At 50.4% G+C, this 57,671-nt stretch carries 47 protein-coding genes and 5 tRNA genes (1 of these 52 running past the window's edge); 46 read left to right on the top strand and 6 right to left on the bottom strand.

What is annotated here, in order from left to right:
• Both gudD and LVQ79_RS16395 read left to right on the top strand, forming a co-directional pair.
• On the top strand, positions 1–1,234 hold the 3' portion of the coding sequence (gene gudD / locus LVQ79_RS16400; protein ID WP_232865737.1) for a glucarate dehydratase. 101 nt of this gene lie to the left of the window's left edge; only the last 1,234 of its 1,335 coding nucleotides appear in the window; its start codon lies beyond the left edge, outside the window; it ends in the stop codon at positions 1,232–1,234.
• 170 nt (positions 1,235–1,404) lie between these two features.
• Positions 1,405–2,553 (top strand): glycerate kinase, encoded by a 1,149-nt coding sequence (locus LVQ79_RS16395; RefSeq protein ID WP_232865736.1) that lies wholly within the window; start codon positions 1,405–1,407, stop codon positions 2,551–2,553.
• A gap of 74 nt (positions 2,554–2,627) precedes the next feature.
• Here LVQ79_RS16395 and barA read toward each other — a convergent pair whose 3' ends face one another.
• Positions 2,628–5,384 carry a two-component sensor histidine kinase BarA gene (gene barA, locus LVQ79_RS16390; RefSeq protein ID WP_232865735.1) on the bottom strand — a complete coding sequence of 919 codons (2,757 nt, stop codon included), beginning with the start codon at positions 5,382–5,384 and terminating at the stop codon, positions 2,628–2,630.
• A gap of 60 nt (positions 5,385–5,444) precedes the next feature.
• Between barA and rlmD the strand changes: the two genes are divergently transcribed.
• From rlmD to adhP, 6 genes are all read left to right on the top strand, one after another.
• Entirely contained in the window at positions 5,445–6,758 is a 1,314-nt protein-coding gene (gene rlmD / locus LVQ79_RS16385) for a 23S rRNA (uracil(1939)-C(5))-methyltransferase RlmD (RefSeq protein WP_232865734.1), read from the top strand.
• A 56-nt stretch (positions 6,759–6,814) separates the two neighbouring features.
• Positions 6,815–9,043, top strand: a complete 2,229-nt coding sequence (gene relA / locus LVQ79_RS16380; RefSeq protein WP_154152746.1) for a GTP diphosphokinase — start codon at positions 6,815–6,817, stop codon at positions 9,041–9,043.
• A 62-nt stretch (positions 9,044–9,105) separates the two neighbouring features.
• On the top strand, positions 9,106–9,897 hold the full coding sequence (gene mazG, locus LVQ79_RS16375) for a nucleoside triphosphate pyrophosphohydrolase (protein ID WP_232865733.1): 792 nt from the start codon (positions 9,106–9,108) through the stop codon (positions 9,895–9,897).
• A gap of 225 nt (positions 9,898–10,122) precedes the next feature.
• Positions 10,123–11,763 (top strand): glutamine hydrolyzing CTP synthase, encoded by a 1,641-nt coding sequence (gene pyrG / locus LVQ79_RS16370; RefSeq protein ID WP_151995032.1) that lies wholly within the window; start codon positions 10,123–10,125, stop codon positions 11,761–11,763.
• Between the two features lie 84 nt (positions 11,764–11,847).
• Positions 11,848–13,152 carry a phosphopyruvate hydratase gene (gene eno / locus LVQ79_RS16365; protein ID WP_034497984.1) on the top strand — a complete coding sequence of 435 codons (1,305 nt, stop codon included), beginning with the start codon at positions 11,848–11,850 and terminating at the stop codon, positions 13,150–13,152.
• Positions 13,153–13,322: 170 nt separating this feature from the next.
• The gene (adhP, locus tag LVQ79_RS16360; RefSeq protein ID WP_034457491.1) at positions 13,323–14,339 is read left to right on the top strand and encodes an alcohol dehydrogenase AdhP; all 1,017 of its coding nucleotides are present in this window, start codon (positions 13,323–13,325) and stop codon (positions 14,337–14,339) included.
• A 48-nt stretch (positions 14,340–14,387) separates the two neighbouring features.
• Here adhP and LVQ79_RS16355 read toward each other — a convergent pair whose 3' ends face one another.
• Positions 14,388–15,500 carry a M20 family metallopeptidase gene (locus tag LVQ79_RS16355; protein ID WP_232865732.1) on the bottom strand — a complete coding sequence of 371 codons (1,113 nt, stop codon included), beginning with the start codon at positions 15,498–15,500 and terminating at the stop codon, positions 14,388–14,390.
• A 300-nt stretch (positions 15,501–15,800) separates the two neighbouring features.
• Here LVQ79_RS16355 and queE point away from each other — a divergent pair, with 300 nt between their 5' ends.
• Positions 15,801–16,472 (top strand): 7-carboxy-7-deazaguanine synthase QueE, encoded by a 672-nt coding sequence (gene queE, locus LVQ79_RS16350; RefSeq protein WP_154152755.1) that lies wholly within the window; start codon positions 15,801–15,803, stop codon positions 16,470–16,472.
• Between the two features lie 32 nt (positions 16,473–16,504).
• Here the strand turns inward: queE and queD are convergent, their stop codons facing one another.
• Positions 16,505–16,867, bottom strand: a complete 363-nt coding sequence (queD, locus tag LVQ79_RS16345) for a 6-carboxytetrahydropterin synthase QueD (RefSeq protein WP_198528572.1) — start codon at positions 16,865–16,867, stop codon at positions 16,505–16,507.
• A 312-nt stretch (positions 16,868–17,179) separates the two neighbouring features.
• Here queD and cysJ point away from each other — a divergent pair, with 312 nt between their 5' ends.
• From cysJ to LVQ79_RS16310, 7 genes are all read left to right on the top strand, one after another.
• Entirely contained in the window at positions 17,180–18,985 is a 1,806-nt protein-coding gene (gene cysJ / locus LVQ79_RS16340) for an NADPH-dependent assimilatory sulfite reductase flavoprotein subunit (RefSeq protein WP_232865731.1), read from the top strand.
• Positions 18,985–20,697: an assimilatory sulfite reductase (NADPH) hemoprotein subunit gene (gene cysI / locus LVQ79_RS16335; RefSeq protein ID WP_232865730.1), complete on the top strand. Its 1,713-nt coding sequence runs from the start codon at positions 18,985–18,987 to the stop codon at positions 20,695–20,697. The genes cysJ and cysI overlap by 1 nt, the downstream gene beginning before the upstream one ends.
• Positions 20,698–20,812: 115 nt before the next feature.
• Complete coding sequence (cysH, locus tag LVQ79_RS16330; RefSeq protein ID WP_064513335.1) at positions 20,813–21,544, top strand: phosphoadenosine phosphosulfate reductase; 732 nt, start codon at positions 20,813–20,815, stop codon at positions 21,542–21,544.
• Positions 21,545–21,914: 370 nt separating this feature from the next.
• Positions 21,915–23,132, top strand: coding sequence for a D-mannonate dehydratase ManD (manD, locus tag LVQ79_RS16325; RefSeq protein ID WP_232865729.1), 1,218 nt, complete (start codon positions 21,915–21,917; stop codon positions 23,130–23,132).
• Between the two features lie 23 nt (positions 23,133–23,155).
• On the top strand, positions 23,156–24,931 hold the full coding sequence (locus tag LVQ79_RS16320; RefSeq protein ID WP_232865728.1) for a sodium:solute symporter family transporter: 1,776 nt from the start codon (positions 23,156–23,158) through the stop codon (positions 24,929–24,931).
• 95 nt (positions 24,932–25,026) lie between these two features.
• Positions 25,027–25,803 (top strand): SDR family NAD(P)-dependent oxidoreductase, encoded by a 777-nt coding sequence (locus LVQ79_RS16315; protein WP_232865727.1) that lies wholly within the window; start codon positions 25,027–25,029, stop codon positions 25,801–25,803.
• A gap of 112 nt (positions 25,804–25,915) precedes the next feature.
• Entirely contained in the window at positions 25,916–26,611 is a 696-nt protein-coding gene (locus LVQ79_RS16310; RefSeq protein ID WP_232865726.1) for a FadR/GntR family transcriptional regulator, read from the top strand.
• Here the strand turns inward: LVQ79_RS16310 and LVQ79_RS16305 are convergent.
• Positions 26,606–28,714, bottom strand: coding sequence for a heparinase II/III domain-containing protein (locus LVQ79_RS16305; RefSeq protein ID WP_232865725.1), 2,109 nt, complete (start codon positions 28,712–28,714; stop codon positions 26,606–26,608). The genes LVQ79_RS16310 and LVQ79_RS16305 overlap by 6 nt on opposite strands.
• 162 nt (positions 28,715–28,876) lie before the next feature.
• A complete protein-coding gene (locus tag LVQ79_RS16300) occupies positions 28,877–29,917 on the bottom strand; it encodes an aminopeptidase (protein ID WP_232865724.1) in 1,041 nt (346 codons plus the stop codon).
• Positions 29,918–30,187: 270 nt separating this feature from the next.
• Here LVQ79_RS16300 and cysD point away from each other — a divergent pair, with 270 nt between their 5' ends.
• The 12 genes from cysD (at position 30,188) to rpoS (ending at position 40,456) form a co-directional block, all read left to right on the top strand.
• Positions 30,188–31,096, top strand: coding sequence for a sulfate adenylyltransferase subunit CysD (cysD, locus tag LVQ79_RS16295; protein WP_034497961.1), 909 nt, complete (start codon positions 30,188–30,190; stop codon positions 31,094–31,096).
• A gap of 11 nt (positions 31,097–31,107) precedes the next feature.
• Positions 31,108–32,535: a sulfate adenylyltransferase subunit CysN gene (gene cysN, locus LVQ79_RS16290; RefSeq protein ID WP_232865723.1), complete on the top strand. Its 1,428-nt coding sequence runs from the start codon at positions 31,108–31,110 to the stop codon at positions 32,533–32,535.
• Positions 32,535–33,140, top strand: a complete 606-nt coding sequence (gene cysC, locus LVQ79_RS16285; RefSeq protein WP_232865722.1) for an adenylyl-sulfate kinase — start codon at positions 32,535–32,537, stop codon at positions 33,138–33,140. The genes cysN and cysC overlap by 1 nt, the downstream gene beginning before the upstream one ends.
• 51 nt (positions 33,141–33,191) lie before the next feature.
• Complete coding sequence (locus LVQ79_RS16280; RefSeq protein WP_232865721.1) at positions 33,192–33,515, top strand: DUF3561 family protein; 324 nt, start codon at positions 33,192–33,194, stop codon at positions 33,513–33,515.
• 184 nt (positions 33,516–33,699) lie between these two features.
• Positions 33,700–34,014, top strand: coding sequence for a cell division protein FtsB (ftsB, locus tag LVQ79_RS16275; RefSeq protein WP_151995048.1), 315 nt, complete (start codon positions 33,700–33,702; stop codon positions 34,012–34,014).
• A gap of 20 nt (positions 34,015–34,034) precedes the next feature.
• Entirely contained in the window at positions 34,035–34,745 is a 711-nt protein-coding gene (gene ispD, locus LVQ79_RS16270; RefSeq protein WP_232865720.1) for a 2-C-methyl-D-erythritol 4-phosphate cytidylyltransferase, read from the top strand.
• A complete protein-coding gene (ispF, locus tag LVQ79_RS16265; protein WP_232865719.1) occupies positions 34,745–35,224 on the top strand; it encodes a 2-C-methyl-D-erythritol 2,4-cyclodiphosphate synthase in 480 nt (159 codons plus the stop codon). The genes ispD and ispF overlap by 1 nt, the downstream gene beginning before the upstream one ends.
• Positions 35,224–36,270, top strand: coding sequence for a tRNA pseudouridine(13) synthase TruD (gene truD / locus LVQ79_RS16260; RefSeq protein ID WP_233338026.1), 1,047 nt, complete (start codon positions 35,224–35,226; stop codon positions 36,268–36,270). The genes ispF and truD overlap by 1 nt, the downstream gene beginning before the upstream one ends.
• A gap of 360 nt (positions 36,271–36,630) precedes the next feature.
• Complete coding sequence (surE, locus tag LVQ79_RS16255; protein WP_232865718.1) at positions 36,631–37,392, top strand: 5'/3'-nucleotidase SurE; 762 nt, start codon at positions 36,631–36,633, stop codon at positions 37,390–37,392.
• Positions 37,386–38,012, top strand: coding sequence for a protein-L-isoaspartate(D-aspartate) O-methyltransferase (locus tag LVQ79_RS16250; protein ID WP_232865717.1), 627 nt, complete (start codon positions 37,386–37,388; stop codon positions 38,010–38,012). Before surE ends, LVQ79_RS16250 begins: the two co-directional genes overlap by 7 nt.
• Positions 38,013–38,143: 131 nt before the next feature.
• Positions 38,144–39,280, top strand: a complete 1,137-nt coding sequence (nlpD, locus tag LVQ79_RS16245; protein ID WP_232865716.1) for a murein hydrolase activator NlpD — start codon at positions 38,144–38,146, stop codon at positions 39,278–39,280.
• A 183-nt stretch (positions 39,281–39,463) separates the two neighbouring features.
• Positions 39,464–40,456, top strand: a complete 993-nt coding sequence (rpoS, locus tag LVQ79_RS16240) for an RNA polymerase sigma factor RpoS (RefSeq protein WP_151995055.1) — start codon at positions 39,464–39,466, stop codon at positions 40,454–40,456.
• A gap of 63 nt (positions 40,457–40,519) precedes the next feature.
• On the opposite strand, the gene mutS is transcribed toward rpoS, so the two are convergent.
• Positions 40,520–43,081 (bottom strand): DNA mismatch repair protein MutS, encoded by a 2,562-nt coding sequence (gene mutS / locus LVQ79_RS16235; RefSeq protein WP_232865715.1) that lies wholly within the window; start codon positions 43,079–43,081, stop codon positions 40,520–40,522.
• A 249-nt stretch (positions 43,082–43,330) separates the two neighbouring features.
• Here mutS and mltB point away from each other — a divergent pair, with 249 nt between their 5' ends.
• From mltB to luxS, 18 genes are all read left to right on the top strand, one after another.
• On the top strand, positions 43,331–44,404 hold the full coding sequence (gene mltB, locus LVQ79_RS16230) for a lytic murein transglycosylase B (RefSeq protein WP_232865714.1): 1,074 nt from the start codon (positions 43,331–43,333) through the stop codon (positions 44,402–44,404).
• A 254-nt stretch (positions 44,405–44,658) separates the two neighbouring features.
• Positions 44,659–45,351, top strand: coding sequence for a metal ABC transporter ATP-binding protein (locus tag LVQ79_RS16225; protein ID WP_232865713.1), 693 nt, complete (start codon positions 44,659–44,661; stop codon positions 45,349–45,351).
• Positions 45,348–46,232, top strand: a complete 885-nt coding sequence (locus LVQ79_RS16220; protein WP_034457443.1) for a metal ABC transporter permease — start codon at positions 45,348–45,350, stop codon at positions 46,230–46,232. The genes LVQ79_RS16225 and LVQ79_RS16220 overlap by 4 nt, the downstream gene beginning before the upstream one ends.
• Positions 46,229–47,107, top strand: coding sequence for a metal ABC transporter substrate-binding protein (locus LVQ79_RS16215; RefSeq protein WP_232865712.1), 879 nt, complete (start codon positions 46,229–46,231; stop codon positions 47,105–47,107). The genes LVQ79_RS16220 and LVQ79_RS16215 overlap by 4 nt, the downstream gene beginning before the upstream one ends.
• Positions 47,108–47,235: 128 nt before the next feature.
• Positions 47,236–47,745 (top strand): nicotinamide-nucleotide amidase, encoded by a 510-nt coding sequence (gene pncC / locus LVQ79_RS16210; protein WP_232865711.1) that lies wholly within the window; start codon positions 47,236–47,238, stop codon positions 47,743–47,745.
• Between the two features lie 83 nt (positions 47,746–47,828).
• The gene (gene recA, locus LVQ79_RS16205) at positions 47,829–48,893 is read left to right on the top strand and encodes a recombinase RecA (protein WP_064513292.1); all 1,065 of its coding nucleotides are present in this window, start codon (positions 47,829–47,831) and stop codon (positions 48,891–48,893) included.
• Between the two features lie 75 nt (positions 48,894–48,968).
• Positions 48,969–49,466, top strand: a complete 498-nt coding sequence (locus tag LVQ79_RS16200) for a regulatory protein RecX (protein ID WP_232865710.1) — start codon at positions 48,969–48,971, stop codon at positions 49,464–49,466.
• A gap of 281 nt (positions 49,467–49,747) precedes the next feature.
• Entirely contained in the window at positions 49,748–52,375 is a 2,628-nt protein-coding gene (gene alaS / locus LVQ79_RS16195) for an alanine--tRNA ligase (RefSeq protein WP_232865709.1), read from the top strand.
• A 249-nt stretch (positions 52,376–52,624) separates the two neighbouring features.
• Positions 52,625–52,810, top strand: coding sequence for a carbon storage regulator CsrA (csrA, locus tag LVQ79_RS16190; protein ID WP_013574027.1), 186 nt, complete (start codon positions 52,625–52,627; stop codon positions 52,808–52,810).
• A 325-nt stretch (positions 52,811–53,135) separates the two neighbouring features.
• Positions 53,136–53,228, top strand: a tRNA-Ser gene (locus LVQ79_RS16185).
• A 4-nt stretch (positions 53,229–53,232) separates the two neighbouring features.
• Positions 53,233–53,309 (top strand) — tRNA-Arg (locus LVQ79_RS16180).
• Positions 53,310–53,506: 197 nt separating this feature from the next.
• Positions 53,507–53,583, top strand: a tRNA-Arg gene (locus LVQ79_RS16175).
• A gap of 62 nt (positions 53,584–53,645) precedes the next feature.
• Positions 53,646–53,722: transfer RNA gene (locus LVQ79_RS16170), tRNA-Arg, on the top strand.
• Between the two features lie 62 nt (positions 53,723–53,784).
• A tRNA-Arg gene (locus LVQ79_RS16165) sits at positions 53,785–53,861 on the top strand.
• A 159-nt stretch (positions 53,862–54,020) separates the two neighbouring features.
• Entirely contained in the window at positions 54,021–54,587 is a 567-nt protein-coding gene (gene yqaB, locus LVQ79_RS16160; RefSeq protein ID WP_034457436.1) for a fructose-1-phosphate/6-phosphogluconate phosphatase, read from the top strand.
• Positions 54,584–55,012 (top strand): YqaA family protein, encoded by a 429-nt coding sequence (locus LVQ79_RS16155; RefSeq protein WP_232865708.1) that lies wholly within the window; start codon positions 54,584–54,586, stop codon positions 55,010–55,012. Before yqaB ends, LVQ79_RS16155 begins: the two co-directional genes overlap by 4 nt.
• A 195-nt stretch (positions 55,013–55,207) precedes the next feature.
• Positions 55,208–56,764 carry a glutamate--cysteine ligase gene (gene gshA, locus LVQ79_RS16150; protein WP_151995072.1) on the top strand — a complete coding sequence of 519 codons (1,557 nt, stop codon included), beginning with the start codon at positions 55,208–55,210 and terminating at the stop codon, positions 56,762–56,764.
• 155 nt (positions 56,765–56,919) lie between these two features.
• Positions 56,920–57,435 carry an S-ribosylhomocysteine lyase gene (gene luxS / locus LVQ79_RS16145; RefSeq protein ID WP_232865707.1) on the top strand — a complete coding sequence of 172 codons (516 nt, stop codon included), beginning with the start codon at positions 56,920–56,922 and terminating at the stop codon, positions 57,433–57,435.
• Positions 57,436–57,671 lie beyond the last annotated feature (236 nt).

Below are 57,671 nucleotides of genomic sequence, written 5' to 3'. Positions count from 1 at the left end.
CACCCGTAATATTGTGATTATCAAAGATAACTCTGGCCATACGGGGGTGGGTGAAATTCCTGGTGGTGAAAAAATTCGCCAGACTCTGGAAGAGGCCGCCGCCCTGGTAATTGGCAAAACGCTGGGTGAGTATAAAAATATTCTCAACCTGGTGCGTGCCGAGTTTGCCGACCGTGATTCCGGTGGACGTGGTTTACAGACTTTCGATTTGCGCACCACGATTCACGTCGTGACCGGCATCGAATCCGCCATGCTGGACCTGCTGGGTCAGCATCTGGGCGTGAACGTGGCGTCTTTGTTGGGTGACGGGCAGCAGCGTAGCGAAGTCGAAATGCTGGGCTATCTGTTCTTCGTCGGCAATCGCAAACAAACTCCGCTGCCTTATCAGAGCCAGCCCGATGAGAAATGCGATTGGTACCGCATTCGCCATGATGAGGCCATGACACCTGATTCCGTCGTGCGTCTGGCAGAAGCAGCTTACGAGAAATATGGCTTCAATGACTTCAAACTTAAAGGCGGTGTATTAGCCGGTAGCGAAGAGGCCGAAGCGGTCACTGCGCTGGCAAAACGCTTCCCGCAGGCCCGTGTAACACTTGACCCAAATGGCGCCTGGTCGCTCGATGAAGCGATTAGCATCGGTAAGCAATTACGCGGTGTTCTGGCGTATGCAGAAGACCCGTGTGGCGCGGAACAAGGTTATTCAGGTCGCGAAATTATGGCTGAATTCCGTCGTGCGACAGGCCTGCCAACTGCAACCAATATGATTGCCACCGACTGGCGTCAAATGGGCCACACGCTTTCGCTGCAATCTGTGGATATTCCTTTAGCCGACCCACATTTCTGGACTATGCAAGGTTCGGTGCGCGTAGCTCAAATGTGCCACGAGTTTGGCCTGACCTGGGGTTCACACTCCAACAACCACTTCGATATTTCACTGGCGATGTTCACCCACGTGGCCGCTGCAGCGCCAGGCAAAGTCACCGCCATCGACACCCACTGGATCTGGCAGGAAGGCAACCAGCGCCTGACTAAGCAACCTTTCGAAATCAAAGGCGGCATGGTGCAGGTGCCAACAACACCAGGTTTGGGTGTAGAGCTGGATATGGATCAAGTGATGAAAGCGCATGAGCTTTACCAGCAGCATGGTTTGGGCGCACGTGATGACGCCATGGCGATGCAGTACTTGATCCCAGAGTGGGCGTTCAATAATAAGCGCCCTTGTATGGTTCGCTAGTTTACCCGTCATACTTGAAGCTGCATCTGTGTTGGCTGTGTTCGCTCATCCTAATCGCTTACTTGAGTAAGCTCATAGGGGTTTGCTCACTTGCCGCCTTGATGCAGCGCCAATTATTTAGGGTAAAATTCGCTCTCATATATCCCATCTTACATAGCGACGGACGGCATATGAAAATTGTCATCGCACCAGATTCTTACAAAGAGAGCCTAAGTGCTCTTGAGGTGGCGACACAGATTGAAGCCGGTTTTCGGGAAGTCTTTCCGAATGCTTGCTATGTAAAGGTGCCCGTCGCTGATGGAGGTGAGGGCACCGTAGAAGCGATGGTCGCCGCAACAAACGGTGAAATCATTAAAGTGGATGTCACCGGGCCGTTGGGTGACCTGATTCAGGCGTTTTACGGAGTTTCTGGCGATAAACAGCACGCTTTTATTGAAATGGCTGCGGCGAGTGGCCTTGAGCAGGTTCCACCTGAATTACGCAACCCGCTCAATACCACGTCGTGGGGAACCGGTGAGCTGATTCGTTTTGCGCTCGATAGTGGTGTGCAAAGTATCCTGATTGGCATCGGTGGTAGCGCCACCAATGACGGAGGGATCGGTATGTTACAGGCACTTGGTGCACGCTTACTGGACAGCAATGGCGAACCTCTGGGATTTGGGGGACGGGAAGTGGCACGGCTCGCGAGCATTGATATTTCAGGCCTGGATAAACGGATTAAAGAGTGCCGTATTGAAGTTGCGTGTGACGTTACCAATTTACTAACCGGTGAAGAGGGCGCAACGGCGGTGTTTGGCCCACAAAAAGGTGCCACACCTGAGATGATTAGTGAGCTTGACCAGGCTCTGGATCACTATGCAAAAATTATCGCCCGAGACCTCGATATCGATGTGCTGACACTTTCTGGCGGCGGTGCTGCGGGTGGCATGGGCGCGGCGCTGTACGCTTTTTGTGGAGCACAATTGCGACAAGGCATTGATATAGTCACCGAAGCATTGAAACTTGATGAACTGGTGCGCGATGCAGATCTGGTGATTACCGGAGAAGGGCGTATCGACAGTCAGTCCATTCACGGCAAAGTACCGATTGGCGTGGCGAAAGTCGCGAAGCGCTACAACAAGCCAGTGATTGGTATTGCCGGTAGTTTAACGGCGGATGTTGGTGTGGTGTATGACCACGGCCTGGATGCCGTATTTAGTGTCTTATACAGCATCTGCACCCTGGAAGAAGCCCTGGATAATGCGGGAGATAATCTGCGTATGGCCGCGCGAAATATCGCCGCAACGCTTGCAATAGGTGGTGGATGTCGCTTGCGCTAATCCACCAACAAAACCTTCTGAAACCGCGTAGGTCGGATTAGCGCAAAAGCTATCCGACATCAACACGATATTTATTAAAGCATCCGCTGTGCTTCTTTGGCGACATTGTTCATTTCATCAAGAAGTTCAAAGAGTTCAGGCTCAAGATCTTCTGGTTTCACGCCGCTACGCAGCTCATGCTCAATTGTTCGACACAAGTTTTTCAGCCGTGGCACGCCGCTGTAGCTACAACTGCCGTGAAGTTTATGAATGATTTCGACCAGCTGTTCCGGATTTTCTCCCACCAATTGCTCTTCAACTTTGTTGCGCACTTCGGGCAAGAATGCCAACAGCATTTGCAGCATATCGCGTGCCAGATCCGGCTTGTTAGCGGCCTGTTGCAGCGCCAGTGCCCAATCCAGCGTCTGATTTGGATTGCTGATTTGCGGTGTAGTATCTACATTTGCAACCAGCGCAGGGGCGGTGATTGCTCCCGGCTGATAACGCATCAGCAAACTATAAAGTTTTTTCTCTTCAATTGGTTTGGCAAGGTAGTCATTCATTCCGGCGCTTAGCAGCTTCTCTTTTTGCCCCGCCATGGCGTGTGCTGTCACCGCAATTACCGGCGTTTGCTGGTGGTGTGGCATCTGGCGAATTAACTCACAGGCGCGTATCCCATCCATTTCCGGCATCTGAATGTCCATCAGGATAATGTCTATCTGCATCTGTTTTGCACGCTCGATGGCCTGCACACCGCTGCCACACAGTTCGACATTCTGCACATGATCTTCAAGCAATGCGCCAATCAGTTTCAGGTTGGCAGGGTTATCGTCAACCGCCATAACCGTAAGTGGGAGTTTCTTGTTTTCAATACTTTCAACCACAGTGGAGTTTGCATCAAAAGTGTGTTCAGCGAGTAGCGGCAACAGTCGGGTCGAGGTAATAGGTTTCAGTAGGCACGCCGTCACCCCTTGTTTTTTAAGCGCCTCCGCATCAACTTGTGCATGACTTGGTAATGCGAAAATCAGGCAGTCAGTCATGGAGGCCGCTTTTGCAAGCTTCGGATTTAGCATGGTTAACGTGTCGTGGAACGTAACCGGAATGCCGAGCAGGATAATATCGTAGTGACCTTCGGCAAGAGTCGAAAACGCCGGGCTGTAAACGACTTCGAGCGGAGTATTCGCCAGAATATTGAGCGTGCTTTGTGCCGCAGTGGCATTTTGTTCCACATAGGCAATGCGTTTCCCAGCCAGGTTTTCGGTTGAATAACCATCCAGAACTGCATTGGAATTCAAATCCAGGTTGATATAGAACCAGAAGGTTGAACCCTGATTTGGTTGGCTGTGGAAGGAAATATCCCCTCCCATTTCGGTAACCAGTTTCTGGGTAATAACCAGGCCCAGGCCGGTGCCGCCGTGACGACGTGAAATGCTGGCATCAGCCTGACGAAACGCCTGGAATAAACGCGATTGTTCCTGCTCGGGAATACCGATGCCGGTATCGTGAATCCGCATTTCAACTTGTACTTTGTTATTGCCCTGGGAGCGCTTTTCGACCACCAGGTCGATATTGCCGCTTTCGGTAAACTTAATCGCGTTGCCTACCAGATTCGTCACCACCTGCTGCAAGCGCAGTGGGTCTCCAATCACGTTATCCGGCACATCATTTTTGATATTAAGCGTTAGCTCCAGCCCTTTATCATGAGCCGAATGGGCAAGCAGAGTGACGACTTCATCGAGTGCATTACGCAGCGGGAAAGGAATGCTTTCAAGGATCAGTTTGCCCGCTTCCAGTTTTGAAAAATCGAGCACGTCATTAATGATTGTCAGCAGATTATTAGCTGAACGTTCAATGGTATGCAGGTGATCGCGCTGAGTGGCATTCAAATCCGTTTTCAGCGTCAAACGGGTAAAACCAATCACGCCATTAAGCGGCGTGCGTAATTCGTGAGACATATTGGCAAGGAATTCAGACTTAATACGCGCCGCTTCCTGAGCGCGTTTCTTCGCCAGATCCAGTTCCACGTTTTGGATCTCCATCTGTTCGAGTGTTTCACGCAGATCGGAAGTGGCCTGGTCAATATTGTGCTGCATCTCTTCGTGATAAGCGGTGAGCGACATTGCCATCGAATTGATGCCATTTTTGAGCATATCTAATTCGCCGAGCATGAAACCTTCGACACGACTATCGAGCTGCCCGCGTCTTATCCTGTCGACGGTATTCACCATATTACGAATTGGCCCGGTGACATCGCGCATCAGACGGTAGGCAAACAGCATCGCAATACCGACGCAGAACAACATCATCAACGTCGAGATAAAAATTTCCCGATATTGCTGTAAACGCACGGATTTGAGATCGAGCTCGATGGCGACATAACCGAGCGTGTTACCTGCAGGTTTGGCATCGGTTACCTCGGATTCGTCCGGGGAGTAGCTCTCAGAAATAATCGGGGTTCGCAGAATAATCGAATCGCCGTGCCGCGAGATGCTTAAACTATGCGGCGGTTTTTCATTATTCGGTAGCTTCAGTGAAGCAGCATTTAGCTGATAATTAGAGGTAACAAACAGTTTGTTGTTTTCGTCGAACACTGAAATTGCTCGCACGATATCGGAATGACGGCGGTGCAACACGCTGACCAACTGACGAATCGACTCTCGGCTGTGAAAGCTCATGCCATATTCACTCGCGACCGCCAGCGGCTCGATAATGTTGGCGCCAGAGTCTTCAAGCTGACGCTGCAAGTCGTTGTATCGATGGACGACAAAAAAGATGCTGAGCAATAAACCGATCATTAATGTCGGCGCCAGAATCAGGATCATCATGCGTGCGCGCAGGCTGTAGTTGGTCATGGGGTTCCGATATGGGACAATTGAAGCAATAGTTAATATTTTAAGAGAGCACTCAGGCTCATGGCGCAATTCTACTCTGCAAAGCGACGGGTTACGACTCGTCAGATCATAACCGTGACGGTTAATGACCTTGACCCATTTGGCCAGGGCGTCGCACGCCACAACGGTAAGGCGCTTTTTATCCAGGGCGCGCTGCCTGGTGAACAAGTCGAAATTACCATTACTGAAGATAAACGTAACTTTGCTCAGGCTAAAGTTAAGCGGCGTTTAAATGATAGCCCGCAACGTGTGACACCGCGTTGCCCGCATTTTGGTGTCTGTGGTGGCTGCCAGCAGCAGCACGCCAGCATCGAACTGCAACAGCAAGCGAAATCAAAGGCGCTGGCCCGCATGATGGGCGCGCGTGAAAACCCGGCAGTGGTGAACGAAATTATTTCTGGAACACCATGGGGTTATCGCCGCCGTGCGCGGTTAGGGTTGAATTACCAGCCTAAAACACAGACCTTACAAATGGGGTTTCGCAAATCTCAGGACAGCGAACTGGTGAATATTCACCATTGCCCGGTTCTGGCGCCCCAACTTGAAGCGTTACTGGAACCATTGCGCCAATGTTTGTCAGAATTAAAAGCGGTCAGGCGTTTAGGGCATGTTGAATTGGTCCATGCAGATAATGGCCCGCTCATGGTGCTGCGCCATTTAGATGCACTCCATGATGATGACCGACAAAAACTGGAACGCTTTTCGCATTCTCATGGCGTCACGCTGTATTTAGCGCCGGACAGTGAGACACTTACGGCCTTGGGTAATGACGAACCTTGCTATCATTCAGACGGGCTAAGCTTAACGTTCAGCCCACGGGATTTCATTCAGGTGAATGATGGCGTGAACCAACAGATGGTCGCCCGAGCTATCGAGTGGTTGGATGTTCAGCCAACTGACCGCGTACTGGATTTGTTCTGCGGAATGGGAAATTTTACGCTCCCACTCGCAATGCGTGCCGGAAGTGTCGTCGGGGTGGAAGGCGTTGCTGCGCTGGTCGCGAAAGGTGAATATAATGCACAATGTAATTCACTGAAAAATGTCACATTCTTCCATGAAAATCTTGAGGATGATGTGACTCGTCAACCCTGGGCTGCCCAAGGGTTTGACAAAATATTGCTCGACCCTGCACGAGCGGGGGCACCCGGTGTCATGCAGCATGTGATTGCACTCGCACCACGCCGAGTGGTCTATGTTTCATGTAATCCGACGACACTTGCTCGTGATAGCGAGGCATTGCTGGAAGCAGGTTACCAACTGCGCCAACTCGCCATGCTGGATATGTTCCCGCACACGGGGCACCTGGAGTCGATGGCGCTGTTTGAGCGAAATTAAGTGGTTAAATCAAGTCGAGCGACTTGATTTTAGTACCCCACCGAAGAGGACGGACAATGGTTGCGGTAAGAAGTGCACATCTCAATAAAGCTGGCGAATTTGCGCCCGATAGATGGATTGCGAGCCTCGGGATCACCAACCAGCAGTCATGTGAACGCTTAGCCGAAACCTGGCGGTATTGCGAGCAACAGACCAAAGGCCATCCTGACGCAGAATTGCTGTTGTGGCGCGGCGTCGAGATGGTGGAAATCCTGTCGATGCTGAGCATGGACAACGACACGCTGCGAGCCGCGCTGTTGTTCCCTCTTGCCGATGCGGGTGTGGTCACCGAAGAAGTGATGCGCGAAAGCATTGATAACCAGGTTGTGACGTTGATTCACGGCGTGCGCGATATGGCTGCGATTCGCCAGCTAAAAGCCGCTCATACGGATTCCGTTTCTGCTGAGCAGGTCGATAACGTTCGTCGCATGCTATTGGCAATGGTGGATGATTTCCGCTGCGTGGTTATCAAACTGGCAGAGCGAATTGCTCATTTGCGCGAAGTCAAAGACGCTCCGGAAGATGAACGTGTTCTGGCGGCAAAAGAGTGCACCAATATTTATGCTCCGCTCGCTAACCGTCTCGGCATTGGCCAACTCAAATGGGAGCTGGAAGACTACTGCTTCCGCTACCTTCATCCTGATGAATACAAACGAATCGCGAAATTGCTGCATGAGCGTCGTATCGACCGTGAGCATTACATCGACGATTTTGTCAGCGCACTGCGCAAAGCGATGAAAGAAGAGGGTGTTAAGGCTGAAGTGTATGGCCGCCCTAAACACATCTACAGTATCTGGCGCAAGATGCAGAAGAAATCCCTCGCCTTTGATGAGCTGTTCGATGTGCGTGCCGTGCGCGTGGTGGCTGAACGTTTGCAGGATTGCTACGCAGCACTCGGTATTGTGCATACCCATTATCGCCATATGCCTGACGAGTTCGATGACTATGTCGCCAACCCGAAACCTAACGGTTACCAGTCGATTCATACGGTGGTGTTGGGGCCAAACGGCAAGACTATTGAAATCCAAATCCGAACCAAGCAGATGCATGAAGATTCGGAGCTGGGCGTTGCTGCCCACTGGAAATACAAAGAGGGTAATGCCAAAAGCGGCAGTTCCGGCCACGAAGATCGCATTGCGTGGCTGCGTAAACTGATCGCCTGGCAAGAAGAGATGGCTGATTCCGGTGAACTGCTGGATGAAGTGCGCAGCCAGGTGTTCGATGACCGTGTGTATGTGTTTACGCCAAAAGGCGATGTGGTGGATTTACCGGCAGGCTCCACGCCGCTCGATTTTGCTTACCACATCCACAGCGATGTCGGGCATCGCTGTATCGGTGCCAAAATCGGTGGGCGCATTGTGCCGTTTACCTACCAGTTGCAGATGGGCGACCAGATTGAAGTTATCACCCAGAAGCAGCCGAACCCGAGCCGTGACTGGTTAAACCCAAACCTGGGCTATATCACGACGAGCCGCGGGCGGGCGAAAATCCACAACTGGTTCCGTAAACAAGATCGCGACAAAAATATTCTCGCTGGGCGGCAGATCCTTGATGATGAAATTGAACATCTGGGTATCAGCCTGAAAGAGGCCGAGAAATCATTACTGCCACGTTATAACTTCAACGATATCGAAGAGTTACTGGCGGCAATTGGTGGCGGTGATATTCGTCTTAATCAGATGAGTAACTACCTGCAAGCGCAGTTTAATAAGCCAACAGCAGCTGAGCAGGATGAACAAGCGCTTCGTCAACTGAAGCAGAAAACGCACACGCCGCAATCGCGCAGCAAAGATAATGGCCGCGTCGTTGTAGAAGGTGTGGGCAATCTGATGCACCACATTGCGCGCTGCTGCCAGCCGATTCCTGGTGATGAGATTGTCGGTTTTATCACCCAGGGGCGCGGAATTTCGATTCACCGCGCAGACTGCGACCAGCTTGCGGAGCTGCAATCCCACGCGCCAGAACGCATTGTGGATGCAGTGTGGGGCGAAAGCTACTCCAGCGGTTATTCGCTCGTGGTGCGCGTTACCGCCAACGATCGCAGCGGATTGCTACGCGACATCACCACGATTCTGGCGAATGAAAAGGTGAATGTTTTAGGGGTTGCGAGCCGCAGCGATACTAAACAGCAACTGGCGACTATCGACATGAATATTGAAATCTACAACCTACAAGTGCTGGGCCGTGTGCTAGGTAAATTGAACCAGGTGCCGGATATTATCGATGCGAAGCGATTGCACGGTTAGACGTTTGTGACAAAAGGGCGGGAGCAATCCCGCCTTTAAATTTTGTATTGCAAGGAATTGAAATGAACCAAATCGATCGCCTTCTGGGCATTATGAAGCGCTTGCGCGACCCGGAAACCGGCTGTCCGTGGGACAAAGAGCAAACTTTCGCGACTATTGCGCCCTATACGCTTGAAGAAACTTATGAAGTGCTCGATGCCATCAACCGCGAAGATTTTGATGATCTTCGTGGTGAACTTGGCGACTTACTGTTCCAGGTGGTGTTTTACGCACAAATGGCCCAGGAAGAAGGGCGCTTTAATTTCGACGACATCTGTGCAGCCATCAGCGACAAACTCGAGCGTCGTCATCCGCATATCTTTGCTGACGGCACCGCAGGAAACAGCACCGAAGTGCTGGAGCGCTGGGAACAAATCAAGAGCGATGAGCGTGCTGAAAAAGCGCAACATTCTGCACTCGATGATATCCCTCACGCTCTGCCTGCGTTAATGCGCGCACATAAAATCCAGAAGCGTTGTTCAACGGTTGGTTTCGACTGGACCACGCTTGGCCCGGTATTAGACAAAGTCTATGAAGAGATAGACGAAGTGATGTTTGAAGCCAAACAGGTCGTCGTTGATGAAGCCAAACTGGAAGAAGAAGTCGGTGATTTATTGTTCGCGACCGTCAATCTTGCACGCCATTTAGGCACCAAAGCTGAGACCGCTTTGCAAAAAGCCAACCTTAAATTCGAGCGCCGTTTCCGTCAGGTAGAAGAGATTATTGCCGCCAGAGGCCTGACAATGACCGGAGTTGACCTGGAAATCATGGAAGAAGTCTGGCAAGAAGTTAAACGCCAGGAAACTGATATCTAACACGTTTTTGTGGTCAAGCGCATTTTATGGCCATTTCGATTTAACAAGCTCTTGATTTGAGTCAAAAACATTTCTACCAGACGGGCTATTTTCAGTGCCCTGACAAAGTGCGAGGTCAGGGCTTAGCAGACAGAATGAAAGTTTGTGGCGCCGATACTGTTCGGGTATACTACTTTCCCGTCCTGGTACTCCCATCGTCTTTAAACCTAACTTCTCAGGTTCAGCATGACAACGAACTATATTTTTGTGACCGGCGGGGTCGTTTCCTCTCTGGGTAAAGGCATTGCCGCAGCCTCCCTCGCAGCTATTCTCGAAGCCCGTGGCCTCAACGTATCCATCATGAAACTCGATCCGTATATCAACGTCGATCCGGGTACCATGAGCCCTATTCAACATGGGGAAGTGTTCGTTACAGAAGACGGCGCTGAAACCGACCTGGATTTAGGTCACTACGAGCGTTTCATTCGCAACAAAATGACGCGTCGTAACAACTTCACCACTGGCCGTATCTACTCAGATGTTCTGCGTAAAGAACGCCGTGGCGACTATCTGGGCGCGACAGTCCAGGTTATTCCACACATCACGAACGCAATCAAAGAACGCATCCTTGAAGGTGGCGAAGGCTACGATGTCGTGCTGGTTGAAATCGGCGGTACTGTAGGTGATATCGAATCCCTGCCGTTCCTCGAAGCGATTCGCCAGATGGCCGTAGAAGTGGGTCGTGAGCACACGCTGTATATGCACCTGACTTTGGTGCCATACATGGCTGCTGCCGGTGAAGTGAAAACCAAACCGACGCAACACTCCGTTAAAGAGCTGCTTTCTATCGGTATTCAGCCTGATGTGCTGATTTGCCGCTCAGACCGCGTCGTTCCGGCTAACGAACGTGCAAAAATTGCATTGTTCTGTAACGTGCCGGAGAAAGCGGTTATTTCTCTAAAAGATGTTGATTCCATCTATAAAATTCCAGGCCTGTTGAAATCACAGGGGCTGGACGATTATATTTGTAAACGATTCAGCTTGAACGTTCCTGAAGCTAACTTGTCCGAATGGGAACAAGTTATTTATGAAGAAGCGAATCCGACAAGCGAAGTCACGATTGGTATGGTCGGCAAGTACATTGAACTGCCAGATGCCTACAAATCTGTGATTGAAGCGCTGAAACACGGTGGTTTGAAAAACCGTCTTACCGTTAACATCAAGCTGATTGACTCGCAGGATGTTGAAACTCGCGGTGCTGAAGAAATGCTGAAGGGATTGGATGCTATCCTTATCCCTGGCGGTTTCGGTTACCGTGGTGTGGAAGGCAAAATTGCCACCGCGCGCTATGCTCGTGAGCAGAACATTCCATATCTGGGCATTTGCTTAGGTATGCAGGTTGCGCTGATTGAGTTCGCACGGAACGTTGCAGGCATGGCTAACGCCAACTCAACTGAATTTGTGCCAGACTGTAAATACCCGGTGGTCGCCTTAATCACCGAGTGGCGTGACGAAGAAGGTAACGTTGAAGTTCGTACTGAAAAGAGCGACTTAGGCGGCACCATGCGTCTTGGTGGCCAGCAGTGTCAGTTGACCGATGGTAGTCTGGTGCGCCAGATGTACGGTGAGCCGACAATTACTGAGCGCCATCGCCATCGTTATGAAGTCAACAACATGTTGTTGAAGCAAATTGAAACAGCAGGTCTGCGCGTTGCGGGCCGTTCCGGTGATGACCAACTGGTAGAAATCATCGAAGTGCCAAATCATCCTTGGTTTGTTGCTTGCCAGTTCCACCCGGAATTTACTTCTACTCCGCGTGATGGGCACCCACTGTTCGCAGGCTTTGTGAAAGCTGCCGGTGAGTACCAGAAGCGTCAGGCGAAGTAAGCAGAAAGTTAGAACGACAACGCGCGAATGTTTCGCGCGTTGTTTGTCTGGAGTTTTAGTTTAACTTGTACTGAGGAAAATCTAATGTCCAAAATCGTTAAAGTCATCGGTCGTGAAATCATCGACTCCCGTGGTAACCCGACTGTTGAAGCTGAAGTTCATCTGGAAGGCGGTTTCGTAGGTATGGCTGCTGCACCATCAGGTGCTTCAACTGGTTCCCGCGAAGCGCTGGAACTGCGCGATGGCGACAAATCTCGCTTCCTGGGCAAAGGCGTTCTGAAAGCCGTTGCTGCAGTTAACGGCCCGATCGCTGCGGCTGTAATTGGTAAAGATGCGAAAGACCAGGCTAACATCGATAAGATCATGATCGACCTGGACGGTACCGAAAACAAATCCAACTTCGGCGCTAACGCAATCCTGGCTGTTTCCCTTGCTGCTGCTAAAGCTGCTGCTGCCTCTAAAGGCCTGCCGCTGTATGCACACATCGCTGAACTGAACGGCACCCCAGGCAAATTCTCTATGCCTCTGCCAATGATGAACATCATCAACGGTGGCGAGCACGCAGACAACAACGTTGATATCCAGGAATTCATGATTCAACCAGTTGGTGCTAAAACTCTGAAAGAAGCCATCCGTATGGGTTCTGAAGTGTTCCACACCCTGGCTAAAGTTCTGAAATCTAAAGGTATGGGTACTGCTGTTGGTGACGAGGGTGGCTATGCGCCAAACCTGGGTTCCAACGCTGAAGCATTGGCTGTAATCGCTGAAGCGGTTAAAGCTGCAGGCTACGAGCTGGGTAAAGACGTTACTCTGGCTATGGACTGTGCTGCTTCTGAATTCTACAAAGACGGTAAATACGTTCTGGCTGGCGAAGGCAACAAAGCTTTCACCTCTGAAGAATTCACCCACTTCCTGGAAGACCTGACCAAACAGTACCCAATCGTTTCTATCGAAGACGGTCTGGACGAGTCTGATTGGGATGGTTTCGCATACCAGACTAAAGTTATGGGCGACAAACTTCAGCTGGTTGGTGACGACCTGTTCGTTACTAACACCAAAATCCTGAAAAGAGGTATCGACAACGGTATCGCTAACTCCATTCTGATCAAATTCAACCAGATCGGTTCTCTGACCGAAACTCTGGCTGCGATCAAAATGGCGAAAGATGCTGGCTACACTGCAGTTATCTCTCACCGTTCAGGCGAAACTGAAGACGCTACCATCGCTGACCTGGCTGTTGGTACTGCTGCAGGCCAGATCAAAACTGGTTCTATGAGCCGTTCTGACCGTGTTGCTAAGTACAACCAGCTGATTCGTATCGAAGAAGCTTTGGCTGCAGCGGGCACACCAGCTCCGTTCAACGGTCTGAAAGAAGTTAAAGGTCAGTAATTCGTTACTGCTTTAAATTCTGATTAAAAAACCCGCTTTGGCGGGTTTTTTTGTGCCCTTTTTTCGCCAAACCTGAGTCACCCTCGCATAAACCGGGAATGCAGTTTGCGGTTGCCTGTGCTCTCGACCAGGATTAGTGAGTTATTTCACTCACAGGTCAGGAGACCGCCATGAAAGCTGCAGTTGTTAACAAAGACCACTCTGTCGGCATCATAGATAAGCCCGTTCGCCCACTTGAGTACGGCGAGGCATTACTGACGATGGAGTGTTGCGGTGTTTGTCACACCGATTTGCATGTGAAAAATGGAGACTTTGGTGATGTGACTGGCATTACGCTGGGTCACGAAGGTATCGGGGTAGTGAAATCTATCGGCCCAGGTGTTACTTCGCTGAAAGTGGGGGACCGTGCTAGTGTCGCCTGGTTCTTCCGTGGATGCGGAAATTGCGAATATTGTAATACTGGTAACGAAACTCTGTGTCGTAGCGTAACAAACGCAGGGTATACAGCAGATGGTGGAATGGCCGAAGAGTGCATCGTTGTTGCTGACTATGCGGTAAAAGTACCCGACGGCCTCGAATCTGCCGCAGCCAGCAGCGTGACTTGTGCGGGCGTGACAACTTACAAAGCGGTGAAAGTTTCGCATATCCAACCCGGGCAGTGGATTGCGATTTACGGCTTAGGTGGTCTTGGTAACCTCGCACTGCAATATGCAAAGAATGTGTTTAATGCCAAAGTTATCGCTATCGACGTGAATGATGCACAACTCGATTTTGCCAAAGAATGCGGGGCTGATTTAGTCATCAATTCGCGCAATGAAGATGCGGCAAAAGTTATTCAGGAAAAAGTAGGTGGCGCACATGCGGCTGTGGTCACCGCTGTCGCAAAAGCGGCGTTCAACTCGGCGGTAGATGCGGTTCGTGCCGGTGCTCGCATTGTTGCCGTTGGGCTGCCTTCAGAGTCCATGAGTCTCAACATTCCGCGTCTGGTGCTTGATGGCATCGAAGTTGTTGGTTCATTAGTTGGAACTCGCATGGATCTGGCCGAAGCCTTCCAGTTTGCTGCCGAAGGCAAAGTTGTGCCGAAAGTGACGATGCGCCCACTTGAAGATATCAATGCGATCTTCAAGGAAATGGAAGAGGGTAAAATCAAAGGCCGCATGGTGATTGATTTTAAAACGAAGAAGTAAGCGTTGCCGGGAAAATTTAATATGGCCGGGTTTCCCGGCCATTTGATTTTATAGCGACTGAATCACGCGTTTAAGCAGCCGAATTCTCGGCTCGATGCTGTCTATCTCCAGATACTCTGACGCACTGTGGAAACCTGCGCCGATCGGGCCAAACCCATCAAGCGACGGGACACCTAATGCGGCTGTATGGTTAGCATCTGAACCACCACCCACAGACTTCCAGCGTACGTCGATGCCTTCGGCAACACCGGCCTGTTCAACAACTTGCATTAACTTTTCAGTATCTGCTGTTGGTGACATGGCTGGTTTATGCGCTTGCTGTTTAACAGCGGTTTTCACATCGCGCTCGAATTCCCGCTGGCTATAAGCCTGGATTGCAGCATGGACTCGCGCATATTCATCGTTGTCCTGGAAGCGGACATCGACAATCATCTCCGCGTGTTCCGGTACGATATTCGCCACGACACCGCCAGAAATCACACCGACATTGATAGTGGTGCCCTTGGATATATCTGCCAGGTCACTGATTTCCAGAACGGCGCGCGCCAGCGCTTTTATAGCAGAGCGACCAGACTCCGGATCATTGCCCGCATGTGACGCCACACCCTTAAATGTGAGTTTATAACCTGCAATGCCTTTGCGTGCTTTCACCAGCGAACCATCAGCCCTGGCGGCTTCACACACCAATACATAACGGCTACGTTTTGCCAGTTCACCAATCCAGTGGTGGGAGTGAGCGGAGCCGGTTTCTTCATCCGGGTTCATTGCCACGCCAATGGATAACCGCTCCAGAGTCGCCTTATCCATTTCGCGCAACGCCCAGAGAATATTCAGCAGCCCGCTTTTCATATCGGATACGCCAGGGCCATATGCACGGTTTCCTTCAATGCGGAAAGGGCGCTCAGCTACAGTTCCGACTGGGAACACGGTATCCATATGCCCGACGAGCAGCACGTCATACCGATCAGCATTGGGTTTGTTGGTTGCAAACAATCCTGGCCCAACTTTTTCACCGAGTGAGACTCGGTCGCATTGCCAGTTTTCGTCCTGATACCAGTGCTGAATAATTCTGCTGACTTCCTCTACGCCATCAATAGTTGCTGTTCCACAGTCGATGTTGACTACTTTTTTTAGTTCATGAAGATACTGTTTTAAATCCATGGGGGTACTCCAGAATCATAATTAACGTGGCACCAGGTATCCTGCACCTGTGAGCCCATCAGAAAAATGGCTGGAGCGATGCTAAAAGTGTCTGGTGAATGGGAACATGACGATGATCAAGTCGTGTGGCATAGAGGTAGATCAAGGGGAATTGTTGTGATGATAACCATGTTTTATATGCGTTATCAGGTGTTTTTTTAACATTGATTCTGGAACATATGCCGCCGCAGCCGCGTTACGCATGATCTCAGCCGTCACTTCTGCGATAATTACTCTTTATACCTATTATCTGAGAAGACTATGCAGTATCCGATTAACGAGATGTTCCAGACCCTGCAAGGGGAGGGCTATTTTACTGGTGTGCCCGCCATTTTTATTCGCCTACAAGGCTGCCCAGTGGGCTGCGCGTGGTGCGATACCAAACACACCTGGGATAAACTCGCGGATCGTGAAGTCTCTCTGTTCAGCATTCTGGCTAAAACCAAAGAAAGCGATAAATGGGGCAATGCCAGTGCCGAAGATCTGCTGGCAATTTTTCAGCGCCAGGACTACACCGCCCGCCATGTAGTGATTACCGGTGGCGAACCTTGTATTCACGATCTCACGCCACTGACCTCGCTCTTTGAGCACCACGGCTATAGCTGCCAGATTGAAACCAGCGGCACGCACGAAGTGCGTTGTACTGCCGGAACCTGGGTTACCGTTTCACCAAAAGTGAATATGCGCGGTGGATATGATGTGCTGTCTCAGGCGTTAGAGCGTGCGGACGAAATTAAGCACCCGGTTGGGCGTATGCGTGATATTGAAGCGCTGGACGAACTGCTGGCGACGTTGGTGGATGATAAAAAACGGATTATTGCGCTTCAGCCAATCAGCCAGAAAGAAGACGCAACACGCCTGTGCATTGAAACGTGCATTGCCCGCAACTGGCGACTTTCGATGCAGACACATAAATATTTAAATATCGCATAAAACTAAAAAGGCACCTTTACGGTGCCTTTCTTTTAACCTTTATACACGCAACCGGCGGTACAGGTTTCTTTTACCATCACTGAGCTTAGCAACGGCACAAGCGGTTTCATTTCATCCCAGATCCATTTCGCCAGCACTTCGCTGGTCGGATTTTCAAGCCCCGGAATATCATTCAGATAGTAATGATCCAGTCGGTCATAAGTCGGTTTAAATGCCGCCTTCAGCTCAGAAAAATCCATGATCCAGCCGGTATAAGGATCAACCTCGCCAGTGATTTCCAGACGCACCATAAAGGAGTGGCCATGCAGGCGGCCGCACTTGTGGCCTTCAGGCACATGCGGCAGGTGGTGAGCGGCTTCGAAGGTAAAATCTTTAAACAGAGTGGTGGTCATTATTACTATCTCAATAGGACGAAAAACCGCCGCATAGTACCGGAATCCACTATTTTAAGCATTAACTAAAACTATCATCATTGGTTAAAGCTCTGTTTTAGTCATGTTTACTAATTTAAGTTGATATAAATCAAAGGATTAATTAACCACTTTTAACGTTATGGATTACCCGTAAAAGCGGTTAGTCATTTTGGTTATTTGATATTTCTATCCCTTCTTTAATTGTTATTATCCTGATGGTTAACCTTACACCATGAATGCTTTTTACCGTTGAATGATGAAAACGGACCTTTTGCTACTGGAACCCAATCAAGCATGACAACTCAGGCCCCACCGACCGCTTTGCTGCCGCTAACCCCGGAGCAATTGGCACGCCTTCAGGCGGCGACAACCGATTTCTCGCAGACGCAACTGGCCTGGTTATCCGGCTATTTCTGGGGGATGATAAATCAACAACCGGGCGCTGTTACCACGACTCAGGCACCTGCGGCAGACGTTCCTGTTATTACCCTGATTTCTGCATCGCAAACCGGTAACGCGCGTCGCGTGAGTGAGCAATTGCGCGATGATTTACTGGCAGCAAAACTGAACGTTAACCTGGTTAACGCGGGCGACTATAAATTCAAACAAATTGCCCAGGAAAAACTGCTGGTTGTCGTGACTTCAACGCAAGGTGAAGGGGAACCCCCTGAAGAAGCCGTGGCGTTGCACAAATTCCTGTTTTCGAAAAAAGCGCCAAAATTGCCAGGCACCGCGTTTGCGGTATTCAGCCTCGGCGATACCTCTTACGAATTCTTCTGCCAGTCCGGTAAAGACTTTGATAACAAACTCGCGGAACTCGGTGGTGAGCGCCTGTTGGACCGCGTGGATTGTGATGTGGAGTTCCAGCCAGCAGCAGCCGAGTGGCGTGCAAAAATTGTCGATGTCCTGAAATCCCGTGTGCCGGCCGAAACGCCTGCACAAGCGGCAGTGACTGCCACGGGCGTGGTCAACGAAGTATTCTCAAGCCCATACACTAAAGAAGCGCCGCTGACCGCAACGCTTGCAGTTAACCAGAAAATCACTGGCCGTGATTCAGAAAAAGATGTGCGCCATTTCGAAATCGATTTGGGTGATTCAGGCCTGCGTTATCAACCGGGTGATGCGCTCGGTGTCTGGTATCAAAACGATCCTGCACTGGTTAAAGAACTGGTTGAACTGCTGTGGCTGAAAGGCGATGAAAGCGTCACGGTCGACGGTAAAACGTTACCGCTCAGCGAAGCACTGGAGTGGCATTTCGAACTCACTATCAACACCGCCAACATTGTTGAGAAATACGCGCAGATTACCCGCAATGCAGCGCTGCTGGATTTGGCGGGTGATAAAGCTAAGCTGCAACACTTTGCGCATAACACGCCAATTGTCGACATGGTGCGTTATGCGCCAGCAGAATTAACCGCTGAGCAGTTGGTTGAACTGCTGCGCCCACTGACGCCGCGCCTGTATTCGATTGCATCGTCGCAGGCAGAAGCTGAAAACGAAGTGCACATTACCGTTGGCGTAGTGCGTTACGACATTGAAGGGCGTGCTCGCACCGGAGGCGCTTCTGGTTTCCTGGCCGATCGCCTTGAAGAAGATGGCGAAGTGCGTGTGTTCATCGAGCACAACGATAACTTCCGCCTGCCAGCTAACCCGGAAACCCCGGTGATTATGATTGGCCCAGGCACTGGTATTGCCCCGTTCCGTTCGTTCATGCAGCAGCGTGAAAACGACGGCGCGGGCGGTAAAAACTGGTTGTTCTTCGGCAACCCGCACTTTACTGATGATTTCTTGTATCAGGTTGAATGGCAGCGTTACGTCAAAGATGGCCTGTTGACCCACATTGATCTCGCCTGGTCACGCGACCAGGAACATAAAATATACGTACAAGATAAACTGCGCGAAAAAGGCGCGGAACTGTGGAACTGGATTAATGAAGGTGCCCACATTTACGTCTGCGGCGATGCGAATCGCATGGCAAAAGACGTTGAGCAGGCATTACTGGAAGTGGTAGCTGAGTTCGGTGGTATGGATACCGAAACGGCAGATGAATTTTTAAGTGAGCTGCGCGTTGAGCGCCGTTATCAGCGAGATGTCTACTAATGAGCGAAAAACACCCAGGACCATTAGTGGTCGAAGGCAAACTGTCTGATGCCGAGCGCCTGAAACGCGAAAGCAACTATTTGCGTGGCACCATTCAGGAAGATTTGCAGGACGGCCTGACCGGCGGCTTCAGAGGCGACAACTTCTTGTTGATCCGCTTCCACGGTATGTATCAGCAAGATGACCGTGATATTCGTGCTGAGCGTGCTGAGCAAAAGCTCGAGCCGCGTCACGCGATGATGCTGCGTTGCCGTCTGCCGGGGGGGATTATTACCACCGAGCAATGGCGTGCGATTGATAAGTTTGCCGAAGACAAAACCATCTACGGCAGCATTCGCCTGACCAACCGCCAGACTTTCCAGTTCCACGGTATTCTGAAAAAGAACGTGAAACCGGCACATGAAATGCTGCACGAAGTTGGGCTGGATGCGCTGGCGACCGCCAACGATGTGAACCGCAACGTGCTGTGTACGTCGAACCCGGTGGAGTCTGAACTGCACCAGGAAGCGTACGAGTGGGCGAAAAAGCTTTCCGAACATTTGCTGCCACGTACTCGCGCTTATGCGGAGATCTGGTGGGATCAAGAGAAAGTGGCGACGACCGACGAAGAGCCGATCCTCGGTTCTACCTATCTGCCGCGTAAGTTTAAAACCACGGTCGTGGTACCTCCGCAGAACGATGTCGATCTTCATGCCAACGACATGAACTTCATTGCGATTGCGAAAGACGGCAAGCTGGTGGGCTTTAACCTGCTGGTGGGTGGTGGTTTATCCATCGAACATGGTAACAAAGCAACGTATGCCCGCACCGCGAGCGAGTTTGGCTACATTCCGCTGGAACACACTCTGGCGGTAGCGGAAGCTGTTGTCACCACGCAACGCGACTGGGGCAACCGTACCGATCGTAAAAATGCCAAGACCAAATATACGCTGGAGCGCGTCGGTGTTGACGTGTTTAAAGCCGAAGTTGAACGCCGTGCCGGGATTACATTCGAGCCGACTCGCGCGTATGAATTTACCGGGCGTGGCGATCGTATTGGCTGGGTAAAAGGCATCGACGACAAATGGCATCTGACGCTGTTTATCGAAAATGGCCGCATTCTGGATTACCCGGGAAGGCCGCTGAAAACCGGTCTGATGGAGATCGCGAAGATCCATAAAGGCGATTTCCGCCTGACGGCAAACCAGAATCTGATCGTGGCGGGTGTGCCAGCAAGCGAAAAAGCAGCGATCGAGAAGATCGCCAAAGAAAGCGGCCTGATGAACGCGGTGAAACCACAGCGTGAAAACTCGATGGCCTGCGTTTCCTTCCCGACTTGCCCGCTGGCGATGGCCGAAGCTGAACGCTTCTTGCCGCAGTTTGTGACTAAAGTTGAAGAAGTGCTGGAGAAACACAACGTGCCGGATGAACACATCGTCACGCGTGTTACCGGCTGCCCGAACGGCTGTGGCCGTGCGCTGTTGGCTGAAATCGGTCTGGTGGGCAAAGCACCAGGGCGCTACAACCTGCACATCGGCGGTAACCGTATTGGTACGCGTATTCCGCGTATGTACCGTGAGAACATCACTGAGCCAGAAATTCTGGCCTCTATTGATGAACTGGTGGGGCGCTGGTCGAAAGAGCGCGAAGCGGACGAAGGCTTCGGTGATTTCACCATCCGCGCGGGGATTATTCGTCCAGTGCTGGACCCGGCCCGGGATTTGTGGGACTAGCGTTGCAGTTAAAGTCGGATGACGCTAACGCTTATCCGACCTACTAAAGACCGTTGTAGGGTGGATTGGCCGCAGGGGCCGTCCACCATGATATCAAGCAACTAGCGAGGCACGTATGTCGGTACTCGATCTAAAAGCGTTGAATGAACTGCCGAAAGTCGAGCGCATAATGGCGCTGGGCGAGGTCAACAGCCAGCTCGAAAAGCTTACGGCGCAGCAGCGTGTCACCTGGTCGCTGGAAAACCTGCCGGGGGAGTTTGTGCTCTCCTCAAGTTTTGGTATTCAGGCTGCGGTGTCTTTGCATCTGGTGACTCAACAGTTCCCGGATATCCCTGTCATTCTTACCGATACCGGCTATCTGTTCCCGGAAACCTACCAGTTTATTGATGAGCTGACCGACAAGCTGAAGCTCAATCTGAAAGTTTTCAGCGCGAAGGAAAGTGCGGCGTGGCAGGAAGCGCGTTACGGCAAGCTGTGGGAGCAGGGTGTTGAAGGCATTGAGAAATATAATGACATCAACAAAGTTGAGCCAATGAACCGTGCGCTACGCGAGCTGGGCGGCCAAACGTGGTTTGCTGGCCTGCGCCGCGAGCAATCTGGCAGCCGTGCCAATTTGCCGGTGCTGGCGATTCAACGCGAAGTCTTTAAAATTCTACCCATTATCGACTGGGACAACCGCCAGGTTTACCAATACCTCACAGCCAATGGCCTGAAGTACCATCCACTATGGGATCAGGGCTACCTTTCCGTGGGCGACACTCATACCACGCGTAAGTGGGAAGAGGGTATGGCAGAAGAAGAGACACGTTTCTTTGGTTTGAAGCGCGAGTGCGGTTTGCACGAATAACACACCGAAAGCACTATAATTCCGAAGCCTGTCGCGCAATGCCGACGGGCTTTTTTTATGATTAGAACTCGTCTTCATTTCTATTAGTCATACTAATAGATTCGTAATATTTGACAATCCCCCTCGAAACTGCAAATTCGTCATTGTTATCATTTTAAATATAACACAATAAAATCAATGTGTTAGTGATGTTTATTTCAGGTGTTTTCATAAATACCGCTAATATTTACCATTCAGCAACAAATAATCACTAATTTGGTAACTTAAAAATTACGACATTGTTCACACAATAGTCAGTTTATAAATACTATAGTACGACAAATGGAATAATTTACTCCCCCTGTCTTTTCTCAACCCTACGAGAGTTGCTATGAAGATCGAACGTATAAAAGTGCTGGTGAGCCGGCCTGGACGAAATTTTGTTACGGTAAAAATTGAAACGGACGAAGGAATTTATGGTGTGGGTGACGCCACACTGAATGGCAGGGAAATGGCCGTTGCAGCGTATCTGGAAGAGCACATTGCTCCGTGTCTTATCGGCAAAGATCCGCGCAATATCGAAGATATCTGGCAGTACCTTTATCGCGGTGCGTACTGGCGTAAAGGTCCGGTGACGATGACGGCGATCGGTGCAATCGACATGGCGTTGTGGGACATTCTGGGCAAACATGCGGGGCTACCGGTCTGGCAACTGCTGGGTGGAAAAAGCCGTCAGGGCGTGACGGTGTATGTTCATGCCAACGGTGAAAGCATCGACGAAGTGCTGGATAACACGGCGAATTTTATTGAACAAGGCTACAAAGCCATTCGTCTGCAATGTGCGATTCCGTCCACCAAAGGCACTTATGGCACGCTGGAAGGGAAGAAAAATTACTATGAGTTGCAGGGTAATCGCCCGTTGCCGCCGGAACAAGCGTGGTCTACGCGCAAATACATGAATTTCATACCTGAGTTGTTCAAAGCGGCTCGCGAACGTTTCGGTTACGGCATCGATTTATTGCATGATGTTCATAGTCGCCTGACGCCAATAGAAGCAGCACGGTTAGGAAAACTGCTGGAGCCGTATGATTTACTGTTTTTAGAAGACACCGTCACGGCAGAAAACCCGGCTGGTTATCAAATTATTCGCCAGCACACCACAACGCCGCTGGCCGTGGGTGAAATATTTAATACCATCTGGGATGCAAAAGAGTTAATCGAAACGCAATCGATAGATTATATCCGTACCGCAGTTTCACATGGTGGTGGAATAACGCCGATGCGTAAGCTCAGTGCATTTGCCGACCTTTATCATGTGCGTATGGCTCCGCATGGTGCACCGGATTTATCCCCCATATCCACAATGGCCCATTTGCATCTTAATAGTTGGGCACCTAACTTTGGTATCCAGGAATTTGTTGGTTTTGGCACCCCTGAATTAAATAGCATCTTTAAATACGAACTGCCCCTCAAGGATGGAATGCTATTGGTTTCTGATAAACCAGGTTTGGGAATAGATATAGATGAAGCCGTCATGGGAAATTATCCCTATGTCAGATCTTATCTTCCTGTTAGCCGCCTCGAAGACGGAACGCTCTGGAACTGGTAATCCTCTGACCTAAGGGTACGATTATGATCTATGATACCGCTGTAATCTGTGGTTATTTCATCTTAATGGTGTTGATCAGTTTTATATTTAAAAAAATGGCCAGTAAATCCTCCAGTGATTATTTCCGTGGTGGTGGGAGGATGTTGTGGTGGATGGTGGGGGCGACGGCGTTTATGACGCAGTTTAGCGCCTGGACATTTACCGGAGCCGCCGGGAAAGCGTTTAGCGATGGCTTTATGGTGGCAGCAATATTCCTCGGGAATACCATCGCATACGGAATTTCCTGGCTATGGTTTGCAAAACGTTTCCGCCAGGTACGCGTAGACACGGCCACTGAAGTGATTCGTCATCGCTTTGGTTCGCAGAATGAACACTTCTTCACATGGGTGATTATCCCACTGAGTATTCTGAGCGGCGCCGTAATGATGAATGCGTTGGCGATATTTGTTAGCACCGTTTTTGACTGGGATCTTTCGGTCACGATTTGGGTAACCGGTATTGTGGTGTTAATGATCTCGTTATTAAGCGGAGCCTGGGGCGTGGTTGCTTCAGACTTTGTTCAAACCTTAATTGTTGCGGTTATTTCTATTGCCTGCGCCATTGTTGCATTAGTCAACGTTGGCGGTCCGGTAAATATGGTCACTCACTTCCCATCCGGCTTTATTATGGGGCCGAATATGAATTACGGAGTGGTGATATTAGGTTCAGTTATCTTCTTTATTGTAAAACAGCTGCAAAATATAAATAACATGCAGGACTCTTATCGTTTCCTGAATGCGAAAGACTCGAAGAATGCCCAAAAGGCCGCTTTCTTTGCCATGATATTAATGGCGGTAGGGACGCTGATTTGGTTTATTCCACCGTGGGTTTCTGCCAGCCTTTACCCGGATGCCACTGCGCAATATGCCGCTCTCGGAAATAAAGCCTCGGACACTATTTATTTGAGCTTTGTTGAACGGGCAATGCCTGCGGGAACCGTTGGTTTGCTAGTCGCCGGTTTATTTGCCGCAACCATGTCGACAATGGACCCGGCTTTGAACCGCAACAGCGGCATTTTCGTGCGCAGTTTCTGGGTGCCGGTGGTTTGCCGTAATAAAAAGATCAGTGACCGTGCGGAGCTGTTTGCCGGGAAAATGTTCTGCATTGTGAACGGCTTGCTGGTGATTATTGTTTCGCTGTTCTTCAGTCATCTTGAAGGCATGAGTTTGTTTGACCTGATGATGTCGGTTTCAACACTTGCTCAGGCTCCACTCCTGGTGCCGCTGTTCTTCGGCATGTTTATCAAGCGCACTCCGCGCTGGGCGGCGTGGGGAACCGTGGTATTCGGCATCTTTGTGTCATGGATGTGTATGGATGTGTTGACCTCGAAAGCGCTCGGCCAGTTGCTGGGAATTGAGTTTACCAAACGTGAACTGAGCGAAATCAACGTCATCATTAACATCATTGCTCACCTGGTGCTGACGGGCGGTTTCTTTATCTGCACCAAACTGTTCTACCGCGAAACCTCTTACTCAGCTAAAGAGAAGGAGCAGATTGAAACCTTCTTCAAAAATATTGAAACCGAGGTGGTTGAGGATTCAGAACAGCAAGGGTTTGACCTGCAGCAACGCGAAAAAATCGGCTTTATTACCATGCTGATGAGCGGCGGCCTGGTGTTGATGGTGCTTATTCCCAACCCGTTATGGGGGCGATTATTGTTCCTGGCGTGTGCCGCATCGGTATTCCTGGTGGGGTATTTGCTGCGCCTGAGTTGCCGGGTTGGGCAGGATTCCCCGCAGCAGGCGAAAGATACGCTCTGACTCGCAAAAGCGCCTTTTACCGGGCGCTTTTCTTTTGCATAGCCCGGATAGGTTGGTAGTATTTGTAATACTAAATGACAAATAGAGGTGATCCGATGTTTTCTGATTTACGGAATAAACGTGTATTAGTGACTGGCGCTTCGGCAGGCGTAGGTTTGGCAGCAGCAGAGGCATTTTTACGCTGCGGCGCAAAAGTGGGTATTAATGGCCGCCGCTCCGCGCAGGAGATGGAACCGCAGCTTGCGAGGCTTCGCAGTTTAGGTGGCGAAGTTTGCTATTTCCCGGCTGATTTATCCCAGTCAGGTGCCTGTCAGCAATTGGTCAGCGCTTTTGTCGAACAATTTGGTGGCCTCGATGTGCTTATCAATAACGCCGGGGGTTTAGGTGGGCGTGCAGGTCTTGAGAACATCGACGATGACTTCTATGACCGCGTCATGGATTTGAACGCGCGCTCGGCATTAATGATGACCAAATATGCGATTCCTCATCTGCGTGAATCAGCAAAAACCAGCGGTGAAACCGCCTCGGTAATCAGCACCGGTTCGATTGCAGGGCGCGAAGGTGGCGGCATTGGCGCAGGTATTTACGCAGCGTCAAAAGCCTGGTTGCACGACATTCATCGCAACTGGGTGAAAGAATTCACCAAAGATAATATTCGCTTCAACATTGTTTCGCCGGGCACCATTGATACCGCGTTCCATGAAGATAAACCGCAGGAACTGCGTGACAAGATTGCCGGGTCGATTGCAATGGGGCGTTTTGGGCGCAGTGAAGAGGTGGCTCCGAGCTTCCTGTTCTTCGCTTCTCATAAAATGAGCGGCTACATTACCGGCCAGATTTTAGATGTAAATGGCGGCCAGATGGCTCCTTAAAGGTATCCGTCGTACTTCGAGTTGCAGCAGTGCTGACTGCAACTCGAATTTTTTTGGCTACATGGTTTAGTGATACACTAATTTCCTTCCCTTTTTCAGGTATGACAAAAGCATGCAATTCACAACCATTGCTACTACGCAACGCGGTCTGGATGGACTTATTGCCAGCGACATCGCCCGCAAGATTCTTTCCGGGCAACTTTTGCCGGGGGATATTCTGCCCAGCGAAGTGGAGCTTTGTGAACAGCTCGGTGTGAGCCGCACGGCATTGCGTGAGGCGCTCAAACTTGTGTCATCTAAAGGGATGCTTGAATCTCGCCCGAAAGTGGGAACCCGTGTTCGCCCGCGCAATAACTGGAATATCCTGGATGTTCAGTTGCTCGAGTGGATGAACGGCATGGAAGGGACGCTGGAAATGTATCACCAGTTTCTCGAGTTCCGCCGTGTTATTGAGCCACATGCGACACGTCTTGCCGCGCTGAATGCGACCAGCGAGCAGCGAATTGAGCTTTCCCGTGTGCATGAAGAAATGTGTGCCGTGGCGAAAGATTTCGACCCGGATCGGTGGGTGGATGTGGATACGCGCTTCCATCGTGCTATTTTCCTGGCTTCGGGAAATTGCTTCTATGCCCCGTTTGGCAATGTGCTGACCACCGTGTTTAAGTGGTTTATCAGCCACTCGTCGAAAGAAGGCGGTATGTGCCTGGAAGATCATCACCGCATTTATCGCGCGATTATGATTGGCGACGGTGACGCCGCCTATGAAGCATCTTTAGCGTTGATGACGGCAAGCAAACACCGTCTATAAAGGCTGCACCGAAAACTGCCCAAATCCTGGGCGGTTATCGACGCAAATTTCCAGCGCTTCACCTTCCGCAAAATAAACCGCAACTTTAGTCTGGGCGGCAATATCGTGCTCCAGCACTTCGACACGTTTTACCTGCCCGCGCGCATTGCGTGAAGTTTCGCTGGCTTCATCAAAATAGCCGTGGCTTTCAATAGTGGTGGCAAATACCACGTTGTCGCCATGAGTACGCCATAACCACGCAGGTTCAACACGTAAATTGAACTGCGGATCGCCAGCACCGGTCTGAGCAATAATCAGCTCGCCGCCCTGGGGCAACGCGCCCGTTGCGGTGTAAAAAGTATCGCCATCAAGCCAGGTCAGTTGCCCATTTTCACCTTCAGGAACCGGGCTGCGGGCGCAATCCCATAAATGCTGATAGCCATTCCGATCGCCTAATGGCTGCCATGAGCTTGAGTAATTCAGTGGTAGCGAGGTGTTGATCAGTTGTCCACGCCCGTGCAGGCAATAATCATATTGATGTTTATCGCTGCTGCTCAGACTGAAAAGATCGAGCACCAAGGGCTTTTCGCACTGCGGCACATTGAGTAATAACACGGTGCGCTGCTGGTTGACGCCGGGCCAGTCATCGTGGCTGCAAGCGCTCATCCCCTGGCCGTGTGGGTTATCGGTGATAAAGAAGTGCGTTTCACCATGGTGCAACGCGGCCTGGTTTTTATCGAAATTATGCTGACAGCCTTCATCTACCACCACCGTGTTGTGGGCGACGGTTTGTTTGCAGTAGCTGTTGTTTTCAGGAATGTAGCGCCCGCCAAATTTCGGTTCGATATTGACCCAGCGACCGAAACCGTAATCACGTAAAAACTCGCGACCACGATTAAACAGGCTCAGGTGCAAGCCGTCGAAATGACCGTGGTTTAACGCCGAATGCATTCCGGCAATATTACCGTGACCGCCCCAGTACAGCAGCGCCATATTGTCATCTTGCTGATTATCTCGCACCCGCAATACGCCGATAGCCCCACGCTCTCCGTCCTGGCCATCACGAACTAACTGGCTTGGCCAGGGTAAAGATTGAGCTGACGAATTTTCCAGATACTCGCAAAGCGATAAAGCCCCGCGCCCCGGCCAAACGTATGATTGCCAGCGAGCCAACTCAGCCAGACGGGCATCTGCTCCGTAATGCTGCCAACACAGGCTGACGGCGATAACGGCACCTTCATCGCGTAAGTCCATCGTTTTTGACGCGTCATTTAAAGCCGGAAGCGTACCGTCGGGGAAGGCCAGCGCAAACAAGGTGTAACAAGCGTGTTGAATAATGCGATGGTTATATTCCCAGATATTCAGTTCAGGCTGGCGGTGGGAAATAGCCTCGGCTAATAAGAGGAGAGGACGCAGAGCAAATCGCTGATAATAAAGTCCTTCAATGTAATAACCATCGCATGAAAACAGTTGATCGAGCTGGGCGAAGAAGCCACCGCTGACACTGTCTCGGGCCAGGCCATAAAGCGAGTCCAACACCATTTCGTCATCGCCCAGTACGTACCCGCAAATCGCAACTGCCGCGACTGACCACATTCCATGGTTATGCACAATATCGAAGGTTGCAGCGTGAGTATGCGTGGCGTCGTACGCCATCAGACGCAGCAAATTGCTTTCAATATGTAGGATTTGTTCAGCGGTCGATTCAGTCTTTACACAGTGCCAGGCTTCAGCGGCATAGAGCAAAAACATATGTTCGTTAAGCGTCTGGTGGAATAAACGCCCTGGCGGATTGGTGTCGTGGCTGATGGCATCACCCAACTGCGGGTAGCGATCGGCATAGATGCAGAGAATCTGAATCACCCGTTCTTTGTAACGTGCATCCTGAGTAATGAGCCACAAAAGCCCCGCAAGATTCATCATCTGGTAATTCAGTTTGTGCTGTGTGTGTTCCGGCCCGCCGCCTTCCCCATGCCCGGGGACCCACAGCGGTGCATTTAGCCATTGTTCAACTAGCTGTTGCTGAAGGCGCAGGGTTTCGCCCAGCAGAGTATTGCGCGTCAAATGGATACGTAGCGCTGCGGCATCGTCGTTATCAATAAATAGCGGGGACCAGGTGGACATAGCCTTCTCTCTGACACTTATTAGTATGACTATTTAAGTTTCGGATAACGGGTTGTGTCCAGAATGAAAGGTGAAATGAGTCGGGCAGGTCACAAAATTGTGTTTTTATTAGTCATACTAAAAGGCCGGTTTTGTCGAACCGACCCGTTTAGATTTGCAGGGTTATTGCTTCGCTTTTGCCAGCTCTTTCACCAGTGGCAGTATCACACGCACCACATCATGGCTGCGTTTCTCGATGCGCGTTGGTAGCCACTTATCCAGATACTGTTGGTTATCGATTAAGCCATTATGCCAACTGGTTCCATCCGGGAAGGCTTTGCTTTTCGCTCGTTGCTGATAACCATCTTTCTTGCCCAATGACCAGTTAGTTGCTTCAACAGAAAGCACTGGAATGCCGGCTTCATCAAACACGTCGGCATCGCTACAACAACCGGTTCCTTTCGGATATTTGGCATTTAATCCTGGATTAGTCGCGGCTTTAACATTCAACTGGCGCGCCAGTTTTAACGCACGATCGCGCGTCAGTTTACTGACCGCAGTTGGTGTTGATTTGCCGCTATTGAAATAGAGTTTGTCGCCGACAATCAGGTTATCGAGATTAATCACCAGCAATGTATTTTTCTTCTCGCTGGGACTCATGCGTTTAAGAACATCTTCCGCACCAAGTTTGCCAATTTCTTCACCACTGGTGGCGATAAAGCGGATGCCATAGCGCGTTGGAATATCTTTCAGGCGCGTTGCAAGCTCAAGCATAACGCCCAGCCCTGAAGCATTGTCATCAACACCTTGCAGCGTTAAACCGCCAAGATTGTTATTTACATCATTATCACTGAGCGGTGAATAGGTATCGAGGTGCGCCATGATGATGATTTGCTGCGGCTCTTTTCCTTCACGTGCGGCAATTACTGAACTTGCACTGACGTTATGCCAGCTCTGATGGCCATCTTTGGTGGTGTATAAATAACGAGTGTTAAAGCGGCGAATATCGCTTTGGTAACCAAGCTGGCTAAATTGCTGCTTGATGTAGTCTGCGGCCAGCATTTCCGAGGGGCTGCCGGTCATGCGTCCGGGGAATACCGTAGCAATGTGGCGTGTTTGTTGACTGGCAATTTTGCCCATTGGCGTTGTGCTGGCAACTGCGGGCAAGGTACAGCAAATGCTTAACGCCAGGCTGGTTAGCGAGTGGCGCATTGCGGAAAACATAGTGAAGGTCCTTCAACCAGGAAAATTTTTTGCCCGCATAGTATGAAACTGTGACGGGCGTTACACAATTTCAATTGCTCTGAAAGCCACGTTAAATCGCTGGTTCAGCACATTTTGTGATTTGCATTTCCATGGCGTTATTCCTTTGTGGAACTACTCATTCCAATTCGTAATTTCATAACAAATAAACCACAGACGTATAGTCCCCTAATGAATTTTTAAACGGAGGTTCTATAGCCCTCCGCACCAAACCTCGGCTAAGGGAAGTTTATGGACCAGAAACGACTTACACACTTGCGGCAGTTGGAGGCGGAAAGCATCCATATCATCCGTGAGGTTGCCGCCGAATTTGCCAATCCGGTGATGATGTATTCCATCGGTAAAGACTCCTCGGTGATGTTGCATTTGGCCCGTAAAGCCTTCTACCCAGGCACGCTTCCTTTCCCGCTGCTGCATGTTGATACCGGCTGGAAATTCCGCGAAATGTACGACTTCCGAGACCGTACCGCGAAGAACTACGGCTTTGAGCTGCTGGTGCATAAAAACCCGGAAGGCGTGGCGATGGGGATCAACCCGTTCGTGCACGGTAGCGCTAAACATACCGACATCATGAAAACCGAAGGGCTGAAGCAGGCGCTGAGCAAATACGGTTTTGATGCCGCCTTTGGTGGCGCGCGTCGTGATGAAGAAAAATCCCGTGCGAAAGAACGTATCTATTCGTTCCGCGACCGTTTCCACCGCTGGGATCCAAAAAACCAGCGCCCTGAACTGTGGCACAACTACAACGGCCAGATTAATAAAGGTGAGAGCATTCGCGTGTTCCCTCTTTCAAACTGGACCGAACTGGATATCTGGCAGTACATCTTCCTGGAAAATATTGAAATCGTTCCGTTGTATCTGGCAGCACCGCGTCCGGTGCTAGAGCGCGATGGCATGTTGCTGATGGTTGACGATGACCGCATTGATTTACAACCTGGTGAAGTGATTGAGCAGAAAATGGTGCGCTTCCGTACCCTGGGATGCTGGCCGCTGACCGGCGCCGTTGAATCCGAAGCGCAGACATTGCCGGAAATCATCGAAGAGATGCTGGTTTCGACCACCAGTGAACGTCAAGGGCGGGCAATTGACCGCGACCAGGCAGGCTCGATGGAGCTTAAAAAACGCCAGGGTTATTTCTAAGGAGCCGCCAGATGAACACCACTATTGCACAACAAATTGCAGATGAAGGCGGCGTTGAAGCCTATCTGCACGCACAACAAAACAAAAGCCTGCTGCGTTTTCTGACCTGCGGCAGCGTGGATGACGGCAAAAGTACGCTAATTGGCCGCTTGCTACATGACACGCGCCAGATTTATGAAGACCAACTTTCTTCGCTGCATACCGACAGTAAACGTCACGGTACGCAGGGTGAGAAACTGGATCTGGCATTGCTGGTGGATGGTCTGCAAGCCGAGCGCGAGCAGGGCATTACTATCGATGTGGCTTACCGTTATTTCTCCACCGAAAAACGTAAATTCATTATTGCTGATACCCCGGGGCATGAGCAGTACACCCGTAATATGGCGACCGGTGCTTCGACGTGCGATCTTGCGATCTTATTGATCGATGCGCGTAAAAGCGTACTGGATCAAACGCGCCGCCACAGTTTTATCTCCACGCTGCTGGGGATCAAACACCTGGTGGTGGCGGTTAACAAAATGGATCTGGTGAGCTTTAGCGAAGAGACATTTGAGCAGATCAAACAGGATTACCTGACTTTCGCAGAGCAACTGCCGTCGGATCTGGATATTCGTTTTGTACCGCTTTCAGCACTGGAAGGCGACAATGTTGCCACGCAAAGCTCTAACATGCCGTGGTACACCGGCCCAACTCTGCTGGAGCTTCTGGAAACGGTAGAAGTGAAGCGTATCGTTGAACAACAGCCGATGCGTTTCCCGGTGCAGTACGTAAACCGCCCAAATCTGGATTTCCGTGGTTATGCCGGAACGCTGGCATCAGGCATCGTGAAAGTTGGGCAACGCGTTAAAGTTCTGCCGTCGGGTGTTGAGTCTGCCATTGCACGAATCGTCACTTTTGATGGAGATTTGCAACAAGCCGCTGCGGGTGAAGCTATTACGCTGGTGCTCAAAGATGAAATCGATATCAGCCGCGGCGACCTGCTGGTTGATGCCAGTGATACGCAGCCTGCAGTACAAACGGCAAAAGTCGATGTGGTGTGGATGGCTGAACAACCATTGGTGCCGGGGCAAAGCTACGACATTAAAGTCGCCGGGAAGAAAACACGTGCCCGTGTCGACAACATTCATTATCAGGTCGAAATTAACAGCCTGACTCAGCGCCTCGTGGAAAGCCTGCCGCTGAACGGTATTGGCCTGGTGGATTTAACCTTTGATGAACCACTGGTGCTGGATAAGTACCAGGAAAACCCGGTCACTGGCGGGTTGATTTTCATCGACCGTCTGACCAACGTGACGGTTGGCGCTGGCATGGTACGTGAGCCACAAGAAGAGGTGTTTCAGGAGCCGTCAGCATTTAGCGCGTTTGAGCTGGAACTGAATGCGCTGGTGCGCCGTCACTTCCCACACTGGGGTGCACGCGATTTGCTGGGAGGAAAATAATGGCTGAGCACGACGAGAATGTCGTCTGGCATGCCCATCCAGTAACAGCTGAGCAGCGTGAGAGTCTTCACCAGCACCGGGGCGCGGTGCTGTGGTTTACCGGGCTTTCGGGCTCGGGTAAATCCACCGTTGCTGGCGCCCTGGAAGAAGCGCTGCATAAACTTGGCGTGAGCACTTACTTGCTTGATGGTGACAATGTACGCCACGGTTTGTGTAGCGATTTGGGTTTCAGCGATGCCGATCGTAAAGAAAACATTCGTCGTGTCGGTGAAGTTGCCAACTTGATGGTGGATGCGGGGTTAGTCGTGTTGACCGCCTTTATTTCGCCACATCGGGCTGAGCGCCAGATGGTGCGTGATCGTGTGGGGGAAGGGCAGTTTATTGAAGTGTTTGTTGATACTCCACTTTCCATCTGCGAAGCGCGCGATCCGAAAGGTTTATACAAAAAAGCCCGTGCGGGCGAACTGCGTAACTTCACCGGAATTGACTCAGTCTATGAAGCACCAGTGAATCCGGAAATACACTTAGACGGCGAACAATTAGTAACAAATTTGATAGCCCAATTATTAGACCTGTTGCGTCGTGACGTTATTATCAAAACCTAAGACATTGCCAGGCGCCTAACGTGCCTGGCTTGCAGGGTTTACGGAATCGTTATGCGCAATGGCACTAACATGGCAATTACATCGGCTGAAGCAAGCCCTGGTACCGAAGAGACAACCTGGTCATTGGCCGGCGCGTTCATCGGTTTTTTGTCATGGCTATTAGCGCTGGGTATTCCTTTCCTGATTTATGGCCCTAACACGCTGTTTTTCTTCCTCTATACCTGGCCATTTTTCCTCGCTTTGCTACCTGTAGCGGTTGTCGTGGGAATTGCACTGCACTCTCTTCTACGAGGCCGTTTGATCTTTAGCTGCATTGCTACGGTGCTTGCCGTAGCGCTGATGTTCGGCATCCTATTCTTATGGCTGATGGGTTAATCTTAAAATATTGGCCAAACCGTAACAGACTATTTATGGCTGCATGCCCGCTAACTCACCTGCAAACGCGCATGTTGGCGCTTTCTGTGATAAATTCTGCCGCAAATACGAAGGGCCACCTTGTGCCCAGAGCGAAGCTCGATAAAATTTTGTGCGATGATTGTGCCGTTTTTCAGGGGGCAGGATGGGTAAACTAACGCTGCTATTGCTGGCCTTGTTGGTCTGGCTGCAGTATTCGCTGTGGTTTGGAAAAAACGGCGTACATGACTACACGCGAGTGAACGACGACGTTACTGCTCAGCAGGCGACGAACGCTAAACTCAAAGCGCGTAACGATCAGCTGTTTGCGGAAATTGACGATCTTAATGGCGGGCAGGAAGCCATTGAAGAACGTGCACGCAATGAATTAAGCATGACCAAGCCGGGTGAAACTTTCTACCGCCTGGTACCCGATAGCTCTAAGCGCTTAACTAACAGTGCCGGGCAGAACAATCGATAATCAAGCGTAAGTGAATCTACATGGCAGACTCCTCCCCGGACGTAATTGCCGTGGTGCCGGCAGCAGGTATCGGCAGCCGCATGCAAACGGAATGTCCTAAGCAATATCTAAAAATCGGCGATAAAACTATTCTTGAACACGCAGTGGCGAGTCTGATGGCTCATCCACGCGTGGCTCATGTCGTTATTGCCATTAGTCCAACCGATAGCTGGTTTGCCTCTTTGCCCCTTGCCTCTAATCCAAATATCACCGTGATAAACGGCGGCGCACAGCGTGCTGACTCGGTACTTGCCGGGCTAAATGTGGTGCAAGGTGCTCAATGGGTTCTGGTGCACGATGCTGCGCGCCCGTGTTTGCATCAGGACGATTTAGCGCGTTTATTAGCAATTACCGAAACCAGCAAAATCGGCGGTATTCTGGCGGCACCTGTGCGTGACACTATGAAGCGTGGAGAGCCGGGCAAAAATCTCATCGCTCATACCGTCGATCGCGAAGACCTGTGGCACGCTTTAACGCCTCAACTGTTCCCTCTGGAATTACTGCGCAGCTGTTTGCAGCGCGCACTCGATGAACATGCCTCAATCACTGATGAAGCCTCTGCTCTTGAGTATTGTGGCTTCCATCCCGAATTAATTAGCGCCCGCGCCGATAATATAAAAGTGACTCGTCCTGAAGACCTGGCGCTGGCTGAGTTTTACCTCACGCGGTTAACCCAAACGGAGAAAGAATAATGCGTATTGGACATGGTTTTGATGTACACGCCTTTGGTGGCGCAGGCCCAATCATCATTGGCGGCGTACGTGTGCCTTTCGAGCAGGGGTTGCTTGCACACTCGGATGGTGATGTCGCTCTGCACGCATTAACGGATGCTCTGCTTGGGGCGGCTGCTTTGGGGGATATCGGCAAATTATTCCCGGACACCGACCCGGCGTTTAAAGGTGCCGATAGCCGCGAATTGCTGCGCGAAGCGTGGCGTCGTATTCAGGCGAAGGGCTACACATTGGGTAACGTCGATGTGACGATTATTGCCCAGGCTCCAAAAATGGCTCCGCACATCCCGCAGATGCGCGTGTTTATTGCCGAAGATCTCGGCTGCCATATGGACGATGTGAACGTAAAAGCGACCACTACTGAGAAGCTCGGTTTTACAGGCCGTGGTGAAGGCATCGCTTGCGAAGCGGTCGCTTTGCTGCATAAGGCGCGCAAATAATGGATATGCAGAATCTGACCTGGCTGCACGGAAAGCCACAAGGCACCGGGTTAATCAAAGCCAGTCCAGAGGACTTCGTGGTTATCGAGGACCTGGGTTTTGGGCCGGATGGTGACGGTGAGCAACTCCTGTTACGCATCCTGAAAAATGGCTGCAACACCCGCTTTGTTGCTGATGCGCTGGCTAAATATCTGAAGGTTCCAGCCCGCGAAGTGAGCTTTGCCGGGCAGAAAGACAAGCATGCAGTAACTGAACAGTGGTTCTGTGTACGCCTTCCGGGCAAAGAAATGCCGGATATGAGCGGGTTTGAGCTTGAAGGATGCCAGGTGCTGGAATATGCCCGTCACCGCCGTAAATTGCGTTTGGGAGCTTTGAAAGGTAATCGCTTCACGCTGGTACTACGTGAAGTGAGTGACCGCGCCGATATTGAGCAGCGTTTGAATACAATTTTGCATCGTGGAGTGCCGAATTATTTCGGTAGCCAACGTTTTGGGATTGCAGGCAATAACCTGCACCAGGCCGTGCGCTGGGCGCAAAGTAATGCACCGATCCGCGATCGTAATAAGCGCAGTTTTTATTTGTCGGCAGCTCGTAGCGCCATGTTTAACCAGATTGTTAGCGAAAGGCTGAAAAAGTCCGATTTCAACCAGGTTATCGATGGCGATGCGCTGCAACTAGCTGGGCGTGGAAGCTGGTTTGTTGCCACACCGGAAGAGCTTCCTGAGCTGCAAAACCGTGTCGATAGCGGTGAGTTATTAATTACTGCACCGCTGCCGGGTGACGGTTCCTGGGGCACGCAAAACGCCGCACTGGAGTTTGAACAGCAGTGTGTTGCTGGAGAAACGGATTTACAGTCGCTGCTGGTGCGTGAGCGTGTAGAAGCGGCTCGTCGCGCTATGCTGGTTATGCCCAAAGAGTTGAGCTGGAGCTGGTGGGATGACATCACCGTTGAGCTGAATTTCTGGCTGCCTGCCGGCAGTTTCGCAACCAGCGTGGTGCGTGAATTAATGAACGCACCGGGTAATTACGCTGATATTGCTGAGTAACGGTAGAACTTATTTATGGCGGGTAATGATATTACCCGCTTTTTTTTGTTTTAAATTCCGCATTATTTTGTCTCTGACAGTTCCACAACCTCTTGTTTCCAGCTCAATCCTCAGCCCACGGAAGGTGATTTAGTCAACCCAGGATTGTATAGTAGCCTCCAGACTGGCGTTTGTTGTGAATGTTACAAAAACAGCAACAATTTCATGACAGGTGCACTAAAATCAGCTGAATGGGATAAAACAACAAGTTGGAGCGTTTTTTGAGTATAAAAAATACGCGGACAGTAAGCGTCTCATGGGACCAACGTGTGGTTTTATCTTTTTCGTATATTCATATAAAAGAAGCTTTGTAAAAAGAATATGAGAATACTTTTGAGTAACGATGACGGGGTCAACGCGCCGGGCATTCAAGTTTTGGCGGCCCGACTAAGGGAATTTGCTGAGGTGCAGGTGGTAGCCCCCGACCGTAATCGCAGTGGGGCATCAAACTCACTGACGCTCGAATCTTCATTGCGTACTTTCACTCTCGCAAACGGCGACATTTCCGTGCAAATGGGCACGCCGACTGACTGCGTCTACCTTGGCGTTAATGCCTTGATGCGCCCGGTGCCTGAAGTGGTGGTTTCCGGGATCAACGCAGGCCCAAATCTGGGTGATGACGTTATCTACTCCGGCACCGTTGCGGCGGCGATGGAAGGGCGACACTTAGGTATTCCGGCGCTGGCCGTTTCTCTTAATGGCCATGAGCATTATGAAACCGCCGCTGCGGTAACCTGCACGATTCTGCGAGCGCTGATGCGTGAGCCGCTGCGAACCGGGCGCATTTTAAATATCAATGTGCCTGATTTGCCACTTGATCAAATCAAGGGTATTCGTGTCACGCGCTGTGGTAGCCGTCATCCTTCAGATAAAGTTATTCCGCAAGAAGATCCTCGCGGTAATACCCTGTATTGGATTGGGCCTCCGGGGGACAAATTTGATGCAGGTCCGGATACCGATTTTGCCGCTGTTGATGAAGGCTATGTGTCGGTCACGCCCTTGCATGTCGACTTAACCGCCCACAGTGCTCGTGAGGTGGTTAGCCACTGGTTGAGCAAGTCAGGAGTGGATGAGCAATGGTAAGCAAACGCGTACAAACCCTTCTCGAACAGCTACGCAATCAAGGCATTAAGGACGAAAAAGTTCTTGATGCAATTGCCCAGGTGCCTCGGGAAAAATTTGTCGACGAAGCGTTTGAGCACAAAGCCTGGGAAAACACTGCATTACCCATTGGCTCAGGCCAAACCATCTCGCAGCCTTATATGGTTGCAAGAATGACCGAGTTACTTGAACTGACTCCTGAGTGCCGTGTGCTGGAAATCGGGACAGGTTCCGGGTATCAAACGGCCATTCTGGCGCACCTGGTGCATCATGTTTGTTCAGTTGAACGCATTAAAGGCCTGCAATGGCACGCAAGGCGACGTTTAAAACAACTCGATCTGCACAATATCTCAACCCGTCACGGTGATGGTTGGCAGGGCTGGCATGCGCGTAGTCCATTTGACGCTATTATTGTTACGGCAGCACCGCCGGAGATTCCCAGCGAGCTCTTAGCACAGCTGGATGAAGGCGGAATTTTAGTTCTCCCTGTAGGCGAAGATCGACAGTTTCTTAAACGGATTCGTCGCCAGAATGGGGAATTTGTCATTGATACGGTAGAAGCCGTTCGTTTTGTGCCCTTAGTGAAGGGGGAACTGGCATAACCCGGAAATATCTTGTTTTTTTCTAAGGGTTTTGGCGTAACGTAACGCGCAGCGAAATTTTGATAGCTGGCCTTAAGCGCCAGTTTTGCCGTATTTTCATACATAAGCATATGATTGTTTTTGGGGGATAAATGAGCGCGGGAAGCCCAACTTTTACTTTACGCCGTATTGCAGCGTTGTCGCTGGTTAGCCTTTGGTTAGCTGGCTGTACCAGCAATAACAGCCAGGCGCCTATTAGTTCTGTAGGTGGTAGCAGCAATGCCGGTGGCAGTTCATCTGGTGGAATGCTGATTACCCAGCCACCGAAAATGTCCACTCAAAGCCAGACTCCGCAAATTCAGCCTGTACAGCAGCAACCACAGATCCAGCCTATGCGCACTCGGCCGCAGCCCGTTGTTTCAACGCCAGTTCAAACAGAAAACGGCCGTATCGTTTATAACCGCAAGTATGGGAACATTCCGAAAGGCAGCTATGCCGGCGGCAGCACTTATACCGTTAAACGCGGCGACACTCTTTTCTATATTGCGTGGATTACCGGGAACGATTTCCGTGACTTAGCCCAGCGCAACAATGTCCCCGCCCCGTATGGCTTAGAAGTAGGTCAGACTCTGCAAGTGGGCAGCTCTTCTGGGACGCCAATCACTGGCGGAAATGCGGTCACAACGGCTGATGCCAGCGCGCAAGGCGTCGCTCCGCCACCTGTGCAAAATACCACCGCAGTGGTTGCTTCTAAACCTGTAATTACGTATTCTGAGGATTCAGGTGAACAGAGTGCTAACAAAATGTTGCCGAATAATAAAGGTACTGCGACTGTCGTCACAGCACCGGTTACGGCACCTGTGGTTAGCTCTACGACTACTGTACCAACTGCCAGCAGCACGTCCGATAGCGCGCCAATTTCAACCTGGCGCTGGCCGACTGAAGGCAAGATTATTGAGAACTTCTCTGCTACCGAAGGTGGCAATAAAGGGATCGATATCGCAGGCAGCAAAGGCCAGGCTGTTGTTGCTACCGCCTCTGGGCGAGTGGTGTATGCCGGTAACGCGCTGCGTGGTTACGGTAATCTAATCATCATTAAACACAACGATGATTACCTGAGTGCCTACGCCCATAACGATACAATGCTGGTCCGGGAACAACAAGAAATCACGGCGGGGCAGAAGATAGCTACCATGGGTAGCACCGGAACCAGTTCAACACGTTTACATTTTGAAATTCGTTACAAGGGGAAATCCGTCAACCCGCTGCGTTATTTACCGCAGCGATAAGCCGGCAAAATCCTAAGCTGCATATAGTTATTTAAGTGGTATCAAGGCGGCAACTGAGTGATTCCCCGGGAGCTTATTCAAGTAAGTGACTGGGGTGAATGAAGGTAGCCAACGCGGAGAACGCTTAAAAGACGAAGTGCAAGGTAGGTATTTTGCCCAGGGATCACGGGTAGGAGCCACCTTATGAGTCAGAATACGCTGAAAGTTAACGAGTTAAATGAAGACGCGGAATATGATGAGAATGGAGTTGAGGTCTTTGACGAAAAAGCCCTCGTAGAAGAGGAACCCAGTGATAACGACATAGCCGAAGAGGAGTTGTTGTCACAAGGTGCCACTCAGCGTGTGCTTGACGCAACTCAGCTTTATCTTGGGGAGATTGGTTATTCCCCATTATTAACAGCCGAAGAAGAGGTGTATTTTGCCCGCCGCGCACTGCGTGGTGATATCGCTTCTCGCCGACGCATGATTGAAAGTAACTTGCGTCTGGTGGTTAAGATTGCCCGTCGTTATAGCAATCGTGGTCTGGCTTTGCTGGACTTGATTGAAGAGGGGAATCTGGGGCTGATCCGTGCTGTTGAGAAGTTTGACCCAGAACGTGGGTTCCGTTTCTCAACATACGCAACATGGTGGATTCGTCAGACCATCGAACGGGCAATCATGAACCAAACCCGTACGATTCGTTTGCCGATTCATATCGTGAAAGAGCTGAACGTTTATCTGCGTACTGCTCGTGAGCTTTCCCACAAACTCGACCATGAGCCGAGTGCGGAAGAGATTGCTGAGCAACTGGATAAACCTGTTGATGATGTCAGCCGTATGCTGCGTCTCAACGAGCGCATTACTTCAGTAGACACCCCGTTGGGTGGTGACTCTGAAAAAGCGCTGCTGGACATTCTGGCTGACGAGAAAGACAACGGCCCGGAAGACACCACGCAAGACGATGATATGAAGCAGAGCATCGTGAAGTGGTTGTTTGAACTGAACGCTAAACAGCGTGAAGTGCTGGCTCGTCGTTTTGGCCTGTTAGGCTATGAAGCTGCAACACTGGAAGATGTTGGCCGTGAAATTGGTCTGACTCGTGAACGTGTTCGCCAGATTCAGGTAGAAGGTCTACGTCGTCTGCGCGAAATTTTGCAGGCTCAAGGACTCAATATCGAAGCGTTGTTCCGCGAATAATCGACTCTTCAAATAAAAAGCGGTGACTAAGGTCACCGCTTTTTTTATGGCTTTAGTCAGGTGTTACACCAGGTTTTTAAGCCGATAAATCCACTCTAGCGCCTGTCTTGGCGACAGCGAATCCGGGTCTAACGCTTCCAGAGCTTCTACCGCAGGCGAGGTTTCCTCAGCAACTGACAGCAACGACATCTGCGTACCATCGACTTGCGTGGCAGCCGTGTTATTAGAAAGCGTCTCCAGTTCGCGCAGTTTTTGACGTGCTCGTTTAATCACATCTTTTGGTACACCAGCCAGCGCCGCAACGGCCAGGCCGTAGCTTTTGCTCGCCGCACCATCTTGCACACTGTGCATAAAGGCGATGGTGTCACCGTGTTCGATAGCATCAAGATGCACGTTTGCCACACCTTCCATTTTTTCTGGCAACGTCGTCAGCTCAAAATAGTGCGTGGCAAACAGGGTCAGTGCTTTGATGCGATTAGCCAGACTTTCGGCACAGGCCCAGGCTAATGACAGACCATCGTATGTGGAAGTCCCACGACCAATTTCATCCATCAGTACCAGGCTATTCTCGGTGGCGTTATGCAAAATATTTGCCGTCTCGGTCATCTCAACCATAAAGGTTGAACGCCCGGAAGCCAGATCGTCAGCCGCGCCTACGCGTGTGAAAATACGGTCGATTGGCCCGATTTCTGCTTGCTGTGCTGGAACAAAACTACCGATGTAGGCAAGCAGTACGATCAACGCCGATTGGCGCATGTAGGTGCTTTTACCCCCCATGTTAGGGCCGGTAATAATCAACATGCGGCGTTGAGGTGCGAGACTTAGCGGGTTGGCAATAAACGGCTCGCTAAGAACTTGCTCAACGACTGGATGACGACCATCAACAACTTTAATCCCAGGTTTATCGGTCAGTTGCGGACAAGTGTAATTCAGGCTGTAAGCGCGCTCAGCAAGGTTAACCAGCACATCCAGTTCCGCCAAAGCCGTAGAACTTTGCTGCAACGCTTCAAGATGTGGCAACAGCGCATCGAACAACTGATCGTAGAGCTGTTTTTCCAGTGCAAGAGCTTTGCCTTTCGACGTGAGAACTTTGTCTTCGTACTCTTTAAGCTCAGGAATAATATAGCGCTCGGCGTTTTTCAGCGTCTGACGGCGAACATAGTGAATTGGTGCGTGGTGACTCTGGCTGCGGCTAATCTGGATGTAATAACCATGCACGCCGTTAAAACCGACTTTCAGCGTATCCAAACCGAGTTTTTCACGCTCGCGGATTTCCAGTTTATCGAGATAATCTGTCGCGCCATCAGCCAGCGCACGCCACTCGTCTAACTCTTCGTGATAACCTGGTGCAATCACGCCACCGTCGCGCACCAGCACTGGCGGGGATTCCACTACTGCGCGCTCGAGCAATTCACGCAGCTCAGTGAACTCACCCATATTTTCACGCAGTGTCTGCACATACTCTGTTGGCACATCGGCCAGCATTTCACGCAATTCAGGCAGTTGTTGGAAAGCGTGGCGCATGCGCGCTAAATCGCGTGGACGCGCAGTGCGTAGTGCCAGACGCGCCAGAATGCGTTCCAGATCGCCAACCTGACGCAGCACCGGCTGTATTTCAGCGGTACGCTCTTGTAAGGCTGCGATGGTCTGCTGGCGTTTTTGCAGCACGTCGATGTTGCGAATTGGCATGTGCAGCCAGCGTTTCAGCATGCGGCTACCCATCGGCGTGACGGTGCAGTCCAACACTGATGCGAGCGTATTTTCAAAGCCACCAGACAGGTTCTGGGTTATCTCCAGATTACGGCGCGTTGCCGCATCCATAATGATGCTGTCTTGCTGGCGGTCCATGGTGACGGAGCGAATATGCGGCAGGGAAGTGCGCTGCGTATCTTTAACGTACTGCAGCAAGCAGCCCGCGGCACACAAAGCATGATGAGCATTTTCAACACCAAAGCCAATCAAGTCGCGGGTACCAAATTGCATATTCAATTGTTGGCGTGCGGTGGATATTTCAAACTCCCACAGTGGACGACGACGCAAGCCACGGCGGCCTTCAATCAAACGCGTCTGGGCAAAATCTTCTGCATACAGCAGTTCAGCGGGATTGGTACGCTGAAGTTCGGCGGCCATGGTTTCGATATCTTCAGGCTCTGACAGACGAAAACGCCCGGAGCTGATATCAAGCGTCGCATAACCAAAGCCTTTACCGTCTTGCCAGATTGCAGCCAGCAGGTTGTCCTGGCGCTCTTGCAGCAGGGCTTCATCGCTGATGGTGCCTGGTGTAACGATACGCACGACTTTGCGCTCGACAGGCCCTTTGCTGGTGGCGGGGTCACCAATCTGTTCGCAAATGGCGGCAGATTCACCCAGATTCACAAGCTTGGCTAAATAGTTTTCGATGGCGTGATGCGGAACACCCGCCATTGGAATCGGTTCGCCCGCAGATGCACCACGTTTAGTCAGAGAGATATCGAGTAGTTGCGACGCACGTTTTGCATCGTCATAAAACAACTCGTAAAAGTCACCCATGCGATAGAACAACAGGATCTCAGGATGCTGAGCTTTCAGGCGCAGATACTGCTGCATCATGGGGGTGTGGGCGTCTAAATTTTCCGTTGTACTCATAGTTTTTCTTTTTTAATCCATTGAATTAAAAGTTAATTGTGATTTTTTATTATTGTTAGTGTTCACATTATCTCATGAAGCTGATTTGTCGTGAAAAGCTTCGCTATTACACCACATAACTCTGCGATCACACATTGCCAAAAGGCAGGAAAACTTCGCGCCGTCTCGCAGAGTCTGTTACTACCACTGTGATTTTGATTTACCATAAGTAATACACATTCGTCGTTAGCTATATGGATATCCCAACACATGCGTTACTCCGTCGCGTTACTTCCGCTTATTGTTTTGCTCGCCGCTTGTAGCAGTAAACCGAAAACAGAAACACAGCCTCAACAAACCGGCACGCCTACTGGGGGGTTCTTGTTGCAACCGCAGCATGATGTGTTTATGCAGACGGGGGATTTTGCTAACAATCCAGAAGCTGAGAAATTCATCGATAAAATGGTGAATAAGCATGGTTTTGACCGCCAGCAATTGCACGAAGTGCTTTCTCAGGCCAAACGACTGGATTACGTTTTGCGTTTAATGGACCAGCAGGCACCGACTACTGCACCACCAGCAGGTCCAAACGGTGCATGGCTGCGCTATCGCGGCAAATTTATTACCCCTGATAATGTGCAAAATGGTGTCGCGTTCTGGAATCAATATGAAGACACTCTAAAACGCGCCTTCCAGGTTTATGGCGTGCCGCCAGAAATTATTGTTGGCATTATTGGTGTTGAAACACGTTGGGGCCGTGTGATGGGGAAAACACGGATTGTCGACGCACTTGCTACGCTCTCGTTTGCCTATCCTCGCCGTGCGCAATACTTCTCTGGCGAACTGGAAACCTTCCTGTTGATGGCGCGTAACGAAGGCGATGACCCGCTGGCATTGAAAGGTTCATTCGCTGGGGCGATGGGCTACGGCCAGTTTATGCCTTCGGCCTTTAAAGAATATGCGGTGGATTTCAATGGTGACGGCCATGTAAACCTGTGGGACCCGGAAGATGCTATCGGCAGTGTGGCGAACTACTTCAAAGGCCATGGCTGGGTGAAAGGTGATTTGGTTGCGGTTCCTGCCAACGGCCAGGTGCCGGGGCTTGCGAATGGTTTTAAAACTAAATATTCCGTATCCGCGCTGGCTGAGTCTGGTTTAAGCCCAACCGCTTCTCTGGGCAACCACCAGGAGGCAAGCTTGTTGCGCCTGGATGTGGGCGATAGCTACCAGTACTGGTACGGTTTGCCGAACTTCTACACCATCACTCGTTATAACCACAGCACGCATTATGCGATGGCGGTCTGGCAACTCGGTCAGGCAGTGGCACTGGCTCGCGTTCAATAATCTTCACCCCCGTCTTATTCTGAGGCGGGGTTAGCTTCCCAGATTGTTATGAAGGTTTTTCCTGATCGTCGATCAGGAATTTACATAGCATTCGATTTGGTTTATGTTATGTTATAACAAATCAAATTCAGTGGTTTTCCTGCAATGCTTCCTATACGGACACTATTCACAGTGGCTGCGCCTGTCCGATTTTGCGCGGTCTTAATTCTGCTGGCTGGGTTATGGCTGGCTATTAGCTGGGCGATTGCACTGCCATGATCTCGCTAAATCAATTAGTGCTGGGCTACCAGGGAAAGGCCGTAACACCGCCATTAACCGGCCATATTGTGAAAGGCAGTATGACCGCCATCATAGGTGCCAATGGCACAGGGAAATCGACCCTTCTCAAGACGATCCTGAAGTTACAGTCACCCGTATCTGGGCAATTGTCTTTTACTGAGGGGCGTCCACGTATTGCATGGCTGCCACAACTTGCAGAAATGGAAAGGCAGTTTCCTACCACGGTTTACGATGTGGTTTGCATGGGAGCATGGCCCGCTCGAGGTCTGTTTTCCTCGTTGAATCGCCAAATCCGTCTGCGAGTAGCCGATGCCATTGAGCGTGTTGGTCTTACTACATTGAGCAAGCAACCCATCGAAACGCTTTCCGGCGGCCAGTTTCAAAGAATGCTGTTTGCACGCCTGCTGGTACAAAACGCGCCATTAGTATTGCTTGATGAGCCATTTACCGGCGTTGACTCACAAACCAGTGATTTTTTGATGACGCTTATCTGTCAGATGCATCAGGCGGGCCAGACAGTGATGGCAGTGCTGCACGATAACGAGCTCGTTAGCAGACACTTCCCTCAGGTTCTGTTGCTTACGCAAGACCATTTCCATTGGGGCGATACCGCTGAAGTACTGCCCCATTACTGCAAATCAAGTATCAATCTGGCGTTATCCGCATGATTTATCACTTCTTCTTTGAACCGTTTATTGCTTACGGTTTTATGCGACGCGCACTCGTCGCCTGTCTTGCACTATCGATAAGCACAGCCCCACTGGGGATCTTTTTACTTTTACGACGTATGAGTCTGGTGGGCGATGCGCTGTCTCACGCCATTTTGCCTGGCGTTGCTGTGGGGTATTTACTGGCGGGTATGTCGTTGGTTGCGATGGGGATTGGTGGCTTTGTTGCGGGTGTGCTGGTGGCGCTAATTTCAGGACTTGTCAGTTCACGCACCAATCTTAAAGAGGATGCCAGTTTTGCCGGTTTTTATCTTGGCTCGCTGGCGTTGGGGGTCACGCTGATTTCATTACGTGGTTCCAGTGTTGATCTACTTCATCTTCTATTTGGTTCCATTCTGGCGGTGGATAGCCAGTCAACAATCTTTGTTGGCGTGATAGCCAGCGTGACGTTGCTTATTCTGGCCGGTTTATATCGTGGACTGGTGATGGAAACTTTCGACCGCAGCTTTTTACAGGTCAATAATCGCCTGGCTCCTCATCTTATTCACGGTGTATTTCTCGCGTTATTGGTTCTCAATTTAGTCGCCGGGTTTCAAATCCTCGGAACCCTAATGTCTGTCGGTCTAATGATGCTTCCCGCTGTTTCGGCACGCTGCTGGGCGAAAACACTACCAGGGGCGATGTTCATCGCTATTGTCTGCGGTTTGTTGTCGGCCTGGATTGGGCTTGCATGGTCTTTTGCCGCCGCATTACCAGCGGGCCCTGCCATTGTTCTTACGGCAAGCGTCGGCTTCTTTATCTCGATTCTTTTTGGTTCGCGCAGCGGGCTGGTTCGTAGCCTTTGTCGAGGCTTGATAACAACAAGCAAGGGGATTAAATGAAACGTTTTGGGATGATGGTGTCATTGGTGTTGGCGTGCTCAAGCCAGGCTGCGTTGGCGAAAAACCTCAATGTGGTTGCCAGTTTTACCGTGTTGGCAGATATGGCAAAACAAGTAGGTGGTGAGCATGTCACGGTGAAAAGTCTGGTGGGGCCAGATGGCGACCCACATAGCTTTGAACCGTCACCGCAAGACAGCGTGGCGTTAAGCAAAGCAGATGTGGTTATCGTAAGCGGGCTGGGAATGGAAGGGTGGATGGACCGGCTGGTCAGCGCATCAGGCTATAAAGGCAAGGTGATTGTTGCCTCCGAAGGTATTTCTACGCGCAAGATGATCGATGACGGTAAACAAATTACCGATCCTCACGCCTGGAATAGCGCTGAAAATGGCGCAATCTACGCACAAAATATTACCAGGGCGCTGGTGGCTGCGGACCCGGAAGATGCAGCGGCAATCAACGACAGTGGTTCTGAGTATGTTACACGCCTCAAACTGCTCGATAGTTGGGCAAAGACGCGCTTTGAAGCTATTCCGAAATCAAAGCGTAAAGTGCTCACCAGCCATGATGCATTTGGCTACTTTGGCCAGGAGTATGGCGTGACTTTCATGGCGCCAGTGGGCTTCTCGACCGAAGCGGAAGCTAATGCCAGTGACGTTGCTGGGCTAATTAAGCAGCTCAAAGAACAACACATCAAAACTTACTTTATAGAAAATCAGACTGACCCTCGATTGGTAAAACAAATTGCCGCTGCGAGTGATGCCCAACCGGGTGGCGAACTATATCCAGAAGCGTTATCAGCCGCAAACGGGCCAGCCAGCACTTACGAGATGGCGTTCAAGCACAATGTGGATACTATCGCTAACAGCATGAAGTGATTTAACCGGCCAGCATTCGCTGGCCGTTCTTTTTTCTGGAAGTGCCTCGAGTTATCTAATGTAATCCTCTGCAATAGCGGTTAAGTGCTATCGTGTAGCCCTGCGCTATGTCTACAATCGGAGCCAACATGACAGATAAAACATTGCGTCAATTAAGTCACCAGGTCGGCGAAGCACTCGGGCGTATCGGCGCGACCATTACCACGGCAGAATCCTGCACCGGTGGCTGGATTGCGAAAGTGATTACTGATGTTTCAGGCAGTTCCGCCTGGTTTGAACGCGGTTTTGTTACCTACAGTAATGAGGCTAAGCACCAAATGATTGGTGTTGATAGCGGAACGCTGGAAACTCATGGTGCAGTTAGCGAAGCCGTGGTGCGTGAAATGGCACAAGGTGCGCTTTATGCGGCCGCTGCGGATTACGCGGTTGCTGTCAGTGGTATTGCCGGGCCAAATGGCGGTAGTGAAGAAAAACCTGTCGGAACGGTGTGGTTTGGCTTCGCTTCAAAACTTAATGGTACCATCGCCAACTGCCAGATTTTTGCGGGTGACCGTGATGCCGTTCGACGCCAGGCCACTGAATATGCGCTGCAAACCCTGTGGGAAGAATTTCTCAAAAATAAGCTTGATACTGTATGACCATACAGTATAATTGGCACAACAAAACAGCATAGTAAGCAGCGTGGCACATCCGTGTATCACCCTGCATGACAGGAGTAAAAATGGCTATCGACGAAAACAAACAGAAGGCGTTAGCGGCAGCACTTGGCCAAATTGAAAAACAGTTTGGTAAAGGCTCCATCATGCGTCTGGGTGAAGACCGTACCATGGATGTGGAAACGATCTCTACCGGTTCACTTTCACTGGATATTGCGCTTGGTGCCGGTGGCTTACCAATGGGCCGTATTGTTGAAATTTACGGGCCAGAATCTTCTGGTAAAACGACGCTGACTTTGCAAGTTATCGCCGCCGCTCAACGTGAAGGTAAAACGTGTGCGTTTATCGATGCCGAGCACGCTCTGGACCCGATTTACGCTAAGAAACTGGGCGTAGATATCGACAACCTGCTTTGTTCACAGCCAGACACTGGCGAACAAGCGTTGGAAATCTGTGATGCGCTGGCACGTTCCGGTGCAGTAGACGTACTGGTTGTTGACTCCGTTGCCGCTCTGACGCCGAAAGCTGAAATTGAAGGCGAAATCGGTGACTCTCATATGGGCCTCGCGGCACGTATGATGAGCCAGGCAATGCGTAAACTGGCAGGTAACCTTAAGCAATCCAACACCTTGCTTATCTTCATCAACCAGATTCGTATGAAAATTGGTGTGATGTTCGGTAACCCAGAAACCACTACTGGTGGTAACGCGCTGAAGTTCTACGCTTCTGTACGTCTGGATATTCGTCGCATTGGTGCGGTGAAAGATGGCGATAACGTGGTGGGTAGTGAAACTCGCGTTAAAGTGGTGAAAAACAAAATTGCTGCACCATTTAAACAAGCTGAATTCCAGATCATGTACGGTGAAGGTATCAACTTCTACGGCGAGCTGGTTGACTTAGGCGTGAAGCACAAGCTGATCGAAAAAGCCGGTGCCTGGTACAGCTACAACGGTGAGAAGATTGGCCAGGGCAAATCAAACTCCAGTAACTTCCTGAAAGAAAACAAGCCAATGGCTGCTGAAATCGAGAAGAAACTGCGTGATATGCTGCTGAATAATCCAGATGGTACACCAGACTTTGTTGCTGATGACCACGACAAAGACGTTGCTGAATCCAAAGAAGACTTCTAAATCCCATAAGGGCTGCTACGGCAGCCCTTATTTGTTTCAGCCTTACTCCATTTTCTTTTAAACAGGTTATCCGCTATGCCTGCCGAATCTACTTCCCGCCGCAGTCCTTATTCCCGCTTATTAGACAAAGCCACTCGTATCCTGGCGATGCGCGATCACAGTGAACAAGAACTTCGCCGTAAACTCGCGACACAGCCTACGTTTCCCGGAAAACCAAGAGCTGAAGAAGATCCGTTCACGCCTGAAGATATCGAAAAAGTCATTGCCTGGTGTTATGAACACCGCTGGTTGGACGATGCTCAATTTGCCTCACGTTTTATCGCAAGCCGCAGCCGCAAAGGTTATGGCCCGCAACGTATCCGCCAGGAATTGCAGGGCAAAGGTATCGCGCGTGATCTGAGCGAAGCCGCAATGGAAAATTGCGAAATAGACTGGCAAGAGATGGCTCGAGACATTGCCGAGCGAAAATTTGGCGAGCAACTTCCGACAGAATGGAAAGAGCGAGCTAAAGTGCAGCGTTATCTTCAGTATCGTGGCTTCTTTATGGAAGACATCCAGGCTGTTTATTCTTGATATACCCTTCATACTTAAAGTTGCCTCGGCGTTAGCTTCACCCGAATCACTTACTGGAGTAAGCTCATCGGGATTTTCTCGCTTGCCGCCTTGACGCAACTTTAATTATTTTGGGTATAAAAACCGAAATTTTTCCGATTAGGCATACACGGGATTTTACTTCCCTCATAAGAAAACTTATCTTATTCCCACTTTTTCCAGGTAAACAGGTCAAGACCAAAGCAACAAAATTGGCTATGACCGGTTTGCTAACTCCTCGTTAGCTTGATTTCAGGATAATTATGAGCAAGAGCACCGCTGAGATCCGTCAGGCGTTTCTCGATTTTTTCCATAGTAAAGGTCACCAGGTTGTAGCGAGCAGCTCCCTGGTTCCGAATAACGATCCTACTTTGCTGTTTACTAATGCCGGGATGAACCAGTTCAAGGATGTCTTCCTTGGTCTCGACAAACGTAATTATTCCCGTGCCACAACGTCCCAACGTTGTGTCCGCGCGGGTGGTAAACACAACGATCTGGAAAACGTCGGTTACACCGCCCGTCACCACACGTTTTTTGAAATGCTGGGTAACTTCAGCTTCGGTGACTATTTCAAACATGATGCCATTAACTATGCCTGGGAATTATTGACCGGCGAGCAGTGGTTTAATCTGCCAAAAGATCGTTTGTGGGTCACGGTATACGAGACTGACGACGAAGCGTTTGAAATCTGGGAAAAAGAAGTTGGCGTTCCACGCGAGCGTATTATCCGCATTGGCGATAATAAAGGCGGGGCTTACGCATCTGACAACTTCTGGCAGATGGGTGACACCGGCCCTTGCGGCCCATGCACCGAAATCTTCTTTGACCATGGCGACCACATTTGGGGCGGCCCTCCGGGCAGTGCTGAAGAAGATGGCGATCGTTATATCGAGATCTGGAACCTGGTCTTCATGCAGTTCAACCGTCAGCAGGACGGCACTATGTTGCCGCTTCCTAAGCCGTCAGTTGATACCGGTATGGGTCTGGAGCGTATTGCCGCTGTTCTGCAACACGTTAACTCCAACTATGAAATCGACCTGTTCAGCAAGCTGATTCAGTCCGTTGCCAAAGTGACGGGTGCAACCGATCTCACCAGCAAATCGCTGCGTGTTATTGCTGACCATATTCGTTCTTGCGCATTCCTGGTTGCGGATGGCGTGACGCCGTCGAACGAAGGCCGTGGCTATGTGCTGCGTCGTATCGTCCGTCGTGCAATTCGTCATGGCAACATGTTGGGCGCGAAAGAGACCTTCTTCTATAAACTGGTTGGCCCATTGGTTGAAGTCATGGGTGCGGCTGGCGAAGAACTGCAACGCCAGCAGGCGCTGGTTGAACAGGTTCTGAAAACCGAAGAAGAACAATTTGCTCGTACGCTTGAGCGTGGCCTGGCGTTGTTAGATGAAGAACTGGCTAACCTGAAAGGCGACACTTTGGATGGCGAAACTGCTTTCCGTCTGTACGACACCTACGGTTTCCCGGTCGACCTGACAGCCGACGTTTGCCGTGAACGTAATCTCAAAGTTGACGAAGCGGGCTTTGAAGCCGCGATGGAAGAACAACGTCGTCGTGCACGTGAGTCCAGTGGTTTTGGCGCTGACTACAACAGCATGATTCGCGTAGATTCGGCTTCTGAGTTTAAAGGTTACGATCACACTGATTTGACCGCTAAAGTCACCGCGCTGTTTGTTGACGGCAAAGCCGTAGAGCAAATTACTGCTGGGCAAGAAGCGGTTGTGGTGCTCAACGAGACTCCATTCTATGCAGAATCTGGCGGCCAGGTTGGCGACAAAGGCGCGATTAAAGCGAACGGCGTAGATTTTGCTGTCAGCGATACGCAGAAATATGGTCAGGCCATCGGCCATCTCGGCAAGCTCGTCTCGGGTGTTGTGAAAGTGGGCGACAGCGTAAAAGCTGAAGTTGATGAAGCGCGTCGTTCACGCATTCGTCTGAACCACTCCGCCACTCACTTGCTGCACGCTGCATTGCGCCAGGTTCTGGGCACTCACGTTGCGCAGAAAGGTTCTCTGGTAAATGACAAAGGTCTGCGTTTTGACTTCTCCCATTTTGAAGGGATGAAGCCAAGTGAAGTGCGCGCGGTAGAAGATATCGTCAACGCCCAGATTCGTCGTAATTTGCCAATCGAAACCAACGTCATGGATCTGGAAGCGGCTAAAGCTAAAGGTGCAATGGCGCTGTTTGGCGAGAAATATGACGACCACGTGCGTGTTCTGAGCATGGGTGATTTCTCAACCGAACTGTGTGGTGGCATTCACGCGAGCCGTACTGGTGATATTGGCCTATTCCGTATTGTTGCGGAATCCGGTACTGCTGCGGGCGTACGTCGTATCGAAGCTGTGACAGGTGAAGGTGCGTTGGCAAATCTTCATGCGCAGAGCGAACAACTACAGGATATTGCTCAACTGCTTAAAGGTGACAGCCAGAACCTGAACGAGAAAGTGCGTTCGGTACTGGAGCGTACTCGTCAGCTCGAAAAAGAGTTGCAGCAGTTGAAAGAACAGCAGGCTGTGCAGGAGAGTGCACACCTTTCCAGCAAAGCTGTCGATGTAAAAGGCGTGAAACTCCTCGTGAGTGAGCTCGCCAACGTCGAACCGAAGATGTTGCGTACTATGGTTGATGATCTGAAAAATCAGCTGGGTTCGGCAATCATCGTTCTGGCGACGGTATCAGAAGGTAAAGTTTCTCTGATTGTGGGTGTCTCTAAAGATGTGACCGACCGTGTGAAAGCGGGGGAGCTGATTGGGGTTATCGCTCAGCAAGTCGGAGGCAAAGGGGGCGGTCGTCCAGATATGGCTCAGGCAGGTGGTACAGACACGGCTGCATTGCCTGGTGCTCTGGCCGGTGTTGAAGCCTGGGTCGCGGCTAAGCTCTAAGTAAAAAAATAAAGTGCAGACAGACGCCATAACTCATTCAGGTTATGGCGTCTTCTTAATCTGCACACACTCAATAATGATAAAGTCAGGTTAAAGTTGCGTATATCGGCTAGACTTAGTCATAACAGAAGGTAATGTCGTGGTCATTGACAGTTTATGTGTTTGTCACCACTTACTTTTTGGCGTATATGATGGAGAATGCCGGGATACAGAGAGACCCGACTCTTTTAATCTTTCAAGGAGCAAAGAATGCTGATTCTAACTCGTCGAGTTGGTGAGACCCTCATGATTGGGGATGAGGTGACCGTGACAGTGCTTGGGGTAAAAGGTAACCAGGTTCGTATTGGTGTTAATGCCCCTAAGGAAGTTTCTGTTCACCGTGAAGAGATCTACCAACGTATCCAGGCTGAAAAATCGCAACAAACGAGTTACTAAAGTTACTGCGTCTCGCTAATCACTAGCGAGACGCTTCCTTTAGCGCACCATTTTCTTCGCTTTATCACGCAATACTCCCTTCATTTCTCGATATCACCATAATTTCTTATTCATCCCGAACGCTTTCATTTATCTATTATCCTTATACTGCCTGTTGATAAAACACTCTTTTTGCTGTCAATTCGTCCTGATTGTGCGTGAAGTGTGCAATTGATTATTAGTTGGGAAAAATTGTTTGACTTATAAGTGCAGGAAAGTAATATGTGCGCCACGCAGTGCCGATGAGCAGAAACAAGTTCAACGGTACACCTCGAAAGAGGCGTGTGGTGAGGTGGCCGAGAGGCTGAAGGCGCTCCCCTGCTAAGGGAGTATGCGGTCAAAAGCTGCATCCGGGGTTCGAATCCCCGCCTCACCGCCATTTTGCACCCATAGCTCAGCTGGATAGAGTACTCGGCTACGAACCGAGCGGTCGGAAGTTCGAATCTTCCTGGGTGCACCATTCTTCCTACTACCATTTTGCGCCGGTAGTGTTCCAAAGAAAGTTAATTTCTTAAGGATCGACAGGGAGAGAAACGTTGCTTTAGCAACGGCCCGTTTGGGCGAGCACCGAGAGTAACTCTCCGGATGCACCATCTAGTTTGATGTTGTTTAGAACAACAAACAGCATTAAGTCAGCAGTAAAAGAAGTAATCCTGTGCACCCATAGCTCAGCTGGATAGAGTACTCGGCTACGAACCGAGCGGTCGGAAGTTCGAATCTTCCTGGGTGCACCATTCTTCTTCGATGTTGTGGTAAGTTCAACGACATTGAATCAGTAGTAAAGTAATACCCCGATGCACCCATAGCTCAGCTGGATAGAGTACTCGGCTACGAACCGAGCGGTCGGAAGTTCGAATCTTCCTGGGTGCACCATTCTTCTTCGATGTTGTAGTAAGTTCAACGACATTGAATCAGCAGTAAAGTAATACCCCGATGCACCCATAGCTCAGCTGGATAGAGTACTCGGCTACGAACCGAGCGGTCGGAAGTTCGAATCTTCCTGGGTGCACCATATTTCCCCAAGTTTTACCTCCTGAATTTCAAAAAAATCCCCTGTAACGCCATATTTACCCATTAGTCACCTTCTGAACTATCTCAATTACAAATAAGCGACAATATTATTGGTTTACGATAAAGTAACGCCTCAATATTGAGTGATGTGAGGGATGAGATGTACGAACGTTACGAAGGTCTAATTTTCGATATGGACGGAACCATCCTCGATACCGAACCTACACATCGCAAGGCGTGGCGTGAGACGCTGGCAGGCTATGGCATGCAATTCGATGAACAAGCAATGGTTGCGTTGAATGGTTCACCTACCTGGCGTATTGCACAGGCAATTATCGAACTCAATCGTGCAGATCTTGACCCTCATCGCCTGGCGCAAGAAAAGACGCAAGCTGTGAGAGCTATGCTTCTTGATACGGTGCGCCCACTTCCCCTCATTGATGTTGTCAAATCCTGGCATGGGCGTCGCCCTATGGCTGTAGGTACGGGCAGTGAAAGCGATATCGCCGAAGCGCTGCTCAACCATTTAGGCTTACGGCAGTATTTCTCAGCTGTTGTTGCCGCAGACCATGTCAAAAATCACAAACCCGCTCCCGATACTTTTTTGCTGTGCGCTGAATTAATGGGCGTCGCACCAAATAAATGTGTGGTGTTTGAAGATGCAGATTTTGGCCTGGAAGCTGCAAGAGCGGCGGGAATGGATGGCGTGGACGTCCGTTTGCTGTGAGTGAAGGACTATCACTTTTTTCATTATTTACCAGTAGCTTTCTAAGCGCTACGTTATTGCCAGGAAGTTCCGAAGTGGTGCTGGTAGCACTATTAGTTGCAGGCTCTGGCCCAACCTGGTTACTCATCTTAATAGCAACAATGGGTAATAGCCTTGGTGGCTTAACTAACGTTATTCTGGGGCGCTTTTTTCCATTGCGGGAACAATCGCGCTGGCATGGGAAAGCAACTGGCTGGCTGGTACGTTTCGGCCCGGCAACATTATTACTCAGTTGGATGCCGTTAGTTGGCGATCTACTGTGCCTGTTAGCTGGCTTATTACGAATGAGCTGGGGACCGGTAATCTTTTTTTTATGCCTTGGTAAAGCGCTTCGCTATATCGTTGTAGCGGCTGCAACGGTACAGGGCATCGCGTGGTGGCACTAATTGCATGGACTGAAATACCCGTTATCTTTCAAGCTGCAGGTGTGTTGGCTGCACTCGCAAACCTCTGTCACTTACTTAAGTAAGCTCAAGAGGATTTGCTCTTTTGCCGCCTTCCTGCAACTCGAAATCTAAAGGGTATTATTATCGCCATCTCTTATGCTTAATAAAAATGAATTCGACAGGCGGGAGGTCAATTTGATCCCGAACGTATCACAGGCGCTGGCCTGGCTGGAACAGCATCCTCAGGCAGTTAAAGGTATTTGTCGTGGTCTTGAGCGTGAAACGCTGCGAGTCACACCAGATGGTCAGTTGGCAACAACAGGCCACCCGGAAAGCCTTGGTTCAGCGCTGACACACAAATGGATTACTACTGATTTCGCGGAAGCGCTACTGGAGTTTATTACTCCAGTTGATGGTGATATCGACCATATGCTGACATTCATGCGCGATCTCCATCGCCATACAGCCCGTGAACTGGGTGATGAGCGTATGTGGCCGCTTAGCATGCCGTGTTATATCAACGATGGTCAGAATATCGAGCTGGCGCAGTATGGCTCGTCCAACAACGGGCGTTTTAAAACGTTATACCGTGAAGGTTTGAAAAACCGTTACGGTGCGTTGATGCAGACTATTTCGGGCGTGCACTACAACTTTTCGCTGCCGCTAGAGTTCTGGAAGGCGCGTCTGGGTGTTGAAGATGCTGAAAGCGGCAAGGAAGCGATTTCCGCCGGGTACTTCCGCCTGATTCGTAACTATTACCGTTTTGGCTGGGTTATCCCATATTTGTTCGGGGCATCGCCGGCGATTTGCTCCTCCTTCCTACAAGGGAAAGAGAGCGCACTGCCATTTGAAAAGACCGAATGTGGCATGAATTACCTGCCATATGCGACTTCATTGCGACTGAGCGACCTGGGCTACACCAATAAATCCCAGAGTAACCTTGGTATTACGTTTAACAATCTGGAGACTTATGTCGCCGGGTTGAAGCGTGCGATTAAAACGCCATCGGAAGAGTATGCGCAGATGGGCGTTGAGAAAGATGGCAAGCGCCTTCAGATCAACACCAACGTACTGCAAATTGAAAATGAACTCTATGCACCTATTCGCCCTAAACGCGTTACAGGGCCTGGCGAGTCGCCTTCTGATGCGCTAATGCGCGGCGGGATTGAATATATTGAAGTGCGTTCACTTGATATTAATCCGTTCTCACCAATTGGTGTTGATGAGCAGCAGGTTCGTTTCCTCGACCTGTTCATGATTTGGTGTGTGCTGGCTGACGCGCCTGAAATGAGCAGCGACGAATTGCTTTGCACCCGCACAAACTGGAATCGTGTGATTCTGGAAGGGCGCAAGCCGGGCCTGACGCTGGGTATCGGTTGTGAAACTGCTCAGCATCCGTTGGCTAAAGTGGGCAAAGATTTGTTCACAGATTTACGCCGTGTTGCCGAAACGCTCGATGGCATCGCCGGGAATAGTGAATATCAGGATGTGTGTGACCAACTGGTTGCCTGCTTCGACGATCCAGAATTAACGTACTCAGCACGTATTCTGCGGTCTATGATTGATAATGGTATCGGCGGTACAGGTCTTGCCCTTGCTGAGCAATATCGTCAGATTTTGGTACAAGAGCCGCTGGAGATTTTGACCGAAGACGTGTTGCAGAAAGAACATGATGCTTCATGGCAGCGCCAGCGAGATATCGAAGCCAGTGATACCGAGCCGTTTGATGTGTGGCTTGAGAAACACGCTTAGTAGAAAAGAAAAAGGCCACAATCAGTGTGGCCAAAATATACATCTCTGAATCAGGGATGATGATAACAAATGCGCGTCTTTCATATACTCAGAGTAGTGTGAGAAAGAATGGTTCATTTTATTTTTAAAAAAAATCACTTATCGGAGGTGATCAGATGCCGTTGTTGGATAGCTTCACAGTTGACCATACCCGCATGGGCGCACCAGCAGTGCGTGTAGCGAAAACGATGCATACGCCTCATGGCGATACTATCACTGTATTTGATCTGCGTTTTTGCATCCCGAACAAGGAAGTGATGCCAGAAAAAGGGATTCATACTCTTGAACACCTGTTTGCTGGTTTTATGCGTGACCACCTGAATGGGAATGGCGTAGAGATTATTGATATTTCGCCAATGGGCTGCCGTACGGGCTTCTACATGAGCTTGATTGGTGTACCTGAAGAGACTCGCGTTGCTGATGCATGGAAAGCGGCAATGGAAGATGTGTTGAAGGTGAAAGAGCAAAACCAGATCCCTGAGCTGAATGTTTACCAGTGTGGCACTTACCACATGCACTCGCTGGAAGAAGCACAGGATATCGCCCGTCATATCCTTGAGCATGGCGTAAGCGTAAACAGCAATGAAGAGTTGGCTCTGCCGAAAGAGACACTCAAAGAGCTGCATATCTAGTTCTGATTAGGCGTAAGCGCCAATAGCAAAAAGGGGCCAATCGGCCTAATGCTGATCGTTTAAGGATCAGTTGACCGATCCGGTGGCTCGTGTAAAAAGGGTTCATGCACAACATGGACCCTTTTTAAATGGAACTTTCACAAGCTCTCGGTATTATCAATCTCACTGCCCCCGATGAAGTTCAAAGCCTCGCTGACCTCCTGTCTCCTGACCTCATTCAGCAAGCTTTTTCTCTC

This window comes from Buttiauxella cochleicola (assembly GCF_021282405.1).
Taxonomy (GTDB): domain Bacteria; phylum Pseudomonadota; class Gammaproteobacteria; order Enterobacterales; family Enterobacteriaceae; genus Buttiauxella; species Buttiauxella massiliensis.
Note: the sequence above shows the minus strand (reverse complement) of the source record. Positions and strands in the feature narration are given on the sequence as shown.

Coding starts and splice junctions, on each gene's coding strand:
- relA (WP_154152746.1), top strand. CDS start 6,815: ATGGTTGCGGTAAGAAGTGCACATCTCAATAAAGCTGGCGAATTTGCG.
- LVQ79_RS16250 (WP_232865717.1), top strand. CDS start 37,386: ATGGTAAGCAAACGCGTACAAACCCTTCTCGAACAGCTACGCAATCAA.
- mazG (WP_232865733.1), top strand. CDS start 9,106: ATGAACCAAATCGATCGCCTTCTGGGCATTATGAAGCGCTTGCGCGAC.
- barA (WP_232865735.1), bottom strand. CDS start 5,384: ATGACCAACTACAGCCTGCGCGCACGCATGATGATCCTGATTCTGGCG.
- eno (WP_034497984.1), top strand. CDS start 11,848: ATGTCCAAAATCGTTAAAGTCATCGGTCGTGAAATCATCGACTCCCGT.
- rlmD (WP_232865734.1), top strand. CDS start 5,445: ATGGCGCAATTCTACTCTGCAAAGCGACGGGTTACGACTCGTCAGATC.
- csrA (WP_013574027.1), top strand. CDS start 52,625: ATGCTGATTCTAACTCGTCGAGTTGGTGAGACCCTCATGATTGGGGAT.
- cysJ (WP_232865731.1), top strand. CDS start 17,180: ATGACAACTCAGGCCCCACCGACCGCTTTGCTGCCGCTAACCCCGGAG.
- truD (WP_233338026.1), top strand. CDS start 35,224: ATGGATATGCAGAATCTGACCTGGCTGCACGGAAAGCCACAAGGCACC.
- LVQ79_RS16355 (WP_232865732.1), bottom strand. CDS start 15,500: ATGGATTTAAAACAGTATCTTCATGAACTAAAAAAAGTAGTCAACATC.
- cysI (WP_232865730.1), top strand. CDS start 18,985: ATGAGCGAAAAACACCCAGGACCATTAGTGGTCGAAGGCAAACTGTCT.
- LVQ79_RS16280 (WP_232865721.1), top strand. CDS start 33,192: ATGCGCAATGGCACTAACATGGCAATTACATCGGCTGAAGCAAGCCCT.
- LVQ79_RS16220 (WP_034457443.1), top strand. CDS start 45,348: ATGATTTATCACTTCTTCTTTGAACCGTTTATTGCTTACGGTTTTATG.
- pncC (WP_232865711.1), top strand. CDS start 47,236: ATGACAGATAAAACATTGCGTCAATTAAGTCACCAGGTCGGCGAAGCA.
- LVQ79_RS16300 (WP_232865724.1), bottom strand. CDS start 29,917: ATGTTTTCCGCAATGCGCCACTCGCTAACCAGCCTGGCGTTAAGCATT.
- adhP (WP_034457491.1), top strand. CDS start 13,323: ATGAAAGCTGCAGTTGTTAACAAAGACCACTCTGTCGGCATCATAGAT.
- alaS (WP_232865709.1), top strand. CDS start 49,748: ATGAGCAAGAGCACCGCTGAGATCCGTCAGGCGTTTCTCGATTTTTTC.
- mltB (WP_232865714.1), top strand. CDS start 43,331: ATGCGTTACTCCGTCGCGTTACTTCCGCTTATTGTTTTGCTCGCCGCT.
- yqaB (WP_034457436.1), top strand. CDS start 54,021: ATGTACGAACGTTACGAAGGTCTAATTTTCGATATGGACGGAACCATC.
- LVQ79_RS16215 (WP_232865712.1), top strand. CDS start 46,229: ATGAAACGTTTTGGGATGATGGTGTCATTGGTGTTGGCGTGCTCAAGC.
- ispF (WP_232865719.1), top strand. CDS start 34,745: ATGCGTATTGGACATGGTTTTGATGTACACGCCTTTGGTGGCGCAGGC.
- luxS (WP_232865707.1), top strand. CDS start 56,920: ATGCCGTTGTTGGATAGCTTCACAGTTGACCATACCCGCATGGGCGCA.
- cysC (WP_232865722.1), top strand. CDS start 32,535: ATGGCTGAGCACGACGAGAATGTCGTCTGGCATGCCCATCCAGTAACA.
- mutS (WP_232865715.1), bottom strand. CDS start 43,081: ATGAGTACAACGGAAAATTTAGACGCCCACACCCCCATGATGCAGCAG.
- cysN (WP_232865723.1), top strand. CDS start 31,108: ATGAACACCACTATTGCACAACAAATTGCAGATGAAGGCGGCGTTGAA.
- recA (WP_064513292.1), top strand. CDS start 47,829: ATGGCTATCGACGAAAACAAACAGAAGGCGTTAGCGGCAGCACTTGGC.
- LVQ79_RS16305 (WP_232865725.1), bottom strand. CDS start 28,714: ATGTCCACCTGGTCCCCGCTATTTATTGATAACGACGATGCCGCAGCG.
- rpoS (WP_151995055.1), top strand. CDS start 39,464: ATGAGTCAGAATACGCTGAAAGTTAACGAGTTAAATGAAGACGCGGAA.
- cysH (WP_064513335.1), top strand. CDS start 20,813: ATGTCGGTACTCGATCTAAAAGCGTTGAATGAACTGCCGAAAGTCGAG.
- nlpD (WP_232865716.1), top strand. CDS start 38,144: ATGAGCGCGGGAAGCCCAACTTTTACTTTACGCCGTATTGCAGCGTTG.
- LVQ79_RS16320 (WP_232865728.1), top strand. CDS start 23,156: ATGATCTATGATACCGCTGTAATCTGTGGTTATTTCATCTTAATGGTG.
- LVQ79_RS16395 (WP_232865736.1), top strand. CDS start 1,405: ATGAAAATTGTCATCGCACCAGATTCTTACAAAGAGAGCCTAAGTGCT.
- queE (WP_154152755.1), top strand. CDS start 15,801: ATGCAGTATCCGATTAACGAGATGTTCCAGACCCTGCAAGGGGAGGGC.
- pyrG (WP_151995032.1), top strand. CDS start 10,123: ATGACAACGAACTATATTTTTGTGACCGGCGGGGTCGTTTCCTCTCTG.
- LVQ79_RS16310 (WP_232865726.1), top strand. CDS start 25,916: ATGCAATTCACAACCATTGCTACTACGCAACGCGGTCTGGATGGACTT.
- cysD (WP_034497961.1), top strand. CDS start 30,188: ATGGACCAGAAACGACTTACACACTTGCGGCAGTTGGAGGCGGAAAGC.
- LVQ79_RS16315 (WP_232865727.1), top strand. CDS start 25,027: ATGTTTTCTGATTTACGGAATAAACGTGTATTAGTGACTGGCGCTTCG.
- manD (WP_232865729.1), top strand. CDS start 21,915: ATGAAGATCGAACGTATAAAAGTGCTGGTGAGCCGGCCTGGACGAAAT.
- ispD (WP_232865720.1), top strand. CDS start 34,035: ATGGCAGACTCCTCCCCGGACGTAATTGCCGTGGTGCCGGCAGCAGGT.
- LVQ79_RS16200 (WP_232865710.1), top strand. CDS start 48,969: ATGCCTGCCGAATCTACTTCCCGCCGCAGTCCTTATTCCCGCTTATTA.
- surE (WP_232865718.1), top strand. CDS start 36,631: ATGAGAATACTTTTGAGTAACGATGACGGGGTCAACGCGCCGGGCATT.
- LVQ79_RS16225 (WP_232865713.1), top strand. CDS start 44,659: ATGATCTCGCTAAATCAATTAGTGCTGGGCTACCAGGGAAAGGCCGTA.
- ftsB (WP_151995048.1), top strand. CDS start 33,700: ATGGGTAAACTAACGCTGCTATTGCTGGCCTTGTTGGTCTGGCTGCAG.